Annotated in this window: 61 protein-coding genes and 1 riboswitch (2 of these 62 cut by a window edge); of the genes, 18 read left to right on the forward strand and 43 right to left on the reverse strand. The window is 42.0% G+C overall.

From position 1 onward, the window contains the following. From sufB to ACCB35_RS18475, 21 genes are all read right to left on the reverse strand, one after another. On the reverse strand, positions 1 to 592 hold the 5' portion of the coding sequence (gene sufB, locus ACCB35_RS18375; protein ID WP_044338167.1) for a Fe-S cluster assembly protein SufB. 806 nt of this gene lie to the left of the window's left edge; the window shows 592 of its 1,398 coding nt (coding positions 1-592); it begins with the start codon at positions 590 to 592; its stop codon lies off the left edge, out of view. Between the two features lie 39 nt (positions 593 to 631). After that, positions 632 to 1,072: a Fe-S cluster assembly sulfur transfer protein SufU gene (sufU, locus tag ACCB35_RS18380; RefSeq protein ID WP_044338168.1), complete on the reverse strand. Its 441-nt coding sequence runs from the start codon at positions 1,070 to 1,072 to the stop codon at positions 632 to 634. Beyond that, positions 1,062 to 2,291, reverse strand: coding sequence for a cysteine desulfurase (locus ACCB35_RS18385; protein ID WP_374054776.1), 1,230 nt, complete (start codon positions 2,289 to 2,291; stop codon positions 1,062 to 1,064). Before ACCB35_RS18385 ends, sufU begins: the two co-directional genes overlap by 11 nt. Then, a complete protein-coding gene (gene sufD / locus ACCB35_RS18390; protein ID WP_374054777.1) occupies positions 2,291 to 3,601 on the reverse strand; it encodes a Fe-S cluster assembly protein SufD in 1,311 nt (436 codons plus the stop codon). The genes ACCB35_RS18385 and sufD overlap by 1 nt, the downstream gene beginning before the upstream one ends. A gap of 17 nt (positions 3,602 to 3,618) precedes the next feature. Further along, positions 3,619 to 4,404, reverse strand: a complete 786-nt coding sequence (gene sufC, locus ACCB35_RS18395) for a Fe-S cluster assembly ATPase SufC (protein ID WP_044338171.1) — start codon at positions 4,402 to 4,404, stop codon at positions 3,619 to 3,621. A gap of 341 nt (positions 4,405 to 4,745) precedes the next feature. Beyond that, positions 4,746 to 4,904, reverse strand: a complete 159-nt coding sequence (locus ACCB35_RS18400; RefSeq protein WP_172655676.1) for a hypothetical protein — start codon at positions 4,902 to 4,904, stop codon at positions 4,746 to 4,748. Positions 4,905 to 5,613: 709 nt separating this feature from the next. Then, complete coding sequence (locus ACCB35_RS18405) at positions 5,614 to 5,979, reverse strand: carboxymuconolactone decarboxylase family protein (protein ID WP_044338172.1); 366 nt, start codon at positions 5,977 to 5,979, stop codon at positions 5,614 to 5,616. Positions 5,980 to 6,135: 156 nt separating this feature from the next. Beyond that, positions 6,136 to 6,963 (reverse strand): MetQ/NlpA family ABC transporter substrate-binding protein, encoded by an 828-nt coding sequence (locus ACCB35_RS18410; protein WP_374054778.1) that lies wholly within the window; start codon positions 6,961 to 6,963, stop codon positions 6,136 to 6,138. A 16-nt stretch (positions 6,964 to 6,979) separates the two neighbouring features. After that, entirely contained in the window at positions 6,980 to 7,648 is a 669-nt protein-coding gene (locus tag ACCB35_RS18415) for a methionine ABC transporter permease (RefSeq protein WP_374054779.1), read from the reverse strand. Beyond that, positions 7,645 to 8,667 (reverse strand): methionine ABC transporter ATP-binding protein, encoded by a 1,023-nt coding sequence (locus ACCB35_RS18420; protein WP_374054780.1) that lies wholly within the window; start codon positions 8,665 to 8,667, stop codon positions 7,645 to 7,647. The genes ACCB35_RS18415 and ACCB35_RS18420 overlap by 4 nt, the downstream gene beginning before the upstream one ends. 151 nt (positions 8,668 to 8,818) lie before the next feature. Beyond that, positions 8,819 to 8,925, reverse strand: a riboswitch (SAM riboswitch). Positions 8,926 to 9,036: 111 nt separating this feature from the next. Continuing rightward, positions 9,037 to 9,387, reverse strand: coding sequence for an SCP2 sterol-binding domain-containing protein (locus ACCB35_RS18425; protein WP_374054781.1), 351 nt, complete (start codon positions 9,385 to 9,387; stop codon positions 9,037 to 9,039). 250 nt (positions 9,388 to 9,637) lie between these two features. Then, on the reverse strand, positions 9,638 to 9,952 hold the full coding sequence (locus tag ACCB35_RS18430; RefSeq protein WP_374057071.1) for a thioredoxin family protein: 315 nt from the start codon (positions 9,950 to 9,952) through the stop codon (positions 9,638 to 9,640). Between the two features lie 5 nt (positions 9,953 to 9,957). Next, the gene (locus ACCB35_RS18435; RefSeq protein ID WP_374054782.1) at positions 9,958 to 10,317 is read right to left on the reverse strand and encodes a toprim domain-containing protein; all 360 of its coding nucleotides are present in this window, start codon (positions 10,315 to 10,317) and stop codon (positions 9,958 to 9,960) included. 185 nt (positions 10,318 to 10,502) lie between these two features. Continuing rightward, on the reverse strand, positions 10,503 to 10,739 hold the full coding sequence (locus ACCB35_RS18440) for a YusG family protein (RefSeq protein ID WP_044338177.1): 237 nt from the start codon (positions 10,737 to 10,739) through the stop codon (positions 10,503 to 10,505). 99 nt (positions 10,740 to 10,838) lie between these two features. Beyond that, positions 10,839 to 11,222: a glycine cleavage system protein GcvH gene (gene gcvH, locus ACCB35_RS18445; RefSeq protein ID WP_044338178.1), complete on the reverse strand. Its 384-nt coding sequence runs from the start codon at positions 11,220 to 11,222 to the stop codon at positions 10,839 to 10,841. Between the two features lie 127 nt (positions 11,223 to 11,349). Further along, positions 11,350 to 11,706 carry an arsenate reductase family protein gene (locus tag ACCB35_RS18450; protein WP_374057072.1) on the reverse strand — a complete coding sequence of 119 codons (357 nt, stop codon included), beginning with the start codon at positions 11,704 to 11,706 and terminating at the stop codon, positions 11,350 to 11,352. 117 nt (positions 11,707 to 11,823) lie between these two features. Beyond that, entirely contained in the window at positions 11,824 to 12,126 is a 303-nt protein-coding gene (locus tag ACCB35_RS18455; protein WP_044338179.1) for a helix-turn-helix transcriptional regulator, read from the reverse strand. 32 nt (positions 12,127 to 12,158) lie between these two features. Beyond that, positions 12,159 to 12,941, reverse strand: coding sequence for an SDR family NAD(P)-dependent oxidoreductase (locus ACCB35_RS18460; RefSeq protein WP_374054783.1), 783 nt, complete (start codon positions 12,939 to 12,941; stop codon positions 12,159 to 12,161). Between the two features lie 145 nt (positions 12,942 to 13,086). Beyond that, a complete protein-coding gene (locus tag ACCB35_RS18465; protein ID WP_044338181.1) occupies positions 13,087 to 14,871 on the reverse strand; it encodes an acyl-CoA dehydrogenase family protein in 1,785 nt (594 codons plus the stop codon). Between the two features lie 70 nt (positions 14,872 to 14,941). After that, a complete protein-coding gene (locus tag ACCB35_RS18470; protein ID WP_374054784.1) occupies positions 14,942 to 16,120 on the reverse strand; it encodes an acetyl-CoA C-acetyltransferase in 1,179 nt (392 codons plus the stop codon). Between the two features lie 37 nt (positions 16,121 to 16,157). Beyond that, positions 16,158 to 18,542 carry a 3-hydroxyacyl-CoA dehydrogenase NAD-binding domain-containing protein gene (locus ACCB35_RS18475; RefSeq protein WP_374054785.1) on the reverse strand — a complete coding sequence of 795 codons (2,385 nt, stop codon included), beginning with the start codon at positions 18,540 to 18,542 and terminating at the stop codon, positions 16,158 to 16,160. Between the two features lie 237 nt (positions 18,543 to 18,779). Here ACCB35_RS18475 and ACCB35_RS18480 point away from each other — a divergent pair, with 237 nt between their 5' ends. The 3 genes from ACCB35_RS18480 (at position 18,780) to ACCB35_RS18490 (ending at position 21,566) form a co-directional block, all read left to right on the forward strand. After that, the gene (locus ACCB35_RS18480; protein ID WP_374054786.1) at positions 18,780 to 20,381 is read left to right on the forward strand and encodes a bifunctional UDP-sugar hydrolase/5'-nucleotidase; all 1,602 of its coding nucleotides are present in this window, start codon (positions 18,780 to 18,782) and stop codon (positions 20,379 to 20,381) included. Between the two features lie 75 nt (positions 20,382 to 20,456). Then, complete coding sequence (locus ACCB35_RS18485; RefSeq protein WP_082051193.1) at positions 20,457 to 20,594, forward strand: YuzL family protein; 138 nt, start codon at positions 20,457 to 20,459, stop codon at positions 20,592 to 20,594. A gap of 345 nt (positions 20,595 to 20,939) precedes the next feature. Then, positions 20,940 to 21,566 (forward strand): YitT family protein, encoded by a 627-nt coding sequence (locus tag ACCB35_RS18490; RefSeq protein ID WP_374054787.1) that lies wholly within the window; start codon positions 20,940 to 20,942, stop codon positions 21,564 to 21,566. Positions 21,567 to 21,700: 134 nt separating this feature from the next. On the opposite strand, the gene ACCB35_RS18495 is transcribed toward ACCB35_RS18490, so the two are convergent. Both ACCB35_RS18495 and ACCB35_RS18500 read right to left on the reverse strand, forming a co-directional pair. Further along, complete coding sequence (locus ACCB35_RS18495) at positions 21,701 to 23,164, reverse strand: potassium/proton antiporter (protein WP_374054788.1); 1,464 nt, start codon at positions 23,162 to 23,164, stop codon at positions 21,701 to 21,703. A 206-nt stretch (positions 23,165 to 23,370) separates the two neighbouring features. Continuing rightward, complete coding sequence (locus ACCB35_RS18500) at positions 23,371 to 24,288, reverse strand: proline dehydrogenase family protein (protein WP_044338187.1); 918 nt, start codon at positions 24,286 to 24,288, stop codon at positions 23,371 to 23,373. Between the two features lie 315 nt (positions 24,289 to 24,603). On the opposite strand from ACCB35_RS18500, the gene ACCB35_RS18505 reads away from it, so the two are divergent. Continuing rightward, positions 24,604 to 24,861: a hypothetical protein gene (locus ACCB35_RS18505; RefSeq protein ID WP_044338188.1), complete on the forward strand. Its 258-nt coding sequence runs from the start codon at positions 24,604 to 24,606 to the stop codon at positions 24,859 to 24,861. 16 nt (positions 24,862 to 24,877) lie between these two features. Continuing rightward, a complete protein-coding gene (locus ACCB35_RS18510) occupies positions 24,878 to 25,225 on the forward strand; it encodes a spore coat protein (protein WP_374054789.1) in 348 nt (115 codons plus the stop codon). Positions 25,226 to 25,625: 400 nt separating this feature from the next. Here ACCB35_RS18510 and ACCB35_RS18515 read toward each other — a convergent pair whose 3' ends face one another. From ACCB35_RS18515 to ACCB35_RS18535, 5 genes are read right to left on the reverse strand one after another with little or no spacing between them, the layout of a single operon-like run. Next, complete coding sequence (locus ACCB35_RS18515) at positions 25,626 to 25,892, reverse strand: DUF2573 family protein (protein WP_374057073.1); 267 nt, start codon at positions 25,890 to 25,892, stop codon at positions 25,626 to 25,628. A gap of 25 nt (positions 25,893 to 25,917) precedes the next feature. Further along, on the reverse strand, positions 25,918 to 26,676 hold the full coding sequence (gene fhuF, locus ACCB35_RS18520) for a siderophore-iron reductase FhuF (RefSeq protein WP_374054790.1): 759 nt from the start codon (positions 26,674 to 26,676) through the stop codon (positions 25,918 to 25,920). Continuing rightward, on the reverse strand, positions 26,673 to 27,491 hold the full coding sequence (locus ACCB35_RS18525; protein WP_044338193.1) for an ABC transporter ATP-binding protein: 819 nt from the start codon (positions 27,489 to 27,491) through the stop codon (positions 26,673 to 26,675). The genes fhuF and ACCB35_RS18525 overlap by 4 nt, the downstream gene beginning before the upstream one ends. 15 nt (positions 27,492 to 27,506) lie before the next feature. After that, positions 27,507 to 28,562: a FecCD family ABC transporter permease gene (locus ACCB35_RS18530; RefSeq protein ID WP_374054791.1), complete on the reverse strand. Its 1,056-nt coding sequence runs from the start codon at positions 28,560 to 28,562 to the stop codon at positions 27,507 to 27,509. Between the two features lie 3 nt (positions 28,563 to 28,565). Beyond that, positions 28,566 to 29,552: a FecCD family ABC transporter permease gene (locus ACCB35_RS18535; protein ID WP_374054792.1), complete on the reverse strand. Its 987-nt coding sequence runs from the start codon at positions 29,550 to 29,552 to the stop codon at positions 28,566 to 28,568. 225 nt (positions 29,553 to 29,777) lie between these two features. On the opposite strand from ACCB35_RS18535, the gene ACCB35_RS18540 reads away from it, so the two are divergent. The 4 genes from ACCB35_RS18540 (at position 29,778) to ACCB35_RS18555 (ending at position 34,645) form a co-directional block, all read left to right on the forward strand. Beyond that, positions 29,778 to 30,740: an ABC transporter substrate-binding protein gene (locus tag ACCB35_RS18540; RefSeq protein ID WP_374054793.1), complete on the forward strand. Its 963-nt coding sequence runs from the start codon at positions 29,778 to 29,780 to the stop codon at positions 30,738 to 30,740. A 199-nt stretch (positions 30,741 to 30,939) separates the two neighbouring features. Next, entirely contained in the window at positions 30,940 to 32,445 is a 1,506-nt protein-coding gene (locus ACCB35_RS18545; RefSeq protein WP_374054794.1) for a spore germination protein, read from the forward strand. Between the two features lie 17 nt (positions 32,446 to 32,462). Next, positions 32,463 to 33,551 carry a GerAB/ArcD/ProY family transporter gene (locus ACCB35_RS18550; protein WP_374054795.1) on the forward strand — a complete coding sequence of 363 codons (1,089 nt, stop codon included), beginning with the start codon at positions 32,463 to 32,465 and terminating at the stop codon, positions 33,549 to 33,551. Beyond that, positions 33,548 to 34,645 (forward strand): Ger(x)C family spore germination protein, encoded by a 1,098-nt coding sequence (locus tag ACCB35_RS18555; protein ID WP_374054796.1) that lies wholly within the window; start codon positions 33,548 to 33,550, stop codon positions 34,643 to 34,645. The genes ACCB35_RS18550 and ACCB35_RS18555 overlap by 4 nt, the downstream gene beginning before the upstream one ends. Before the next feature lie 41 nt (positions 34,646 to 34,686). Here the strand turns inward: ACCB35_RS18555 and ACCB35_RS18560 are convergent, their stop codons facing one another. Continuing rightward, complete coding sequence (locus ACCB35_RS18560; RefSeq protein WP_374057074.1) at positions 34,687 to 35,727, reverse strand: oxidoreductase; 1,041 nt, start codon at positions 35,725 to 35,727, stop codon at positions 34,687 to 34,689. A 124-nt stretch (positions 35,728 to 35,851) separates the two neighbouring features. On the opposite strand from ACCB35_RS18560, the gene ACCB35_RS18565 reads away from it, so the two are divergent. Then, complete coding sequence (locus ACCB35_RS18565; protein WP_374054797.1) at positions 35,852 to 36,166, forward strand: thioredoxin family protein; 315 nt, start codon at positions 35,852 to 35,854, stop codon at positions 36,164 to 36,166. Positions 36,167 to 36,231: 65 nt separating this feature from the next. Here ACCB35_RS18565 and ACCB35_RS18570 read toward each other — a convergent pair whose 3' ends face one another. The 5 genes from ACCB35_RS18570 to ACCB35_RS18590 form a co-directional block, all read right to left on the reverse strand. Then, positions 36,232 to 37,656: an esterase/lipase family protein gene (locus tag ACCB35_RS18570; RefSeq protein ID WP_374054798.1), complete on the reverse strand. Its 1,425-nt coding sequence runs from the start codon at positions 37,654 to 37,656 to the stop codon at positions 36,232 to 36,234. 298 nt (positions 37,657 to 37,954) lie between these two features. Next, positions 37,955 to 39,136 (reverse strand): GTP-binding protein, encoded by a 1,182-nt coding sequence (locus ACCB35_RS18575; RefSeq protein WP_374054799.1) that lies wholly within the window; start codon positions 39,134 to 39,136, stop codon positions 37,955 to 37,957. A gap of 41 nt (positions 39,137 to 39,177) precedes the next feature. Further along, positions 39,178 to 40,335: a hypothetical protein gene (locus tag ACCB35_RS18580; protein WP_374054800.1), complete on the reverse strand. Its 1,158-nt coding sequence runs from the start codon at positions 40,333 to 40,335 to the stop codon at positions 39,178 to 39,180. A 96-nt stretch (positions 40,336 to 40,431) separates the two neighbouring features. Further along, positions 40,432 to 41,334 carry a TIGR03943 family protein gene (locus tag ACCB35_RS18585; protein ID WP_374054801.1) on the reverse strand — a complete coding sequence of 301 codons (903 nt, stop codon included), beginning with the start codon at positions 41,332 to 41,334 and terminating at the stop codon, positions 40,432 to 40,434. A 14-nt stretch (positions 41,335 to 41,348) separates the two neighbouring features. After that, complete coding sequence (locus tag ACCB35_RS18590) at positions 41,349 to 42,347, reverse strand: permease (protein WP_374054802.1); 999 nt, start codon at positions 42,345 to 42,347, stop codon at positions 41,349 to 41,351. A 189-nt stretch (positions 42,348 to 42,536) separates the two neighbouring features. Between ACCB35_RS18590 and ACCB35_RS18595 the strand changes: the two genes are divergently transcribed. Continuing rightward, positions 42,537 to 42,677 carry a hypothetical protein gene (locus tag ACCB35_RS18595; RefSeq protein WP_172655678.1) on the forward strand — a complete coding sequence of 47 codons (141 nt, stop codon included), beginning with the start codon at positions 42,537 to 42,539 and terminating at the stop codon, positions 42,675 to 42,677. Between the two features lie 69 nt (positions 42,678 to 42,746). Here the strand turns inward: ACCB35_RS18595 and ACCB35_RS18600 are convergent, their stop codons facing one another. After that, positions 42,747 to 42,902, reverse strand: coding sequence for a hypothetical protein (locus ACCB35_RS18600; protein ID WP_374054803.1), 156 nt, complete (start codon positions 42,900 to 42,902; stop codon positions 42,747 to 42,749). 114 nt (positions 42,903 to 43,016) lie between these two features. Here ACCB35_RS18600 and ACCB35_RS18605 point away from each other — a divergent pair, with 114 nt between their 5' ends. Then, a complete protein-coding gene (locus ACCB35_RS18605) occupies positions 43,017 to 43,196 on the forward strand; it encodes an H-type small acid-soluble spore protein (RefSeq protein WP_324745292.1) in 180 nt (59 codons plus the stop codon). A 70-nt stretch (positions 43,197 to 43,266) separates the two neighbouring features. Here ACCB35_RS18605 and ACCB35_RS18610 read toward each other — a convergent pair whose 3' ends face one another. The 5 genes from ACCB35_RS18610 to ACCB35_RS18630 all read right to left on the reverse strand — a co-directional run bounded on the left by ACCB35_RS18610 (position 43,267) and on the right by ACCB35_RS18630 (position 49,498). Then, positions 43,267 to 44,646: an alkaline phosphatase gene (locus ACCB35_RS18610; protein ID WP_374054804.1), complete on the reverse strand. Its 1,380-nt coding sequence runs from the start codon at positions 44,644 to 44,646 to the stop codon at positions 43,267 to 43,269. Between the two features lie 172 nt (positions 44,647 to 44,818). Then, positions 44,819 to 45,676, reverse strand: a complete 858-nt coding sequence (locus tag ACCB35_RS18615) for a dimethylarginine dimethylaminohydrolase family protein (protein ID WP_374054805.1) — start codon at positions 45,674 to 45,676, stop codon at positions 44,819 to 44,821. A gap of 188 nt (positions 45,677 to 45,864) precedes the next feature. Next, positions 45,865 to 46,149: a hypothetical protein gene (locus ACCB35_RS18620; protein ID WP_374054806.1), complete on the reverse strand. Its 285-nt coding sequence runs from the start codon at positions 46,147 to 46,149 to the stop codon at positions 45,865 to 45,867. 149 nt (positions 46,150 to 46,298) lie between these two features. Then, positions 46,299 to 47,879: a long-chain-fatty-acid--CoA ligase gene (locus tag ACCB35_RS18625; RefSeq protein ID WP_374054807.1), complete on the reverse strand. Its 1,581-nt coding sequence runs from the start codon at positions 47,877 to 47,879 to the stop codon at positions 46,299 to 46,301. Between the two features lie 167 nt (positions 47,880 to 48,046). Further along, complete coding sequence (locus tag ACCB35_RS18630) at positions 48,047 to 49,498, reverse strand: DEAD/DEAH box helicase (RefSeq protein WP_374054808.1); 1,452 nt, start codon at positions 49,496 to 49,498, stop codon at positions 48,047 to 48,049. Between the two features lie 90 nt (positions 49,499 to 49,588). Between ACCB35_RS18630 and ACCB35_RS18635 the strand changes: the two genes are divergently transcribed. Continuing rightward, positions 49,589 to 50,044, forward strand: a complete 456-nt coding sequence (locus tag ACCB35_RS18635; protein WP_044338207.1) for a hypothetical protein — start codon at positions 49,589 to 49,591, stop codon at positions 50,042 to 50,044. Between the two features lie 304 nt (positions 50,045 to 50,348). Here the strand turns inward: ACCB35_RS18635 and ACCB35_RS18640 are convergent, their stop codons facing one another. Together ACCB35_RS18640 and ACCB35_RS18645 are read right to left on the reverse strand one after the other, a co-directional pair. Further along, positions 50,349 to 51,512, reverse strand: a complete 1,164-nt coding sequence (locus ACCB35_RS18640) for an iron-containing alcohol dehydrogenase (protein WP_374054809.1) — start codon at positions 51,510 to 51,512, stop codon at positions 50,349 to 50,351. A 100-nt stretch (positions 51,513 to 51,612) separates the two neighbouring features. Next, positions 51,613 to 52,488 (reverse strand): LysR family transcriptional regulator, encoded by an 876-nt coding sequence (locus ACCB35_RS18645; RefSeq protein WP_374054810.1) that lies wholly within the window; start codon positions 52,486 to 52,488, stop codon positions 51,613 to 51,615. Positions 52,489 to 52,767: 279 nt separating this feature from the next. Here ACCB35_RS18645 and ACCB35_RS18650 point away from each other — a divergent pair, with 279 nt between their 5' ends. Next, positions 52,768 to 53,304 carry a flavodoxin family protein gene (locus ACCB35_RS18650; RefSeq protein ID WP_374054811.1) on the forward strand — a complete coding sequence of 179 codons (537 nt, stop codon included), beginning with the start codon at positions 52,768 to 52,770 and terminating at the stop codon, positions 53,302 to 53,304. A gap of 89 nt (positions 53,305 to 53,393) precedes the next feature. Next, the gene (locus ACCB35_RS18655) at positions 53,394 to 53,681 is read left to right on the forward strand and encodes a hypothetical protein (protein WP_374054812.1); all 288 of its coding nucleotides are present in this window, start codon (positions 53,394 to 53,396) and stop codon (positions 53,679 to 53,681) included. A 179-nt stretch (positions 53,682 to 53,860) separates the two neighbouring features. On the opposite strand, the gene ACCB35_RS18660 is transcribed toward ACCB35_RS18655, so the two are convergent. Beyond that, entirely contained in the window at positions 53,861 to 54,289 is a 429-nt protein-coding gene (locus ACCB35_RS18660; protein ID WP_374054813.1) for a MarR family winged helix-turn-helix transcriptional regulator, read from the reverse strand. 174 nt (positions 54,290 to 54,463) lie between these two features. Here ACCB35_RS18660 and ACCB35_RS18665 point away from each other — a divergent pair, with 174 nt between their 5' ends. From ACCB35_RS18665 to ACCB35_RS18675, 3 genes are all read left to right on the forward strand, one after another. Further along, positions 54,464 to 54,886, forward strand: a complete 423-nt coding sequence (locus ACCB35_RS18665; RefSeq protein ID WP_374054814.1) for an organic hydroperoxide resistance protein — start codon at positions 54,464 to 54,466, stop codon at positions 54,884 to 54,886. Positions 54,887 to 55,020: 134 nt separating this feature from the next. Next, positions 55,021 to 55,431 (forward strand): VOC family protein, encoded by a 411-nt coding sequence (locus ACCB35_RS18670; protein WP_044338215.1) that lies wholly within the window; start codon positions 55,021 to 55,023, stop codon positions 55,429 to 55,431. 269 nt (positions 55,432 to 55,700) lie between these two features. After that, positions 55,701 to 56,794, forward strand: the 5' portion of a protein-coding gene (locus ACCB35_RS18675) for an NAD(P)/FAD-dependent oxidoreductase (protein ID WP_374054815.1). 97 nt of this gene lie beyond the right edge of the window; 1,094 of the gene's 1,191 nt are visible here — the first part of the coding sequence; the start codon lies at positions 55,701 to 55,703; its stop codon lies off the right edge, out of view.

Consider the following 56,794-nt stretch of genomic DNA (forward strand, 5'->3'; position numbering starts at 1 on the left):
GTGGTGTATCCACCTTGATCCCTTTAGGAACATAGATGAAAGATCCACCGGACCATACCGCTGAGTTAAGGGCAGCGAACTTGTTATCCGTAGGAGGAATAACCTTCGCCCAGTGCTCGCGGAAAAGTTCTTCATTTTCTTTAAGAGCAGAATCTGTATCTTTGAATACGATGCCCATCTCTTCAAGGTCTTCTTGCATGTTGTGGTATACAACCTCTGACTCATACTGAGCAGAAACCCCTGCAAGATACTTTTGCTCAGCTTCAGGAATACCTAACTTATCAAACGTTTGCTTGATTTCTTCAGGTACTTCATCCCAGCTGCGCTCTGACTTTTCAGAAGGCTTCACATAGTAAGTGATCTCATCAAAGTTCAGTTCCTGCATGTCTCCGCCCCATTGAGGCATAGACATATTATAAAAATGCTCTAGTGACTTCAAACGGAAATCAAGCATCCATTGAGGTTCTTCTTTCATGCGGGAGATTTCTTCTACGATTTCGCGCGTCAAACCACGTTTCGAACGAAAAATCGAGACGTCTTTGTCGCTGAATCCATATTTATAATCCCCAATCTCAGGCGCTTTCTTAGCCATGTTGATTCCTCCATTCTTTGGTAGTGCCGAAGGAGAGCATCATTCCTGCTCTTCCTCTGACACTCCTTTTTCCATCGCTTTCCAAGCCAGTGTCGCACATTTGATACGGGCCGGGAATTTAGCGACTCCTTGTAATGCTTCAATATCTCCTAAATCCACATCGTCGTCATAATCATTGCCTTGCATCATATCAGAGAAGATTTTGGAAAGCTTCAATGCTTTCTCAATTTCTTTCCCTTTGACCGCCTGTGTCATCATGGACGCAGAAGCCATGGAGATCGAACAGCCTTCCCCGTCAAACTTTGCATCCTGAACGATACCGTCTTCCACCTTTAACGTCAGGTGAATGCGATCTCCACAAGTAGGGTTATTCATATCGATGGTAAAGCTTCCATCCTCTAGAGAACCTTTATTTCGTGGATTTTTATAATGATCCATGATGACTTGTCGATATAACTGATCTAAATTATTAAAAGACATCGCTGAAAAACTCCTTTGTCTTCAATAGGCCTGCAACAAGTTTATCAATATCTTCTTCTGTATTGTAAAGGTAGAAGCTGGCACGTGCTGTTGCGGATACGTTCAACCACTTCATCAGCGGCTGTGCACAGTGATGACCTGCGCGAACGGCAATCCCTTCAGCGTCAAGTACGGTTGCCACATCATGCGGATGGACATCATCTATGTTGAACGTTACAAGACCTGCACGCTTACCTGGATCTGTTGGGCCGTAGATTTTCATTCCTTCGACTTCATTCATTTTCTCCAATGCATAAGCGGCAAGCTTATGTTCATGCTCTTCAATGTTATGAAGCCCTACTTGCTCAAGGAAATCGATCGCAGCTCCAAGTCCGATGGCACCCGCAATGATCGGTGTGCCACCTTCAAATTTCCACGGGAGCTCTTTCCAAGTGGATTCCTGAAGTCCGACAAAGTCGATCATTTCTCCACCGAATTCCACCGGTTCCATTTTATTAAGGTGCTTTTTCTTACCATAAAGAACTCCGATCCCAGTGGGACCTACCATTTTATGGCCTGAAAAGGCAAAGAAATCACAGTCCAAATCTTGTACATCGATCTTCATATGTGGAGCGGCCTGCGCTCCGTCAACAACCATGACCGCACCATTTTCATGAGCGATCCCGGTGATTTCCTTGATTGGGTTCATCGTACCAAGTACGTTTGAAACCATCATGATCGAAACGATCTTCGTTTGAGGTGTAACAGTCTCTTTTACATCCTCGATCGCAATCGTCCCATCTTCTTGAAGAGGAACATATTTTAACGTCGCCCCGGTTTCTTTGGCTAACTGCTGCCAAGGAATGATATTACTGTGATGCTCCATGTGAGTGATCACAATTTCGTCTCCCTCGGTCAGGTTCGCACGCCCGTAGCTTGCTGCGACCGTATTGATTGCGGTTGTCGTTCCACGGGTGAAGATCACCTCTTGAGTAGAGGACGCGTTAATGAAATTGCGGACCTTTTCACGGGCACCTTCATATCCATCTGTCGCTCTCGTACCAAGAGTATGAACACCACGGTGAACATTTGAGTTATATCCGCGATAATAATCATTCATCGCTTCAATAACTGAAACAGGCTTTTGAGATGTTGCCGCACTGTCAAGATAAACCAGTGGATGTCCATTTACTTCCTGGTCGAGAATCGGAAATTGTTTACGAATCTCTTTTACATCCATTAGTTTACTTTCCTTTCGATAACCTCAACAAGTTGCTTCTTAACTCCTTCGATCGGTAATTGTTTCACCACTGGAGCCAAGAAACCATGAATAACCAGACGTTCCGCTTCATGCTGCGGAATACCACGGCTCATCAGGTAGTAAAGTTGCAATGGATCTACTCGCCCTACAGATGCAGCGTGTCCTGCCGTTACGTCATCTTCATCGATCAGAAGAATCGGGTTTGCATCCCCACGTGCTTTTTCGCTTAGCATTAACACGCGTGACTCCTGCTCTGCATTCGACTTGGATGCACCGTGTTCTATTTTACCGATTCCATTGAAGATGGAGGATGCTTCGTCCTTCATAACCCCATGCTTAAGGATGTATCCTTCAGAGTTTTTACCGAAGTGAACAACTTTTGTCGTAAAGTTTTGTTTCTGTTTTCCACGTCCGACGACAACCGTTTTTGTATCACCGTATGAGCCATCGCCCATTAGGTTTGTTACGTTTTCAGAAACGGTGTCTCCATCGTTCATCAATCCAAGGGCCCACTCGATGCGAGCATCTCTTTGTGCAACTCCACGACGGTTAACGTAAGTCGTTAATCCGCTTGCTAAATTATCCACTGCACCGTATGCCACTTTCGCATTATTGTTTGCCACAACTTCCGTTACGATGTTGTATACGCCATCTTCTACGTCTGTCGTAGAAATGTAGTTTTCAACATACGTGACAGAGCTATTATCTTCAGCGACAACCAATACGTGGTTAAACATCGCCACTTCAGCATTGTCATGGACGTATACAGCTTGGATCGGTTGGGTTAATTCTACGTTTTTCGGAATGTAAAGGAATGCCCCTCCATTCATTAACGCTGCATGCAGTGCTGTTAGCTTATGCTCATCCGTTTTCACACCTTCAGTCATGAAGTACTTTTGAACAAGATCACCATGATCCTTCACTGCTGTAAAAATATCCGTAAAAATAACACCGTTATCCTTTAATTCGTTCGAAAGAGAAAGAAAAGCAGGTGTATTATTACGTTGAATATATAGACTTTGGTCTGTGCTTTCCAAATCAACTAATGCTTTAACTTCATCCGGCAGCTCACTCAGTGATGAAAACGTATCACTTTCCACTGTATGCTTCTGGAATTGTGTGAAATTCCAGTTCGTGATTTTCGTTTTATCAGCAACTGGAAGGCTTAGATCCTTTACTTTATCAAAGGCATCTGTTCGAAGGGTTGTTAACCATTCCGGCTCTCCAAGTTGTTTTGAGTAGGAGCTGACATAGTCTTGATCTACTGGTAGTTTCGTTTCTACAGTCATTTTCATCCCCCTAACACTTACGCTTCTTGGCCAACAGTTTCGTCTTTGATTCCTAACTCTTCTTTAATCCAGTCATATCCTTCTGCTTCGAGGCGTTGTGCTAATTCCTCTCCGCCTGATTTCACAATGCGTCCTTGCATCATAACGTGGACATGATCAGGAGTGATGTAGTTAAGAAGACGCTGGTAGTGAGTGATGATCAAGCAACCGAAATCCTCACCGCGCATTTTATTGATTCCTTTTGATACAACTTTAAGGGCATCGATATCAAGACCAGAGTCAATCTCGTCAAGGATGGCGATCTTAGGTTGTAACATCATTAGTTGAAGGATTTCATTACGCTTCTTCTCTCCACCAGAAAATCCTTCGTTTAAGTAACGCTGTGCCATATCCGGATCCATTTCCAGGTATTCCATTTCCGAATCCATTTTGCGGATGAATTTCATAAGAGAAATTTCTTCGCCTTCTTCACGACGGCTATTGATCGCTGAACGTAAGAAGTCTGCATTCGTTACCCCGTTGATTTCACTTGGATACTGCATTGCAAGGAATAGACCTACGCGAGCGCGCTCATCCACTTCCATTTCAAGCACATCTTCACCGTCAAAGTGAATGCTTCCTTTTGTCACTTCATACTTTGGGTGACCCATGATAGCAGAAGATAAAGTAGATTTACCTGTACCATTTGGTCCCATTACTGCGTGGATTTCTCCACCTTTAATTTCAAGGTTAACCCCTTTCAGGATTTCCTTTCCTTCAATCTCAACATGAAGATCTTTAATTGTTAAAGTAGAACCTGCCATGTGTATTTACCTCCGTGACTTTATAATGAATTTAAGAATTAAATTCTTTAATCATTCTCAATTTATTCTCATTACAATCTTATAACAAATAAAAGCTATAATCAACTTTTTCAACTATACAGATAGTGTAAACTTGACAAGATAATCCTTTTCTATTGTTGGCTTAATATAAAAGAAAAATGTAGCATGCTTGTTCAATTTTCCGGATTGATCATATTGAGGAAATTTTGTTGTTATCTGATGATCTCGGAGAACATTCCGCTTCGTCCTTCACCTATGAGATGCATCGCAACAAAAAAACCAGTGTATCAATTTACACTGGTTTCCTTTTTTCTTCCTTATTATATATTAGCATGCACTCTTCTATCAAGTGCCGCAATCATTCTTCTGCTTTCCTTGTAGTCCTGCTCTCTTCTTTTCTCTACTTGCATTCTGACATCATGCTTTCGTTTGTACACCTCATAACCAATTCCATGGGCTCCATGCATTGCCTTTTCCATTTCACTTGTGTACGAGATACTCTCAAGAGAGTCGATAATGAATCATTCCTTTCAGGTTTTTAATTACTTTACAACTATACTACCCCCTCGTTCACAAGACAAAACCAGTATAGGGTCATTTTTTCTTAAATTCATCCTTTTCATCCTAACCTCAAGGGGTTACCTTTAAGTTTTCACAAAATTCCGCCATTATACTGCCAATTAATAGCTTTTTTAATATATATTCATTTTATTGAATAAGTATTTAAGGATTGGTGATGAATAACGAGCTTTCCACCCAAAAGCTCATTTCATAAACTTTATTCTATTTAACACTGAACGGACGGTAGCATAAAAACACAGACCGTTCCTTTTCGCTCCAGGCACTTTCTTTCCGCGGGGAGGAAGTCGAGCCTCCTCGGGCTTTGCCCTGCGGGGTCTCGACCTTTCCTCTATTTCCCGCAGGAGTAAAGTGCCTTCCGGTACAATCCACTCTGTGCTACTACTTTATGACTGCCTATTAGTGGTCAGGGAATCGCATTATGGTGAATGAAACTGCCTAGATACTTGAAAAAGTACGTGTCTGCAAGAGTGCGTTCCGTATAAGTTGAGCTTGCTTGCCAAACGCTTGCTGGAAGCGAGATCTTATGTAATTGAGTAAAAAGCATTGTTCGATCACTGATTCAATAAAAAAATCAAGGAGGATTTCTCCCCCTTGATCCTCACCCGCTTATTGCTTTAACTGATTTAAGTCCTGAATCGATTGCTGTACTAGTGTCACTGCCTGACTCATGACCGCTCCGCCTCCGAATGCGGCAGTTACTCCTATTGCTTCTAGGATTTCTTCTTCTGAACACCCTTGATCCAGGCATCCTTTCGTGTGGTAAATGATGCAATATTCATCTTGGGAGTAAAGGCTGATTCCTAACGCGATCAACTGCTTTTCTTTTTTAGAAAGAATCCCTTCTCTAAAGCAGTGCTCGGTGAACGTATTATACTGCTCGGCAAGCTCAGGCATTTTTTCAGTGAAGATTCCAAGTCCCATTTTATAATCATGAAGAGCAGCTTCTGTTGTATTTCTTGGTTCCATCTGCATTTCATTCAGCTCCATTTCTGAAATAGATTCATCGAAAATAGTATGAGCCATAATGGAAATGATTATGTTAAAAAAATACTGTTAGTACATATTCATAGAAGAAACCCGATTCTGATCAGCATCAAAAATCGGGTTCCTTATCTACGTTACATGAAATTATTCAGTCACCGGAACTACTGAACCGTCCCATTCCTCTTTAATAAAGTCTTGGATTTCCTTTGAACGAAGAGCTTCAACAAGCGCCTTTACTTCCTCTTTATTTTCGTCACCTTTATTCACAGCAATCACATTCACGTATGGAGAATTACTGTCTTCAATGGCAATCGAATCTTTCAATGGATTTAAACCGGCATCAATTGCATAGTTGGAGTTGATCAGAACGGCATCTCCCTCTTCATTTTCATACAATTGTGGAAGAAGAGCTGCTTCATATTCGTAATCGAATTTCAGTTTCTTTGGATTTTCTTTAATGTCTTCCAGCGTCGCTTTTGTCTTGTCTACTCCATCATTTAATGTAATTAGACCTTTTTCTTCTAATAACGTAAGGATACGTCCGTGGTCTGCTACGGAATTACTCATTAAGATCGTTGCACCTTCAGGCAGGTCTTCAAGGGATTTATACTTTTTAGAATAAACGCCAATCGGCTCAATGTGAATGCCACCAGCATTTTCGAAATCATATCCGTGTTCCGCTTTTTGAGATTCTAAGTAAGGTACGTGTTGGAAATAGTTTGCGTCAATATCTCCATTATCCAGATCTTTATTTGGCAGGATATAGTCCTGGTACGTTTCAATTTCTAAGTCGATACCTTTCTCCTCTAATAAAGGCTTCACTTGTTCAAGAATTTCAGCGTGAGGAATATTGGAAGCTCCAACTACTAATTCTTTCTCGTCGCTGCCTCCTCCTGATTCTGAATCACTTCCGCATGCTGCCAATCCAAAAATGCTTGTTGCTGCAATAACTCCTGCTACCCATTTTTTCATTTTTATTTCTCTCCTTTTATCGTTTATCCAATTTATTTGTAAAGAAATCACCTAATAGTTGAATCGCAAACACGATGAGTAAGATCATAATGGTTGCGGCGAGCGTCACGTCTTCCCTGCTTCGTTGAAAGCCATCTAAATAGGCAAGGTTTCCTAAACCACCTGCTCCGATGACCCCGGCCATTGCCGTATATCCAACGAGGGCAATCGCTGTTACTGTAATTCCTGAAATCAAAGCCGGCATGGATTCCGGGATCAGGACTTTCCAGATAATTGTACTCGTCTTTGCACCCATTGCTTTCGCTGCTTCGATGACGCCTTTGTTCACTTCTCTTAAAGCTATTTCTACCATGCGGGCGTAAAACGGAGCGGCTCCGATAATTAGTGCCGGAAGGGCTGCATTCGCTCCACGGATCGTATCCAATAAAAACTTGGTGAATGGAATTAATAATACAATCAAAATAATGAACGGAATCGATCTGAATACATTCACGACTGCACTTGTAATCGTGTATGTCAGTTTGTTATCCCATAGATTTTCCTTAGAGGTGAGGAAGAGCAAAATCCCGAGGATCATTCCGAGTACAAAGGTAATCACTACAGACATCCCGGTCATATACAGGGTTTCGAGGGTCGCTTCCCACATCTTCTCCCAATCTACATTTGGAAATAAATTTTCAATCATCCTCTTAACACCTCCACTTGAACCAGTTGCTTTTCTGCAAACGCTAAAGCATCTTTGATGATCCGTTCATCCCCATCAAGGTGAACAAATAACGTTCCATAGGCACCCTTTTGGGTTTGGGAGATTTGTCCTTGAAGGATGTTCACGTCTAAGTCAAACTTCCTTATCAGAGTGGTGATGAGGGGCTGCTCAGTTGATTCACCTACAAAAGTGAATTTCAACACTTTTCCATTCGGATATTGCGTCAATAGGTGATCAATGGTTTCACCCGTTTCTTTTGCTTGCGAAACTTCTTTCACGAAACGCTTTGTCACTTGCTCTTGTGGATTTCGGAACACTTCCAATACATCGCCGAGTTCCACGACCTTGCCCTGCTCCATGACTGCGACACGGTGGCAAATCTTCTGAATCACGTGCATTTCATGAGTGATCAGGACAATCGTCAGCCCTAAGCGTTTATTAATATCCACCAATAAATCAAGGATGGAATCGGTTGTTTGTGGATCTAAAGCGGAAGTAGCTTCATCACATAATAGGACATCGGGATTGTTAGCAAGGGATCTGGCAATCCCAACACGTTGTTTCTGTCCTCCGCTCAGTTGAGACGGGTAGGCATCTCCTCTGCCTTCCAACCCTACAAGCTTCAATAATTCATTGGATCTTTGAACTCTCTCTTTCTTTGATACTCCGGCAATTTCTAATGGGAACTGTATATTTTCTAATACTGTCCTGGACCAGAGGAGATTAAAGTGTTGAAAAATCATGCCTATTGACTGTCTTGCTTCCCGAAGCTTTTTACCCTTTACTTGGGAAACGATTTGACCATTCACGTCCACTATTCCTTCTGTGGGAACCTCGAGACCATTAAGCATGCGGATCAGCGTACTCTTACCTGCTCCACTATAGCCAATCACCCCAAAAATTTCTCCTCGGGCAATCTCGATATTGACGCCATCAACGGCTGAGATCGAACCCGATTTGGATTGATAGATTTTTTTTACATCTGAAATGGTAATCATGTTGTATTCCACCTTCTTTCGGAGTAAAACGACCTGTTTAATCAGGATTATTGGTGTACCTACCTGGCGTTTTCCGGTTACATTTTTTATTTCAATAAAAAATGCCTTTCCGCGATAAGCAGAAAGGCATAATCATATAGGACTATCCTTTCTCTCATCTGTCAAAGCCATTGCTTTGAGTGAATTGGCACCATTTCAATTTTCATTGACGGTTGCCGGGCTTCATAGGGCACGTCCCTCCACCTCTCTTAATAAGAGTAAAGTATCGATTATTAAATTTTTTAATAAGTTAAAGACTCTGAAAATTTGCTACAAGAGAGATTCTATCATCGGTGATCGAGTGTGTCAATTATTTTTTCTACTCATTCTTTAAACTTCAACCGGCTCTTTTCTCCTTGACCTCGTCAGCCAAAGAACAGACTCAACAAATAGAAGTGGGCGATACCCTCCTCTGATTTTAAGCTCTCCGGATTCAATCAGTTGAGACAACCGTTCCTCCCCTGTAAGTAGGGAAACCACTTTTCCCTCCATTCCTTCGATTACGAAATGAGCGTCTTCACTCAAATCATCTAATACAACGCACCCCTTGCTGGAAATAGAAATACCGTACAAATCTTTTCCACAATCAAAGTGAAGAACAAATGGGCTGTCTGGAAATAAGAGTCGTAAGTGATATCTTGAATGACACTGATCTACTAATTCCTCTAAATATATTCGCATGAATACCCTCCCAGTGAAACTTCTATATTATTACAATTCCACTTTTAGGTATTTATCCCTTTTATACTTTCTCGACATGTTTTGAACGTATCCATCTAATTTGTCGAACAGTAAGAATCTGGATGAATACTAGCCAAAAAATGATGCCATTCGCAACATTTCCCGAGAAATATGTCTTCGTTTGTAGAAAGAAAATCGTTTAGAAAATAGACATATAAAAAAGACCTTCTCCCAAAAGGTCTCTTATCCACTAACGATCAGTGATCTTGTTTAAGGTTTCATATAAAAATGGAACGGAATGAAAGGCATAGATCCTGTCCCTTTCGACCCCATCCTTAAATAAAAGTAAGCAGGGTACACTTTCGATGGATTGTCCTTCTGCGAATTGGGGCAAATAATTCAAGTTGGCCTTCACAAAATGAAAAGGTTGCGGAAGCTTTTCCACTACGTCAATCATTTTACTTGCAACCTGACAAGTACCACACATCGGGGTATACAGGTAAACGGCTTCAAACGTATTGTCTTCAATCAGATGGGTTAATGTTTCGGTATTACTTACCTCCATCAAAACTAGATCATCCTTTTTCCTAAATATTCTTTATGAACGTCTATATTGGCTCCAATCAGGACAGACGCCAAGTGATACTCCGGAGCTGCTGCCACTTCCTTGTACATGCGATCAATGTACAAATGTTCAGCTTCAGGGAACTCACGTTTAAATTGCTTTCGTAATTTTTCACCTGCATCATCAGCATCTACGAGGATATAGACATCCCTTTCCAATAATGCATCAATGAGTTCGTCCATTTTCGTAATGCTAATCGTCCCGTTTGTACAAATAATTTCAATCGGTTCTTTAATGATATGTTTCACTTTTCGTTTGTCTGTTGTCCCTTCGACAATGATTACTTTTTCGTCAAGTTCCATCATGATCATCACCTTATCTTTCAGAAATAAGATTACGATAGTATATTCAAATAACAAGAGATGATGTACACTTTCTACACTTTCTGCTTATATTTTCTCATGTTTATAAAAAAATGCGCAAGTGGTTTGCCTATCTGCTTATACAAATGGTGCCAGATCCATTATCGAATCTGGCACCATGAGCATCTCTAACACCAGCCACCTTCATCACAATCTGTGTATCTTGCTTGATCGCCTTCCGTGGAAGTGTAGCTTTGATAAATTTTATTTTCTTTTGCTTCAAAGTTTGGCTCCATGTTTAACCCATCAAGGGGTAAAGCCATTCTGCCGATTGGCTGATTATCTAAATATAGTTCTACTTCTCCATTTTTCAGTTTTCCTGTCACCCTGTTGGTTACATCTAATTTCTTAGGCTTGAGCACCATATATGTTCATCCTTTCTAATTGAAAAAACGTCTACTCATATGATGCCCAAAATATAAAACAAAACACCTTGAGAAGCCCTCAAGGTGTTTGGAAAGAAATTATCCTTCATTAATCATTTCATCGTATTGTTCAGCAGTCATAAGCTTGTCTACTTCTCCAGCGTCTGAAGGTTCAACGACGATCATCCATGCTTTTTCATAAGGTGATTCGTTCACGAACTCAGGGCTATCAGACAGCTCTTCATTCACTTCTACCACCTTACCTGATACTGGTGCATATAGCTCAGAAACGGTTTTAACCGATTCGACACTACCGAATGGCTCGTCCGCTTTGATTTCATCCCCAACCTCTGGTAACTCAACGAATACGATATCGCCAAGTTCAGATTGTGCAAATGATGTGATTCCTACGCGTACATTTTCCCCTTCAACTTTGACCCACTCATGTTCTTCAGAATAACGAAGTTCTTTCGGTGTACTCATTCTCTATCCCTCCAAATGCTAGTATACAACCTAATATTGACACACTTTTCATTAAAAAAGCAAGAAAACTAAGCGTGAATGATGAAACTTTTTCATTGTCCATGATCTGGTAATCCTAGACCTCTTTTTACTTCCAGGTTTCTTCAAAGGTTTCTTCCTTGAAACCAACTGTCACCTTGCTTCCATCCGTCGTAATCGGACGCTTGATCAGCATCCCGTCCGTGGAAAGGATTTCTAATAATTTCTCATCAGAAGCAGAGTTTACTTTATCTTTCAAGCCCATTTCCCGATATTTTTTCCCACTTGTGTTAAAAAACTTCTTTAGAGGTAATCCGCTCTTTTCGTAAAGACTTTTAAGCTCGTCTTTTGACGGCGGGTTTTCCACAATATGTATTTCATTAATAGCTAAATCTTGATCTTCCAGCCATTTCTTTGCTTTGCGGCAAGTACCACACTTTGGATAAGAATAAAAAGTCAACGACATCATTCCACTACCTTTCATAATGATCTGGATGAAGCTTGGCCCCATCCAGCATTCTGTATTGCACGAATCTATCTCTACATTCGACAATATTCAATATTATCCTTCTTTTGTGAAACATTACTCACATTGTTTTTCAACCGTCTCAACCAGTTCCTTCAGAAGGACGGTTGCATTATCCAATTCAAGGGAATAGAAGCGCTGTGTCCCCTTTTGCTCTAATGACACCAATTGCTGATCTCTCAAGATCTTTAAATGGTGAGAAACAGCAGGACGCGATAATGTTAGATTTTCAGTTATTTGATTGACCGTAAGAGGTTCTTGTTCGGCAAGAAGTAATATTATGTCCTGACGATAAGGATCACTCAGTGCTTGAAATAATGGAATGCAAGCACGAAATGTATCGATTGCTTTTTGACCCATAGTCTTCTCCCTTCAATCTCATTCACATTCAATTATACCCGTTCTTGTACTTTACGAACAATATTTGTGACCATTTTCCTCGGCATAAAGCGGATGGATTGAGTCAGCATTCTATTTTTGAAACCAGGGATGATTACGGTTTTGTTCTTTTCCATCATTTGCCTATACCCCTCATCCACCACTTCCTCCACACTCATTACCCCTGACTGAAACAGTTTTGAAGATTGAAGCTCAGCTGCATCGCTGAATCCCGTTTTGGTAGCACCGGGGCATAAAGCGGTCACTGTCACTCCGTGTGGTGCCCATTCATTCGCCAGGGCTTCTGAGAATGACAGCACATACGCTTTTGTTGCATAGTAAACGGCCATCAATGGGCCCGGCTGGAATGCTGCTGTTGATGCTACATTCAGGATTTTCCCGCTCTTTCTGCTCACCATTTCTTTTCCAATATACTTACTTAGCTCTGTAAGGGCAGTGATATTGACTTGAATCATATCCAGTTCCTTTGATAAGTCAGTCTGCTCAAATTCGCCAAACAACCCGAATCCTGCATTATTGATAAGGATATCAACATGGATTCCTTGTGTATTCACTTCCTTGTATAACGCTTCAGATGACCCTGGTTTGGAAAGGTCGGATGGGATGACGTATGATTTCACTCCGTATTTATTTTCAATTTCGTTTGATAGAGTACGAAGCTTCTCCTCACTTCTTGCGACGAGAATCACATCATGTCCTGAACCTGCAAATTTATGAGTAAAGTGCAAACCGATACCACTTGAAGCACCTGTAATTAGAACTGTTTTATTCATCAATGATTACCACCTTATCTTTAATGTTTAAACACTTAAACGTTTAAGTGTTTAAACATATAATAATTAATACAATTAGAAATGTCAAGTTACCAACAAAACAAAGGGACGGACCTCCATTCAGAGGTCCGTCCCTTAAACTACTCTATTACACTGTATATTTTTCTGCGTCGATCAGCTTTTCTGATGCCGCACGTTTGACTGCGATTACGTTGATCGGTGTGTGGCGGGTGAATTTACGAAGTGCTGACAACATCATGCGCAGAGTGTCGCCTGTTTCGGTTGCCACAAGCGTTTCTTTCGCATGCTGTTCGATTTCGTTGAATGCTTCTTGACAGAAGATTTGTGTGTAAAGAAGTTTTTGCTGAGCTTTCTCTACTCCACCTTTTTGGATCGCTTTTTCTGTTCTAAGGACAACGGATTCCATCGCGTATGCGTTCGAAACGATATCAGCAATGTTCACAAGGATTTCCTGTTCTTTTTCAAGAGCTTTACCGAATTTTTGAGCTGCTAAACCAGAAAGCATCAAGCCGATTTTCTTCGCATTTTTCACAAGATATTTTTCTTGGGCAAGTGGCTCATCCCCTACTTCTTCAGGCATAAGCATCATCAATTCCTCTTGAAGGGCCTGTGCTTTTTGAAGTAATGGAAGCTCACCTTTCATTGCTTTACGCAGGTAAGTGCCTGGAACCAGAAGGCGGTTGATTTCATTCGTACCTTCAAAAATACGGTTGATACGGGAGTCACGGTACATTCTCTCAATTTCGTATTCCTGCATGAAGCCGTATCCCCCGTGAAGTTGAACACCTTCATCGACTACATAATCCAGTACTTCTGTTGCGAAGAATTTATTCAGTGAACATTCAATCGCGTATTCTGCAATCGATTTTGCCACTTCTGTTCCGTTCTTCACTTCTTCATCCGTAAGCTTGCTCATGCGATCCTCGAACAATCCTACTGTACGATAAACGGAGCTCTCTGCTGCGTATAATTTAGCCGCCATTGTTGCCAGTTTTTCTTTTGTCAGATTGAAAGCGGAAATTGGTGTTTTGAATTGCTGGCGCTGGTTTGTATATTGTACCGTCACCTCTAATGCACGTTTACTTGCTCCAACGGCACCTACCCCTAATTTATAACGGCCGATGTTTAAGATATTGAAAGCAATGATATGGCCTTTCCCTGCATCACCAAGAAGGTTTTCTACTGGAATTTCAGCATCTTCCAAGATTAATGTACGGGTAGATGAGCTCTTGATACCCATTTTCTTCTCTTCAGGACCGGTTGAAACACCAGGGAAATCTTTTTCTACTATGAATGCTGAGAAATGCTCCCCATCGATTTTTGCGTACACAACAAACACATCAGCAAATGCAGAGTTTGTGATCCATTGTTTCTCACCATTTAAAATGTAGTGAGTACCTTCTGCATTCAATTTAGCTGTCGTTTTCGCACCAAGGGCATCTGACCCTGAACCCGGCTCCGTTAATGCGTAGGCTGCCAACTTCTCACCAGTTGCCAGTGGAGGAAGGTATTTTTGCTTTTGCTCTTCATTACCGAACAGCACGATTGGCAGTGAACCGATTCCAACGTGTGCACCGTGAGAGATGGAAAACCCACCTGCCCGGGACATTTTTTCAGCAATCAGTGCCGAGCTTACTTTATCCAAGCCCAATCCGCCGTACTCTTCAGGAACATCTGCACCCAGAAGGCCAAGATCCCCCGCTTCTTTTAACAGGCGAACGGAGTGGTCAAATTCATGGTTTTCCAAATTATCGATTACAGGTACCACTTCATTTAACACATAATCCTCAGTTGTTTTAGCAATCATTTTTTGTTCATCAGAATATTCTTCCGGTGTGAAAACTTGCTCACAGCTTACATCTTCAATTAAAAAACTTCCACCCTTGATCAGCTTTTCTGTTTGATTCGCCATTTCGAATCCCCCTAAAAATTATTATTTTGAAGGAGCAGGGGGCCTCGGCATTCGAGGTCCGTCCCTCCTATTAACCTATTAATTCAAAGACGCCGGCTGCGCCCATTCCGCCGCCGATGCACATGGTGACGATACCGAATTGCTGGTTTCTGCGCTTCATTTCGTGTACTAGGGAAAGGGTCAGCTTCGCACCTGTACATCCCAGTGGATGGCCTAGAGCGATTGCTCCACCGTTCACATTCACTTTTTCTTCGTCCAACCCCAGTTGACGAATGACTTGGATGGATTGAGAAGCGAATGCTTCATTCAGTTCAAATAGTCCGATATCTGAAAGCTCCAAACCTGCCATCTTCAATGCCCGTGGAATTGCCTCGACCGGGCCGATCCCCATGATTTCCGGCGGAACTCCCGCTACTGCGAAGCTTCTGAACTTCGCCATAGGCTGAAGACCCAGAGATCCAGCCTTCTCTCTATCCATCACCATGACCGCTGCCGCTCCGTCACTCGTTTGTGAGGAATTTCCTGCAGTTACAGAGCCCTTCACGTTGAAGGCAGGACGTAACTTAGCCAAAACTTCCGAGCTTGTTTCAGCGCGTACACCTTCATCTTTTGAAAATTGGAATGATTTCTCAACCAGTTTATTATCATTGCTTACTGAACGATGAAGCACATCAACCGGTACGATTTCATCGTCGAATTTCCCTTCAGATATCGCTTTTGCCGCTTTTTGGTGACTTCTTACCGCAAATGCATCCTGATCTTCACGGGATACACCGAACTTTCTTGCCACCTGCTCAGCTGTATGCCCCATACTCATATAGTATTGTGGCGCGTTTTCAGCTAATCTAGCATTCGGGCGTACAACGTGACCCATCATGGGTACGAGGCTCATGGATTCCGCTCCACCTGCAATCGCTGTATCAGAGTGACCCAGCATGATTTTTTCTGCAGCATAGGCTATGGACTGCAATCCGGATGAACAATAACGGTTGATCGTAATTGCCGGTACTGAATCAGGCAATCCCGCAAGTCCGCCTATATTTCGCGCCATATTTAACCCTTGCTCAGCTTCAGGCATCGCACATCCGATGATCAGGTCATCGATGTTGCCTTCATAATTTCCTGCACGCTTGAGGGTTTCCTTCACTACAAGTGCTCCGAGATCATCTGGTCGAACTTGAGCCAATGACCCTTTTCTTGATTTTCCGACTGGTGTTCTTGCACCAGCAACAATGACTGCTTCGCGCATGATATTCCCCCGCTTTCTAATATGGTATAAACGCTCATTAATTGCGTAATGGTTTTCCTTTTACAAGCATGTGCTGCATTCTTTGTTGTGATTTCGGCTGTGCAACAAGACTCAGGAATGCTTCTCTTTCTAGGTCCAACAGATATTGTTCATCTACTTCTGTGCCGTATGGTACTTTTCCGCCTGCGATCACGTAAGCAAGCTTTTTCGCGATCATCAGATCATGCTCTGAAATGAAGCCTGATTGGAGCATGGATTGAGCTCCAAGAAGAAGGGTTGCATATCCTGTTTCACCTACAACGGGTACCTTCTTACGGATCGGAGCTGAGTATCCACCTTCGTATAGGCTTAGTGCAGCCTGTTTTGCATCGTATAACAGATGATCACTATTTACACTGACTCCATCTGCTTTATTTAAAAAGTTATTGTCCCTTGCTTCATCACCGGATGTGGAAACCTTCGCCATTGCAATCGATTCGAATACTTTATTGGCTACTTTTTGAAGATCGAATTCCACTCCATTCGGAAGGTTCGCTAAGTGCTTCATATAAAGCTCTTTGTTCCCCCCTCCGCCCGGTATCAATCCGACTCCAACTTCCACTAATCCCATATACGTTTCCATGGACGCCTGGATATGAGCTGCTGGTAAGCAGACCTCGCTTCCTCCACCTAATGTCATACCGAATGGGGCAGCCACCACTGGCTTGGATGAATATTTGATCTTCATCATCGCCTGCTGGAAATGCCTGACGACCATATCGATCTCAAATATGTTGTCATCCTGTGCTTCCATTAGAATCATGGCAAGATTTGCACCTACACAGAAGTTCTTACCCTGGTTCCCGATGACGAGTCCTTTATAATTCTTCTCTACTTCATCAACGGCAAAATTAATCATTTGCGTAATATCCATACCAATGGCATTATTTGGAGAATGGAATTCAAGAAGCGCGATGCCATCACCAATATCAATTAAGCTTGCTCCGGAGTTCTTTTTGATCAGCTTCCCTGAATTCTTCAGTGCCTTTAAGTCGAGTGCCTTTGGATTCCGTTCAACAAGTTGGTAGTCACCATTGTGATAGAAGTAACGCTCACCATTTTCTTCTTTATAGAAAGTCGAATGACCTTCACTAAGCATGGTTTCCACCCACTCAGGGACGTTCATGCCTTCTTCCTTCATACGTGTTACAGACTTTTCAACGCCGATGGCATCCCATGTTTCAAATGGACCCATCTCCCATCCGAAGCCCCATTTCATTGCTTGGTCAATGCCTACGATATCATCGGCAATTTCGCCTAGGAGCTGGGCTGAATAGGTTAAGACGGGCGACACGATATTCCATAGAAGCGTGCCTGCCTGATCTTTCGCATATACGAGTGATTTCATTTTGTTTTTTAAGCCTTTTTCATTTTTGGCCATTTCAAGTGAAGCTGTTTTCAACTTCTGACGTGGCTGGTAATCCATCGTTTCAGGATTAAGCTCCAGGATCTCTTTCCCTTGCTTCAGAAAGAATCCCTGTCCGCTCTTGCTCCCCAGCCATCCATTTTCAAGCATTTTTTGCATGAAGGCCGGTACTTCAAACACCGTCCGCTCTTCACCATCTACTTGGTCATACACATTCTTCGCTACATGTGCGAAGGTATCGAGTCCAACCACATCAAGTGTACGGAAAGTGGCACTTTTCGGTCTTCCGATCGTTGGTCCCGTGATGGAATCAACTTCTCCCACAGAGTAGCCGCCTTTCAGCATTTCCTGAACCGTGATGAGCAATCCATACGTTCCGATACGATTTGCGATGAAGTTCGGTGTATCCTTCGCCATCACGACACCCTTACCGAGGACGTCTTCTCCAAATGTTTTCATGAAACTTACGACTTCGGGATCTGTCTTTTTCGTCGGGATCACTTCAAGAAGCTTTAAGTAGCGTGGTGGATTGAAGAAATGAGTACCTAAGAAATTCTTTTGGAAATCATCGCTTCGTCCTTCTGACATAGCCTCGATTGAAATCCCCGATGTATTTGAACTGATGATGCTTCCCGGTTTACGATAGCGTTCCACTTGTTCAAACACTTTCTTCTTGATATCTAAGTTCTCAACGACTACCTCAATGACCCAGTCACAATCCCCGATATTCTGAAGATCATCCTCGAAGTTGCCTGCTGTAATGAGTGAAGCATTTTGCTTTGATGTCAATGGCGCCGGTTTTTGCTTAAAGAGCTTTTTTAAAGCGTTTTCACTAAATTGATTACGAAATGCCTTGCTCTCTTCTGTCAGTCCCTTTGCTTTATGTTCGTCGGTTAATTCTCTTGGTACGATATCTAATAACATAGTCGGGATGCCGATATTTGCAAGATGAGCGGCAATTCCTGAACCCATGACTCCCGATCCTAACACTGCGGCTTTCTGAATTCTACGAACCAATGGTATTTCCCCCTTTTACTCACTTTGAATGAATACTCATTCATTTTTTTCTCAAAAAAAAGACTCGAATGAGTTCCTGTTACATCTAATATATCTGATTTCATGAAATATCGCAATATTTAAAAGACTAAAAATGATAAATTTTACAAAAATTTCGGCGTTTTTACTATGTCATGTTCTTCCAGAATAATGTAAACTTGTTAACACAATAATGTGTTTTTAAGTATGGAGGTTCAAATGAAAAACGATACAACATCTATCAAGATCCTTGAAACCAGTGATATCCATGGACATATATTCCCTTACTTATATGGAACCAAGGAGAATGCTGCCGTTGGTTTAGGTAAAATTGCCACCTATATTAAAGATGTACAAAAACAAGCCGGGAATGTGCTGGTCATTGATAATGGAGACCTCTATCAAGGCACTCCCCTTACTTATTACTATATGAAACAAGCTCGTCATTTGCCAAACCCTTTTATCTCAATTTTACATGAACTCAAATTTGATGCAATCGTGATTGGCAACCATGAATTCAATTATGGGATGGAACCTTTACGCAAAGCGCAACAAGATGCAGAGTTTCCTTTTTTATCCGCAAATATTCTTGATGAAAAAACGAAGAAACCTTACTTTGGTCTCCCATACTTCATCAAAGTACTACCTAACGGGGTAAAAGCAGCTGTGCTAGGCGTAACCACACATTATATCCCAAACTGGGAAAATCCCTCTCACATAGCAGGTTTGTCATTCGAAGATGCCTTAACCTCAACTCAGAATTGGGTTTCCCGCATTCAAGAAGCAGAAAAACCTGACGTGATGATTGTTTCGTATCATGGGGGTTTTGAAAAGGATATTCGAACGGGTTCACCGACTGAACGGCAAACTGGTGAAAACCAAGGTTATAAAATTTGTACAGAAGTAAAAGGGATCGATGTTCTCCTGACTGGTCATCAACACCGAAAGCTTGCAGGCACCATCAATGGGGTTTCAATCGTTCAGCCGGGAATGCATGGTGGGAGTATCGGACAAGTGACCATTGAGTTACAACGAAACAAGCAAGGATGGTCTGTATTAAACAAGGAGCCTCAAATCATTTCCATGGAGGGAATCGAGGCCGATGAAAATGTCCTTTCCTTAGCCCGGAATATTGAAAGCAAAACACAATCCTGGCTTGATCAACCGATTGGTAAGATTGAAGGGAATATGCTGATAGAAGATACATTCGAGGCTCGTATCAAGGAACATCCATTCATTGAGTTCATTCAGCGTGTCCAAATGGAGGCTGCTGGAGTTTCCATATCAGCAACCGCACTATTTAGTGAATCACAACGTGGGCTGCCTGATTTGGTCACAATGAGGGATATCGTGTCTAACTACATCTATCCAAATACCTTAATCGTTCTTGAATTGACAGGGAGAGACATCCATCTTGCCCTTGAGCGTTCGGCATCATATTTCGCTGTGAACCAAGTGGGATTGCTTAGTGTAAACGCGAATTTCACCACTCCTAAACCCCAGCATTATAATTATGATATGTGGGAAGGGATTGACTACGTGTTGAATATCAGCCATCCAATAGGAAAAAGGGTTACTTCCCTACTTTATAATGGGGAGCCCCTACAGGAAAATAAACATTACCAAGTCGTCATGAACAATTACCGGGCAGGTGGCGGCGGGGAATACACCATGTTCAAAAACAAACCGATGATCAAGGAAATCCAAATCGACATGACCGAGCTGATTGCTGATTACTTCCTCAAACATAAAACCATAAAAGCTGCCTGTAATCACAATTGGAAAGTTGTTGTCGATTATGAGGGACGGACCTCTGTTTAGGTCCGTCCCTTTTCTGCATGATGCTCATCATAATTTCTAGAAGATCCGGGAATCTTAGTAATGGAGGTGTTCGACATGGCTAAGCATAAGAAAAACCCTTCCAAGGCTGGAGTCAGTGCAGCAAGTGTGAAGGGGAACGCTGGTCCTACCGTTGATATGGACGGTGGAGGAAAAAGAAACAGTCAAAACAATCAATTTAAGAAGCAACCATAATATGTAATGAAGAAAGAGCGCCTGATTTTGTTGATCGGGTGCTTTTTGCTGTAGTGGAAATTGATTGGAATTATCGACCGTTGTTTCATTTTATCAATACCGTATTCAATATATCGACCGATCGACATATTTCGCTAACCACACACGCTAATAACCCTAACCTCCCCACCAATCTTTTCCCCACCCATACAAAAATTAACTTTGCCTTGTCCTCATTTATGCAGTAAACTAAGAATATAAATTCGAAGTTGTCAGACCTCCTACTTTATCATCACCATCCAAGGTAGCTCGTCTGTTTTTTAAAGTATAGTAATGAGAACGTTTACAGTAAAGGAGACTATGTGAATGAAGCGCAGACTTTTGTTTTTTACGATTGGACTTTTTATTTTGACGATGGGTGTCGCCCTGATAATTAAATCTGGTCTAGGTGCCTCTGCCTGGGATGCCCTGGCCGTTGGGGAATCCAATATGTTCGGGATAACGGTTGGTACCGCTGTTTTCATAAATGGGGTTGTGTTGATTGGTCTTAATGCTCTTATAATGAAGAAGAAGCCTGATGTACTGGCAGCGGGATCCATTCTTGTTATTGGTCTTTTGATTGATTTTTGGTTACTGGTTGTCTTTAATGATTACGCTCCTGAGATGCTGATGAATCAGGTGTTCACCCTTGCTTCAGGGATTTTGACGATGGGACTTGGGATTGCGATTTACTTACAGGCTAAATTCCCGGCAAGTCCCATGGATACACTGATGGTGGCCATCCATACACGTTTCGGGTTAAACCTTCGCAATTCCCGTATTATCAGTGAAGGGTTTGCTCTATCACTGGCTTTCCTGTTTAAAGGAGATATTGGAATCGGTACAATCATTGTAACGCTTCTATTAGGATTCGTGGTTCAATACAGCTTTCCGATTTTTGAACAGCTCTTCGAGAAAAAATCAGTGGGCAAAGCAGCCGTTTCTGCTGATTGATCCATAACAAAAAGCAATCTCCCATGAGGGAGATTGCTTTTTTATTTGGTGATATATTGTGTATCATCATGGCTGAGGTGGTTCATGGCAAGCTCCCGCATCTAAGGAAAGAACTGGTGGAATTGTTCCATAGTTTAAGTGGAGCTTAATCCACCTTTAGAATTCAGGAGCTCATTGATACGCTTTCTCTGACTCTTATTTGCAAGCACATAGAGTGTATCGTTTGCTTTGATGATCGTGTCTCCCATTGGTGTGATCAGTTCATTGTTTCTGATAACCGCAGAAATCAATGTCTTCTCAGGGAGATTGATGTCCTTAATCGCCTTGTTTGTAATATAGGCATCGTCGTTAATGAGAATTTCAAGCATTTCATTGTTTGTCTTTCCGATCGAAACGAGTTCTATGCTGTGAGCGATTGGCGGTTTTTCTTCTCCGGCCAGCTTCAGATAGTTGGCTAACGGTGAAATCGTCGTTCCTTGAATCAGGGCTGATAGTAGGACAACGAAAAACACGACGTTGAAGATGACTTCACTGTTTTCAATATTAGCCACCATCGGATACGTTGCCAATACGATTGGGACCGCGCCCTTCAAACCTGCCCACGAGATGAAAAATTTTTCTTTCATCGTGAAGTTCTTGGCAAGTGCAAGGCTTAAATAGACTCCAAGTGGCCTCGCTACAACAATCAATAGAATCGACAGCACAATCCCTTGCCATGCAATGCTCGGAAGATGCTGGGGGAAAACCAATAAACCCAGAAGGATGAACATGACGATTTGCATCATCCACGCAAACCCTTCATTAAAACGCACGATGGAATGACGATAGGTCAATTCCTGATTTCCGACTACGATTGCCATGATATAAACGGCCAATAGACCGCTCGCTTCCAATATGCTCGTAAAGGCGTACGTGAAGATAGCCAGCGAAATGGACAGAACCGGGTATAATCCGGATGAATCAAGGTTAATCCGGTTAATGATCCATACAGATGCCCATCCAAACGCCAGTCCAAGCACCAGCCCCATACCCATTTGCCAAAAAAAGCTTAAAATCAGGGTAGCAGGATTTAACCCTGGAAATTGGATCAATTGTAAAAAGGCTACCGTTAAAAAAATGGCCATCGGGTCGTTACTGCCTGATTCAGCTTCCAGTGTGGAAGAAATTTTCGGTTTGATGTTTTTGTTGCCTAAAACGGAGAAAACCGCTGCAGCGTCCGTTGAACCAACGATCGCCCCAAATAACATCCCTTCCAGCCAACTAACATCCAGAATGAATTTGGCAGCCACCCCAATCGATAGTGTGGTCACTATGACTCCAATGGTTGCGAGTGATAATGAAGGTTTATAGACACTTTTCACGTTGCTCCATTTTGTCTGAAGTCCACCTTCAAACAAAATGATAATCAAGGCAAGTGTTCCGATGAATTGTGTCATTGGAGCATTATCGAAGAAGAAATATGTATTTAAGACCATACCTACGATGATAAATAAAATGAGTGAGGGGACGCCTAATCTGGTGGAGAACTTGGCGGTTATGACACCGACTAAAAGCAAGAGGCCAAGCAGTAATGTCAAATTATCAATGGTGATTTCCATTATATCGCCTCTTATTCATGAAGATTATACTCTTTTATTATATTATATTGTGAATACTGTAACAATTAAAATGCCTCTTCTCTCTTCTATTCAGCAATAATATTCCCATCAGTCGTTTAGCAATACCTTTTCCTCTTATATTGGGATGCTTGCTCCTATAAACAAAAAAGACTCCGTGAATTTTCACAGAGTCTGATAAATCTCTTTTATTTCTTCATGACACCTTTTAGAACAAAGGCGACGTTGGCCGGTCTTTCAGCCAGTCTTCTCATGAAGTATCCATACCAGTCAGTACCGTACGGAACGTATACGCGCATTTTGTAGCCTTCTTTGACCAGTTCATGCTGGCGTTCCACACGGATACCAAAAAGCATTTGAAACTCGAATTGATCACGTGGGATATTATACTCTTCAACGAGTCTCTTCGTATATTCGATCATCTCATCATCGTGTGTGGCAATGGCTGTATAATTGCCGTTCAACAGATGAGTTTTAATAATTTTTTTGAAATTATCGTCTACATCCTTCTTTTCAGGAAACGCAACTTCAGGTGACTCTTTATAGGCCCCTTTTACTAGACGCAGATTGGGGGAATACGCATTCAGATCATCCATATCCTTTTCTGTTCTATATAAATAGGCTTGTATGACCGTGCCGATATTATCATACTCGGACTTTAACCGCTTGAAGATATCAATGGTCTTTCCACAGCGGGAATAGTCCTCCATATCAATGGTCACGAATACATTTTGTTTGGTTGCTTCATCAAGAATCAACCTCATATTCTTCATGACAACCTCTTCGGAAATATCCAGCCCCATTGATGTCATCTTTAGGGATAGTTGAGATTTCAGGTTTTCTCTCCCGATTGCACGAACAGCCTCTACACATTCAAGGGCCATTTCGTTTGCTTCTCGCTCATTGTCCACAAACTCTCCTAAATAGTCGATCGTTACAACAAGATTCTGACTATTCAGTTCACGAATGACCTCAACTGCCTGTAGAATCGAAGACCCTGCAACGAATCGGCTGGCTCCAAAACGCAGGCCATATTTCTTAGCGAGCTTCGTCATCGGTTTATTTTTTGAAAGGAATAAAAAGAAATTACGCATTGCTTGCTCCATGTTGCTTACCCCCTGAAAAAACATATATATCATACTATGAAAACGTTTTCTTCATTGCTAAAAAAGAAAAAGTTCATACCATTATATACTTAGCAATATTTTATCACCTTTTAAACGTTTTGAATATACTTTCAATACTTTCTTAGTAGAATATTATCGAAATTTGTAAATACGTGAATAATCATGCCGAGCATTAGGAAAAATAACCTTTGCCCTATGATTATAAAACTTTCTTAAGGGGTCGTATACAGGGTAATATTACCTATCGACCATACAAAGAAAGGAAATTAAAGGAATGAAAAGGAGGAAAAGAATATGCAACAACAACCTCAACAAGGAAGTCAGCCACAAGCCTATACAGAACCACCACAAATGCTTACAACGAAGGACTCTTTATATTTAAATGACATGCTTGCATGGAATCTTAATGCCATGAAGAAGTGCCATTTTGCAGCAGCTCACTGTCAGGATACTGAGATTAAAGCTGAGCTGGATAAGTGCGGGCAGATGCATCAGCGTCACTATCAACAACTATTGGCACATTTAAATACGACTAACCAAAACATGATGTAGAAAGGAGTACGATTACATGAATCAACAAAATCAACAAAAAATCCAAAATCCACAGACTCAAGTACCGGCTACACCACAGATGAATGATCGTGACTTCATCACTGATGTCCTGTCTCAGGAGAAATACATGACTGCTTCTTACTGTACAGCACTGAACGAAGCGAGTCATCAAGCGCTATATCAAGACCTGCTCACCATCTTTAATGAAACACAAAATGCTCAACGCGAGCTATACAATGAAATGTTCCGTAAAGGCTGGTACAAGCTTGAGGCTGCCGACAGCCAAAAGATTCAACAATCCTATCAGCAGCACCAGCAGTATTCTTCTCAATTTCCTTATGGATATGGCGGTCAGGTTCAATAATTGGTGGCAGACTCGGGTCTGCCTCTTTTTATTGGGAAGTGCATGAGGGGTGAGGCGCTGGTATGGCTGCGAGTTTGTGGCTCTCGGGATAAGATGGGGCATTTTTGCCGAATTGAAAATAAAAGTTGGGATTTGAAAATAAAATCGGAAATTTGAAAGTCGATAATAAATGGTGCTAATTTGTAAATAAAATTTGAAAGTCGATAATAAATGGTGCTAAGTCGATAATAAATAGGCCGAAGTCGATAATATAATCCTAAAATCGATAATAAATAGGCCGAAGTCGATAATATATCCCATAAACCCGGTTAAAATCTCTCTCTGCCTCCCCACTCCAGATAAAATCCAATAAAAAAAGCACCCTCTCAATCAAAAAAGGGCACTTTTTACATTAAATTGCTTACTCTTCATTCTTTTTCCCATTCATTTCCGCGCGATGAGCTTCATTCATCTCTTTGATCTCTCCAACGATCCGTTTCATCTCATCTTTTCCCTCAGGATATAAAGAATTCCAATGTTTCACGAGAGCAGGCATGTTTTTCGCGATGAATGAATAAAGAGCATAGCGGCTGACCATTTCTTTTTTTTCCGAATCGGTCTCACCTACTAATAGCTCAGTGTACTTTTCTATCAATGCATCAAATTGTTCCGGAAAGTCTTTCATTATCTTAAACCTCCTTGTGAATATTGAGCTATGTCCTTTTCACTCGACAGGTTTGCGGACATGTTTTACAACGATACTGCTCCCCGTTTTCCAATCTATAGGAAAAGCAGCATGTTTTACGAACACGGACCTTTTCCGTTACACCTTCTACATTTACTTTACCGCTATAGTAACGGGCCAGTGGATTTCTGTGATAACGACCGAACCATTGGCTGTTTTCGTCCAAAAGCAAATGATGGAATTGTTCATCCCTCTGCTTTTTCATTCCTTCACTTAAAAGGAAGTCATCATTCTCGTATATCCAGAAAACATATACAGCGATGTTTTCCCACAATATAAGATTAGATAGCTTCGTCGTTTTCTTTAATGACTGAATCACTTTATCAAGATGCCCCTGAAATATTGACCGGATAAACTTCACTTTTTCCTCATGTGAAGTAAATTCAGTAACGGATGCGTCTTTTATATAAAACTGGGGCATCCATAAACCATTCTTGTCTCCATCTAAAAGAATAAGGTTTTCCGGTTTAAGGTTTAATTTCTTATTCCAATATGTCATCGCCATCAATCCCATAGCCGCTATGAAGGCATAGCGTTTCATGAATAGGGAAGCCGCTACTTTAAGATCATCCGTTCCAATTGATGCAACCCGGTCAGTAAGGTAAGACTTCATCCCTTGCTCATCTAAAAATGAGCTTGCTTCTTCCCCTTTAAAAGCAGGTGACCACTCCTTATGAAAACGGTATTTCTCAAGGGTCGCCCACTGTTCTTGGGTTAGGGCATTCATCCCGTCTCACCCACGGCATTCAGAATGCAACGGCCTTTACCGAATGGGATGCATAGCGGGGTTCCGAACAAAGGATCTCGGGATACCTGACAATCCATATCAAACACATTCTTCACAAGCTCACAGCTAATCACATCTTCAGGCTTCCCTTGGGCATAAATTTGCTTATCGCGGATGGCGACAATATTATGGGCATAGCGACAGGCCAAATTAAGATCGTGCAGGACCATGACGATGGTTCGCTGCTCTTTCTCGTTGAGTTCGAATAATAAATCAAGGATTTCAATCTGATGGGTCATATCGAGATAGGTAGTCGGTTCATCCAACAGAATGATGTCTGTGTCTTGAGCTAATGTCAACGCAATCCAGGCACGCTGTCTCTGTCCCCCTGAAAGTTCATCCACTTTCCGGTGCTGAAGCTCTTCCATCTTCGTTGCCTTCAATGCATCCTGGACGATTTCTTCATCCTTATGGGACCATTGCTTGAGCCAGGTTTGGTGAGGGTAACGACCTTGCTTTACCAGCTGCAGGACGGTCAATCCCTCAGGAGCGGTTGGCGATTGAGGAAGAATGGCCATTTTTCGAGCGACTTCTTTCGTTGATAAACGAGAGATTGCTTCCCCATCTAACAGAACCGATCCTTGTTTCGGCTTAAGCAATCTGGCAATGGAACGAAGAAGAGTGGATTTACCGCAGCCATTTCCGCCGATAAAGACCGAAATCTCTCCTTTTGGAATGTCAATATTCAGTTCATCAATAATCGTTCGTTCCCCGTAAGATAGAGTTAAATCCTTCGTTTGTAAAATGTCACTCATGTATGGCCAACTCCTTTAAGAATTTCTTGTTTTAAATAATAGATAGATAAAATAAGGTGCTCCGATCGCTGCTGTAAATACTCCCGCAGGAACTTCCAAGGGCAGAAATAATGTTCGGCCGATCAAATCTGCCACCATCACGAGAATACCACCGATAAAGGCAGCAGTCGGAAGTAACGCACCGAATGATGATCCAACCATCCTTCTTGCCATATGGGGAGCCATCAAGCCTACAAAGCCTATTCCCCCTGCAAAGGCAACGGCTCCACCAACTAAAGCCGTAGACATCAATAGAAGCAAAAAGCGTTGTCGCTGAACGTTCCCTCCAACACTTGTAGCGATTTCTTCCCCAAGTTCCTGGATATTTAATTGACGGGTAATAAAGAAGCTTAACAGAATAAAGACCAAGCTCCACGGAAGCAGGATCCATACGTCCTGCCAATCAGATCCGTTGACGGTACCTGTAATCCAAATGTTTGCCTGACTAGCTCTATAAATAGGGCCAAGGATCATAAGCAATGTAGTCAATGCTTGTGTCAGAGCTGAAATCCCGATTCCGATCAATACGAGCCTGACAGGGGATACACCTTTTCTCCAAGCCAAAAAATAGACTAAAAAGGCAATGACTGCTGCCCCTATAAATGCAGCAACAGGAAGCCACTTAATGCTGACCATCAATGTATTATCATCGTTGCTGAAAACGGTCAGAAAAGCGACGACAGCTGCTCCTGCCCCTCCGGTTATCCCGATAATGTCGGGAGATGCCAAAGGGTTTCGGATCATCCCCTGTAAAATCCCCCCTGCCACGGCCAATGCCATCCCGGCCAGCAGGGCAATGATGATTCTTGGAAGTCGAAAAGAAGTAACAACAAGCTGTTCTAAACTTGTTCCGCCTCCAAAGAAGACGCTTACGACCTTCCAGGGTGCTATTTTCAAGTCGCCTATTCCTGTACTCATAATAAGGACCAGTAAAGTGATGACACCTAATATCATAATTTTTTTCATCGCTGATAAATCAACAAGCATAGAAACCCGGTCCTCGAGCCAACGTTTTCCTATAAATCTATTCATCGGTTAAAACCCCTTCCTTGCAACGTACACGAAGAACGGTGCACCAATAATGGCTGTCATAACACCAACCGGCACCTCCTGGGGCATGATGATGTAACGGGCTCCAATATCAGCAGCCAATAGTAAAATCGCTCCTAGTAATCCCGAGTAAGGAATCAACCAGCGATGATCTACACCAATGATTTTTCTGGCAAGATGGGGGATGACAATTCCGATAAAGCCTATCGGACCGGCAACGGCTACGGAGCCTCCAGCTAACAGTACGACAATAAGTAATGCGATAAATTTAATCAAGGTTGTTTTAAGCCCCAACCCTTTGGCAACATCTTCTCCCATGGCAAGTATATTCATTTTACCTGCCAACATGAGTGCAAGGACCCAGCCTGCCACGATATAAGGAAATACTCCGGATAAAATGTCGAGGCTCCTCCCTTGAACAGATCCTGCAAGCCAGAACAAAACCTGCTCCAATGCTGCTTCATTCAATACAAGCAAACCCTGTGTAAACGAAGAGAACATTGCCGTTATGGCAGCCCCTGCTAACGTCAGCTTCATGGGGGTCAAGCCGTTATTCCCGACTGAGCTGATGACGTACACACCGACAGCGGCTAAACCAGCTCCTAAAAACGCCAGCCACGTAAAGGATTGAAGATTGGTTACACCAAATAACGTAACCGCCACTACCACCATAAAGGCACCGCCCGCATTGATCCCAAAGATACCCGGGGAAGCCAATGGATTTTTTGTTAAAGTTTGCATAAGAACTCCTGCAATGGCGAGGGAGGCCCCCACCGTCGCAGCGATAAGTGCCCGTGGTAAGCGTATGGTCTGAAGCACGATATGTTCAGTTGATCCATCAGGGTTGGTAAACGCTTCAAGAGCTATTCTCCACGACGTATCCGTGTATCCGTAAACAATGCTGATTCCTATACACACTATGAGAAAAAGAATGGTTCCTATAAACAGAAGAAATTGCTTTTGAATTTTCATTATGTGCTAACCTCTCTATCCCTTATTGAAATTAATAAGGAAAGGAAAATCTAATTTCACGTTCTTTTCTTTCACTACTATTTTAAAGAAGAATGAAACAACCGTCAATGACTTTGAAAATCATTATCATTTAGATGTTGACAATGAAAACCTTCTCAACTAATATAAAAGATGTAAATGATAATCATTATCAATATCAAAATATTTTCAGGAGGAATTATACATATGAAGTTAAGAAATTTAGTATCTTTATTGCTTATCGCTTCTCTTCTATTTTTAGCTGCTTGCGGTAATAAAGAAGAAAAAGAAGGTTCTACAGGGAACGATGATAAAAAAGAAGAAACCTATACAGTGGAACACGCAATGGGTACCACTGAAATCGAAGGAACACCTAAGAAGGTTGTGATCCTTACGAATGAAGGAACAGAGGCTCTTCTTTCTTTAGGCGTGACACCGGTTGGTGCCGTACAATCCTGGACAGGTGATCCTTGGTACGATCATATTGCAAAAGACATGAAAGATGTTGAAGTAGTCGGAACTGAAAGCGAATTAAACATGGAGGCTATTGCAAAACTTCAACCGGACCTGATTATCGGGAACAAAATGCGTCAAGAAGAACAATACAATCAGCTGAAAGACATCGCTCCAACTGTAATGGCGGAAACACTTCGCGGTAACTGGAAAGAGAACTTTGAATTATACTCCAAAGCAGTAAACAAAGAAGAAAAAGGTCAAGAAGTATTGGCCGAGTATGACCAGCGAATCGAAGATCTTAAAGGTAAGCTTGGGGATAAACTAAACCAGAAAGTTTCTATGGTCCGCTTTTTAGCAGGTGACGTACGTATCTACCATAAAGATTCATTCTCAGGTGTAATCCTCGATCAATTAGGGTTTGCCCGTCCTGAGGGGCAGGATGTAGACGACTTTGCTGAAAAAGGTGTGACGAAAGAGCGCATCCCGGCGATGGATGGAGATGTGTTATTCTACTTCACATATGAAACGGGTGATGGAGAAGCGAACAAGCTTGCTGAAGAGTGGCTGAACGATCCCCTATTCCAAAACCTTGAAGTAGCAAAGCAAGATAAAGTGTATGAAGTAAGCGATGCTATTTGGAACACTGCAGGTGGCGTTATGGCAGCAAATGCGATGCTTGATGATATCGAAAAGTTTTTCCTGGAAGAGGAATAACCATATGAGACTGGAAAAGGAATGTTCCTTTTCCAGTCTTTTTTATTTCATGCCCGCCTGGATCGATTCACCACGAACTCATCCCCCTTTTCATTCAGCACATCTTGACGTTTTTTCCCACATTCCCCATCCTTTTTCATAATTCTCCTATTTTCGGAAACACTACGGATAGACCATACATCGAACATGAGGGATTAGTATGTTTCCATTCTTTAAGAACAAGAAAAACACCGATAAGACGAAGAAAAAACAAACCTATGAAAACTTTAAGCAGGAAGCTGAGAAATCGGCTGACTATAAACAAGCCTTTTACCAAAACCCTCATACAGGGGTCAAATTCAGTTTGCACTTCATCACTACACTCATCGATGGGAAGATTCTGCAGGAGGACGTTCTCCCCTCTTTGCTTTCAAAAGATTTTCACTCCTTTGATGATCTAAAAACGCTAGTTCCAGTATTGGATATTCAAATCTCAAAAGATGAAGCGGATATTGAACAAAAGCTTTTTAACGGATATACCCTGTTAACGATGGATGCCAACAACCGGAAATTTGCCTTCATCGCTACAAAAAATGAAATGGGTAGAAAGGTTTCCCAACCAGAAGTGGAATTCAGTGTGGTGGGACCGAAAGAGGCCTTTGTGGAATCCCTCAGTGACAATCTTAATCTGCTTCGGAAACGTCTTCCGATTAAAGAGCTGATAGTCGAAGAATTCAATCTTGGAAAATTGACTCACACGAGAGTCGCTATAGTCTATCTTGATGGATTAGTAGATGAGGCCAATGTGAATACGATGCGCCAACGTTTACGGGCTGTGGATTTCGATCAAATCATGGATAGTTCATTCATTGAACAGCTCATTGCCGATAATAGCAATTCCCCTTTCCCTCAACTATTGGATTCAGAACGCCCTGATCGTGTCGCTTCTGTATTGGTAGAAGGAAAGGTGGGGGTGATGGTCGATGGGTCGCCCCACGCATTGATTGGACCCACGACTCTTGTTGAGTTCTTTAATGCCTATGAAGATTACTTCTTGAATTACTCGATTGCATCATTCTTCAGACTGGTGCGTGTTTTTGCAGTAGGGTTTTCGATTTTGATTACACCGATTTATGTCGCTGCCCTGACGTATCATTATGAACTCATCCCGAAGGATCTTATGGCCACTCTTGTGACATCCAGGCAAGAAATTCCTTTACCCCCAATATTAGAGGCTTTATTCCTTGAATTGACGATTGAATTATTGCGTGAGGCGGGAGCACGCCTGCCGACCAAGGTTGGTCAAACGATCGGTATCGTTGGGGGGATCGTAATCGGGACGGCATCTGTTGAGGCAGGTATTACAAGTAATGTATTGCTCATTTTAGTTGCCCTTGCTGCACTGGCTTCCTTTACGACTCCCGTGTACCGCATGGGTAACACGATTCGTTTACTCCGATTCCCCTTCTTGTTGTTCGCACAACTTTGGGGGTTATTGGGAATTGTTTTCTGCTTTTGCTTACTGATGGGACATCTCTTACAATTAACCTCCCTGGGCAGACCTTTTCTAGAGCCGCTCTTCCCGCCGAGGATGAAGGATCTGAAAGATGCTTTGATCCGGTTCCCTTTTAATAAACAAGCAGGGCGCCCCGAATATTTAAGAACAAAGAAACCATTCAGGTTCCGCCCATCTGAAGGAAAGAAAAAGCTGGATATCGACGAATAAAGGCCGGAGGTGATCAGATGCAGACCATTCCAGATAGAAGAAAAATATCCCCTTTCCTTGTTTTCTTTCTCATACATTCCATTCAAGTCGGGGCAGGGGTTCTTGGGTTCCAACGAGTCATTTCAAAGAATGCCGGGTACGATGGGTGGATCTCTGTCATCCTGGCAGGTATTTTCACTCACATTCTCATGTTCATTATGTACCTTATTTTAGAAAAATCCGGAGGGGACCTTGTATCTGCTCATACCTTAGTTTTCGGAAAATGGATCGGGAATATATTCAATTTGTTGTTCACCTTTTATTTTAGTCTGCTGGTGATCACGATTATGAGGACGTATATCGAAGTATTGCAAGTGTGGATGTATCCCCGCCTAAGTACGTTTATGTTTGCATTGTTCTTCTTGATCCTTGTTTACTATATTGTGAATGGAGGAGTCCGTACCATTGCAGGTACAGCTTTTTTCGGGACTGTACTGCCCAGTTATCTGATTTTAACTTTTGCCTTTACATTTAAATACGCTGATTTCCGAAACATATTGCCGGTATTTGATCACACCATCAAAGATATCTTGATCTCTACCAAAAATATGTCGCTTACTTATTTGGGATACGAAGCCATATTGATGCTCTATCCTTATATAAAAGACGCGAAAAAATCTCAAAAATATGCTCACTGGGGGTTAATTACTACAACCATCATATACACCTTGATTGCTATCATCTCTTTTGCCTTTTTCAGTCAAAAGCAATTAGAAAAGACCGTTTGGGCCACCCTTTCCATGTGGAAAATCGTTGAGATGCCCTTTGTTGAACGTTTTGAATATATCGGGATCGCTAATTGGTGCCTGGTGATCCTCCCCAACGTGTGCATCTCTCTATGGTGTGCCAGCAGGACGATCAAGCGTATGACTCCTTTAAGACATCGTCATGCGCTGGTCATCATATGCATTCTCTGTTTATGCACCTTGACTTTTATCACCGACCGGGAACAGGTGAATTTCCTGAATACGATTTCTGGCCAAATCGGTTTTTATTTTAACTTTATTTACATACCTGCCCTCTTAGTACTCGTGACTATCATGAAGAAGGTGAGACAAAAACAATGAAACAACTTTCCTTGATCATTATACTCATTTGTTCTCAGTTCCTATCGGGATGTGTAGAAAAGGAAATTCTTGACGATTTATATGTTGAAACCGGTAAAGCCTATGATTATGTAGGAGAGAATAAAATAAGGGGGACAGCTCTGTTCCCCATTTATTTATCCGATAAATCCATCCAAAACGGAACGCTGTCCGCAGAAGCATCATCCACCCGGGAAGTGTTGGAGAAATTAGAAAGAAGAGCGCAACAGCCCCTTGTAAGAGGAAGCTTGGATGTCGTGTTGATAGGAGAAGAGCTGGCGAAGAAAGGAATCATTGATATTGGAGACTCCCTGCAAAGAGACGCCAGTGTTGGTGCAAGGGTATATATAACGATAACAGAAGGCGAAGCCGGTGAACTCATTAAAGGGAACTATGGTTTAAGAGGAAATGGGACATACCTTTCTAACTTAATCACTCACAACATCACCCGAAGAGAATTGCCAGAAACGAATCTACATTTATTTCTATTCGACTATTTTCAGGAAGGACAGTCAGCATATCTCCCCATATTAAAGAAGCTTACGAATGAAAGTGTAGCGATTACAGGTGTTGCCCTCTTCGATAAAGATAAAATGATCAAAAAGATTCCTGCTGATGATATGTTCTTCTTTAAATTATTAGTGGATAAGCTTGCTGAAGGAAGCCATGTCATCAAAATGGGTAAAAAGCCCGGTGCTGCAGAAAAAATCGTTGAGGCTTCTGTAACGAGTCTGATTTCAAAGCACAAAATTATCATCAAACATAAAGCTGACCCTGTTGAAGTGACAATGAGAATTAAGGTTAGGGGGATTGTCAGAGAGTATACCGGAAAGAAATTGACACCTGATAAAGTCGGAGAAGTCGAGAAAAAAATGGAAAAGGATATTGAAGATAAATGCTTGACCATGCTGAAGGAATTTCAGGAATTAGGCATCGATCCTGTCGGTATCGGTCAAAACCAGAAGCACGGGATACGTGGATTTGATATTAAGGAATGGAAAGAAAGTATCTATCCCCGTGTGAAATTCAATGTGGACGCAAATGTAATGATATTAGAGGCCGGTACTGTGGAATAATAGTAAAAGAAAGGCTCCCGAGGTCGGGAGCCTTTCCCCCTTTAATTCAAACGGATAACACGTTTACTTTCCGCGCTCTCTTTACATGCTTCAATCAATTTGATCACGTGAAGAGCATCTTCAGGTTTTACTGGAAGAGGTTCGTTTTCTCTTAATGCCAAATAAATCCCTTTATAGTATTGTGTGTAATCTCCTTTTTCAGAAGGAATCACTTCCGAGGTCACTTCCTCCCCGGATAGGGTTGTCAGAGTCCCCCAGTTTTCTTCATCTTCCATTCCCCACTCTTCATCAAGTGGATTTCCGCCTGCTTTTAAGTCATCCTCCTGACGATCCATGCCGTGCTTCACATAGCTGCCCTGTAATCCATGAATCTGATAACGAGGTCCTGGATCCAGGACGATCGAACGTGAATACAATTGCACTCTCAATACGTCATATCCGAGCGTAATATGGAAGTAGTCTTCAGCTTTCTCCGGGTTCCTTTGCGGGAACACATCTGCCTGCACCCATTGTGGTGCTCCAAATAGAGTAAGTGCTTGATCAAGGAGGTGTGATCCCAAATCATATAACACACCGGCTCCCTCGATTTTATTTTCTTTCCAACGGTCTTTAATGGTCGGGCGGAAACGGTCGAAGTGGGCTTCATATGTATATACTTGTCCTAAAGCTTTTTCTTCAAGTAATTTTTGAATGGTTAAAAAGTCGGCATCCCAACGGCGGTTATGGAAGACAGAAAGATGCAAATCTCTCTCTTTCGCTAAAGCGAGCAGCTCTTCCCCTTCTTCACTATTCGTCACAAATGGCTTCTCTACCACTACATGTTTATCCGCAAGTAAAGCCTGCTTAATCATGGAATAGTGAAGATGATTTGGGGTTGTAATCACGACTAATTCAATGTCTTGTCGAAGTAAATCGTCAAGGGATGAAACCACAGTCGCACCCTGAATATCCTTCACCACTTTCTCCTCATCCGATGAAAGCACCGCTTCAATATGAAATTCCTCCAAATGTGAGAGGAACGGGCGATGAAAACTTTGTCCTGAAAAACCGTATCCTACTAATCCAACTTTGATCGGTTGCATAATGTCACCTTTTTCTTTCAAAATGTATTCCCATATTATCATGTACAAGTTCAGACGAAAAATGATTCGTTTTACAATTGATTGTTTGTTTGTATAAAATAATGTAGAAAGGGAGGTTAACAACATGCAATCAATTAAAAACAAAGAAACCTTTGAAGATTTAATCACTTCGGCAGAGCCGGTGATCGTTAAATTCCATGCAGACTGGTGTCCTGACTGCCGTCGTATGGATATGTTCATAGATGAGATCATGGAAGAGTTCGGTCAATATAAATGGTACGACATCAATAAAGACGAATTTCCTGAAATCGCCGAAAAATATGACGTCATGGGCATCCCGAGCCTGCTTGTCTACAAAAACGGCGAAAAAATCGCTCACCTGCACAGCGCCAACGCCAAAACACCAGAACAGGTAACAGAATTCCTGAGTGCACTATAACCTAGAGGTCCGTCGAGGGACGGACCTTGTTTTTAACCCCTTCAGATGAATATCCCCTCAAATAATTAATAGATGTTCCCGTTTCCATCTACATAAACCGTTTGAATGATCGTTCTCTGAAATTGGTTCCCCACCTGGGTTTCCCCTTCTATATCGATGGTGATGTTATGGACTCCTTCTTCAAATTCAGCAAGGGGCAGAGAAGATAGATTTTCCGTTGTAATGAGGGTGGTTGTTTTTTTGTTTCCGCTCTTCGTTGGAATATGTTGAATGGTATAGGTTTTCTTCACAGGTTTGTCGTGTATAATCCATGAACCCATTAAAGGTTCTCCATCACTCGCGAACTGATCCCCTTTCTTACTAACTCCTTTCTGAAACAGAATGGTCAGCATGTATTTTTCGCTATGACTATTATGCGCCCTCATTTCCCACCGTCCCAAAAGCGGCTTTGAAATGATGATGGAATGATGATAAGCGCCAGGGAAAAAACCAGTCGCATCTTCAGTAATCATGAACTGTTTATACACTTGCCCGTTTGGACTAATGAGCTCATAGCTCGAACCCTGTTGATCGCTGATCCAGTCCACAGAGATTTTCTCTACCTCTTCCTCCACTGAAAACTTCTCCACTCCAACACCCATAAACACCCCGCCTCTATGGAGGACCGATGTTTCTTCATCCTTTGCAAGCTCGCTCACAGCAGCATAGGATATCTCTTGCAGATTTTCAGTCAACAGATCCTTCAAATAAGGGAAAATCTCCCCGCCTTCTTTTATTGTTGTATGGGACCAGTCTTGGACCCGCACCTCTTTCCCATAAGGAAGGCGTGAACTTGTTACAAGCACCGCTCCATCACTTTGCCCATATCGGCTTAAGTATAACCCGCCCCAAAACAGTTCAGAATTCACCCCTCCCCATCCTGTACCACCGAACGTATAGAATGGGATGGCTTTTGCAAGTTCAAGTTCATCCGTCTCTGAACGGAAAGATTTCATATATCCCGTTTGCAAGGAAAACACGGCATTATTTTTACTTTTTAAAGCATCGGTCAACCAGCCGGCCCATTTACTGTAGGCAAGGTCTGCAAGTTCTGATCCATGATGAGGGGATGAAAGAGTGATGACCCTCTCCACATATGGTCCTGCACCATAATGAACCAATGCGGTTTGAACATCGATCCCTCCTTTACTATGCCCTACAACCACTACCTTCCTCTTAAAATAGCCGTAAATCTCACGAAGCTTTTCTCCTAAAAGCTGCCCATTCTTCCACATGTCTTCGTCTGGATACAAATCAATGAAAGCTGCTTGATGCCCATATTTCCGTGTGAATTCCTGTAGATCATTTTCTCGTATCCACGTGTCTGATGAGGCATGAATTCCATGAATAAATAAAATCGGATAGCCCTCCGACCCTTCTGCCATTTCATCCACAAACCACCTGCCCGGTATTCCCGACGAATTCTTCATCCCATCCATTTTCTCATGCAATGTCTTTACCTCCCTTTTGTTATCCTATCTATCTTCATTATCGTTTAGAAGAATCAAAATATCAGTAGTAATGTTAAATATAGGAATAAAGTTACACATCATCGCAAAGGTCGTTCAGAACGAAATCAAGGCAGAACCTCTTAAGGTTCATAACCTTTCTGTATAAACCGGTGAGGACATCAACCCCCAAAAAAGAATATGTATCTTTGATGAAAGAAAACATTCAAACAATCAGGGAAGCACTAGAACACAAATGATAAAAGCCAGGCGCATTTAAGCGCCTGGCTTTTTCCATCTATCAAACTTCCACCGTAAAAGCAGGAATCGGGTCTTTAAATTCAGTCCAATCCTCTGTCATTTCTTTTTCTGTTAACAAGCAGCTATCCAATGACTGCTCGATTTCTTCCCTGTTCATCCCAAGGCCGATAAATACAATTTCGTTCATTCGATCCCCATGAACAGGATCCCATTTCTCTGCTAATTCCACTTCTTCAGCAAGGATTTCCATTCTTTCATTCTCAGGATAAGAAGCTACCCATTCCCCTGCTCCCTGGATGATGATCGATGGACCTGCCTGGGATAATAAGCCCGTCATGTCGTTACGGGTCGGCAGCCAAAAGAAGCCCTTTGCCCTAACGATATCAACCGGCCATTCCTCCATCCAAGCCATGAAACGTTCTGGGTGAAATGGCTTGTTACGACGGTAGACAAAAGAAGAAATTCCATATTCCTCAGTTTCTGGTGTGTGTTCTTCTTGTAGCTCTTTAATCCACCCGGCTGCCTGGCTAGCTTTTTCAAAATCGAATAGTCGGGTGTTCAGGACTTGATCTAAAGAAATGTTAGAATGTGAAGTTACGATGATTCTCGCTTCCGGGTTCAACTTATGAAGAACCGCTTTTAATTCAACCACGTCCACTTTCTCCACTAAGTCTATTTTATTTAACACAATCACATTCGCAAACTCGATTTGATCAATCAGCAAATCCACTACTTCCCTTGTATCTTCTTCGCCTGTTGCCTCAGCGCGGTCCAGCAGAGTTTCACCACTTGCAAAATCGTGCCAGAATCGGTTGGCGTCTACAACCGTCACCATCGTATCCAGTCTCGTTTTACTCGTCAGATCAATGTCCATCTCTTCATCCAGATAAGTGAATGTTTGAGCTACAGGAATAGGTTCCGAGATCCCGGTAGACTCGATCACAATATAATCAATATTCCCCTGATCGACCAATCGCTGGACTTCAATCATTAAATCTTCCCTCAAGGTGCAGCAAATACAACCATTTTGAAGCTCCACCAATTTTTCTTCTGTTCTGGCGAATCCCCCACTCTTAACGAGGGACGCGTCGATATTCACTTCACTCATATCATTCACAATAACCGCTATTCGCTTATCTTCCCGATTATGTAAGATATGATTTAATAATGTCGTCTTGCCTGATCCTAAATAACCGCTTAATACTGTTACTGGTACTTTCATGATAAACATTCATCTCCTTTTAAATTCGAAATCATTACGATTTAAACTGTATGTTTCACTATTCTTTCTGCTGCTTTCCTTGCACCTGAAATATTACGCGAGGACGGCCCGATTTCTAACTCAGCCAGTGGTCCTGTAACAAATAAATGATTACACCATGACAAGTCCTCTTTCACTACCGGAAAACCACATTTCGCACACGCTAACTTTTCTTCTTGAATGAGTTTTTGCAGCCAGTCCACTTTCATGACCTCTCTTGAAAATCCAGTGGCAAATAGTATCGTCTTTGCTTTTACATTCGACTTTGCCTTCGTTAAATGCAGTATAATCTCATCATCTGATACATCCCATGATTGGATTTCATCTTGGATAAAGGTGAACGTGTTGCTTCGTTTCAAATGTCTCAACTTATTAGCTAATTCACTTGGCATAGACCCTTTATGACGGGCATGATCAATGACCGCTCTTCTGTCTTCATACCGTGAAATCTTTTCAAAGCCCCTCATATACTTAGGACCAAGCCAGCCGGGATCACTATCAAAGTCGTGAACCCTATAAGGGTGCCTGGCAATTTGATATACCTGTCCGGTGAATTGCCTGCTTAGCTTAACCACCAGGTGGGCAGCGGAGATCCCTCCTCCTATCACGGCGATTGGAGGTTCTACTCTCGGAAGGGAGTCAGCAAATAAATGTCCAACTTGTTGTGGGCGTGCCGCAACAAGATCACTTCCCCAAGAGGGATAAGTCAATTTATTATTCATTCCCGTTGCAATCACAATGTTATTCCCATAAAAATGGTCCAAACTACTTGTTCTCACTATCCAACCGTTATCTCCTTTCTCAACGTGTTCCACCTTTCCCTGAAACCATGCTTTAGAGATTTCAATTTCATCTAATACTGTGGAACTGTGTTGATTAAATAGAGAAAGAGCCGGCCTCTTATATGGTCCGTAGAAATCTTCTCCTTCATCCTTCTTAAAGGATAGCAGGCTAAAGGGATGTGTATCCAAATGGTGGACAAAAGGTGAACGCAAATACGGCATGTCAATTAAACCGGTCAGCCTTTTCCATTTGAATATTGGCTCTGGGTAAGGATCGATTACACATATCTTATGAATTGGCACCTCTTTCTTTTTCACAAGATACGTAGCCACTGTGCATCCATGGATACCTCCACCGATTATGATCCATTCATACATATTCTCACCACCTGATTATGTTTAATAAAACGAAATAATTACGATTTATTCATAATGAGAGAATCCTTACTTACATATAAGTAAGGATTCTTTCGTTTATTCAATTTTAATAAAAAATTCTTCTACATAAGGATTAGCAGGCGGGTCGATTATTTCAAACACAGGATTCTTTATTACAGGCATTTCCTGACCATTGAAATCCACCTTATCAATCACGCCACTCACGTTAATCCATGTATCTGGTTCCAGTTTACTCAGTTCTGAATCACGTGCCAATAAACCATAAACAGAGGCATCGGCTACACAGCATGTAACGGTGAAACGGGAAATGACCAATTCTTCCTCTGCAAATCCTTCATCTTTATAAACAAAACCTGTAAGCTGAATTTCTTTACCGACGAAGTTGTCAAGATTTTCATCCACAATACTTAATGTTTGAATATATTGTTCATCTCTTACGAATATTTTTTCTTTTTTATTTACTATCTCCTTCAACTTGTCGAAATCCTTTTCCACAGGAAATTCGTCATACGGGTCGAGGGTGGGATCGGTTACAGCCGAACTTTTTTCAGCATTCTCATCTTGATTCACCCCTTTTTGTTCACTGGATGGCGGTGTTGAAAATAGACTATTCCCTACTTTCACCCCTCTTTTAGCCGCAACGGAACTATCTAGTAAGTTATCCGGCATGAGGAACCCAACAACAATTGGAAATATAAAAAGAGCATATACCATGCTGGACTTGAAGAATCCTTTTGGCAGTTCATGTCCTTCACAACCACAATGATGTTCTTTAACAGAAGCTGAAGATGTCCCCCGAATGATTTGAATCGCACCAAGAAGAATAAAAACACCCAGAGCAAAATACATGTATCCATGCATTTTTGGTGCGACAAAGTTTTGCAAATTAAACGTTAAAAATAGTTTCAATACCAAGAGAGCATATCCGATTAAGATGATCCCTCTGATGAATGTATGGAATTGAATGGATTGTTTCACTCCTCTTGCCCCCTTTACACAAATACTTGGAATACAAGCGTGCAAATATATACTACGATTGTCACGATTCCAATAAAGATCAACACGAATTTTTTATTAAAGTAAGCAAGCATCAATAATGTATTCTTGAAATCAATCATCGGCCCATACACTAAAAATGCCAAAAGGGACGAAGCAGAAAAGATACTGCCGAAAGACGAAGCCACGAATGCATCTGCCTCTGAACATAAAGAAATAATATACGCAAACCCCATCATAACCGCCGGTGCCAGAACCTCATTCGTCCCAATCCCCACTAACAGTTCTCTATCAAGATATGTCTGAAATCCTGCTGCAACAAATGCTCCGATGATAAGAAATTTACCCATGTCAAAAAATTCATCACTGGCATGTACAATCGTCTGCATTAGTTTATTGGGAGAGTGATCGTGATGATGCTCGTGATCATGCTCTTTCTGTATTAGCGGGTTTCTCTTTCCATAAAACCTGTACAATAGTGCCCCAATGATTAAGGCAGCTATTAGAGCAATACCCATCCTTCCCCAGACAACCGTCATATTATTCTGGAACGCATAATAAGTAGATGCGAAGACTATCGGGTTTAATATAGGCGCCGTTACCATCACGACAATCGCAAGATGAGCAGGCATCCCTTTTTTAATCAGTCTCCTGGCCACCGGTACAATGGCACATTCACATACCGGAAGCAATGCCCCTACTACAGCTGCAGGAAACAAAGCCAGGTAAGGGAATCTCTTGGGAATGATTTTTTGTAATAACCTCTCAGACACAAATACTTGAATAAGTGCTGATGCGAAGACACCGATTAAGATAAAAGGTATCGCTTCTAATAGGATACTTAAAAATATAGTAATGACATTCGCCATCGAAGAAGTAAGAAACTCGTCCGGGACATACACTTTCACCCAATCTCCTGCTAAAAAAAGAACAATGAATAACAAAAATAATAATATCCCTGTCATTTCTTGACTGAAGCTTCTCAAAGAATTCATTCATTTACGTTTCCTTTCTTTAGTTTACATCTTTTAATCGTAATCATTTCGCTTTACATTATACCTTATTCTTGTCCCAAAAAACTATGCTAAATTATTTTTAATCTTTCTTTAACATTTCAATTCTGCATAACCTAAAGTTATTCTTCAAAAACTACAAATGAATTGAATAGATTGGAGGGGATTCAAATGACGAAAAAGTACAACAAAGGCAGTGAAAATCAAAATTCACCCAAGCGCGGCACCACGGAATTTGCTAACGAAATCACGAGTGGAGACAACAGTAAGGGTAATAAGCACAATAAAGACCAACGTAATAAAACGAAATAAAAAGAACCTGCCTGATGAATCATCAGGCAGGTTTTAATTAGTTATAAGTAATTGTCTCAACTGGTTCTCTTACTCATCATCACCAGTAATCCTCACCGCGGCAGTACCATTTTGAAGATAAGTGGGCGGTGCCGGATCAACTTCTTTATCATTACTTCCATAAAATCTTTCATTCAATTCCATATTTGCTTCTGTAGTCGATGTTCTTTCATCCTGTTTCTTCATATCATCACCCTTTCGCTATTAGCGTATCGGATTCCAAATGAAATATACGCTCATTTTTCTCTAAAAAAAGGACAAACTAACCAATGAAAATAGACTACAAGGAGGAAATGAAGAATGGATTATAATCGTGTAAAACAGATATTATCTTCTTCAGCTGATATTGAAGTAAAATATAAAGATGCATCTGTCTGGATCGACTCTGTTAATGAAGATGGAAAAACAGCCGTTGTTCATCTTCGCGGACCATTAGAAGAACGTTCTGAAGTAAGTGTCTCAGATTTAGAAGAAGCATAATCGTAGAAAAGACCATGCAGTCCCCCCCCCCCCGAAAGGAAGGAGAAGCATGGTCTCATCTATCTTAAACTTATTTATTGTCTTTGATTTTCCCTTTGTTTTTAAGAAGTTCAAAGATCATTTTTGCTTGATCTGTGTTATCGATCATGCCGGAGAATTTCTCTTTTTGTGGACCAAATGCATACACAGGAACGTCATCTCCTGTATGTCCATCCGTTGTCCAGCCCGTGCCTGAACGCTTGTCGAAGATTTTCTCGATTGCATTATCGATTTCGGTTTGATCGCCTTTTTCTGCTGCTTCTTTCACAGAAGCGATTTCCTCTTCCGTCAGCTCAAGGTCGATATTTTCAGCTAATGTTTCTTCCACTGAAGCACCATTTACAATTTGTTCTGCCATGAAATCAGGAGTGCGTTTTGCAGCTTGAATCGGTGCCGGATCCCAATTGTATTCACCGTCTGCACCAATCGAGATTCCTCCTGTAGAATGGTCGGCTGTAACGACTACCAATGTTTCACCATTTTCTTTCGCAAAATCCCTAACTTCTTCAAGAGCCATCTCAAAGTCTCTCATTTCACTCATAGCCCCGACAACATCATTATCGTGACCAGCCCAGTCGATTTGACTGCCTTCCACCATCAGGAAGAATCCGTCCTTGTCACCTTTTAAACGGTCTAGTGCAGATGTCGTCATATCCGCTAAGCTTGGCTGTTCTTCATTACGGTCGATCATCTTGTCCATCCCGACTTCAGAGAAAAGACCAAGAATTTGCTTGTTGTCGTCATTTTTAAGTTCCTCAGCTGATTTCACATAGCTGTAGCCATCCTTTTGGAACTCCTCAGCAAGGTTACGGTCATCACGTTCGAAGAAGTCCGTCCCCCCACCTAACATGACGTCTATCTTATGCTCTCCATTAATCATTTCATCATAATAGTCATCCGCAATCGCATTTTCGCTTTTACGCTGCTCTTCATGCGCTCCATAGGATGCTGGAGTGGCATGGGTGATTTCTGATGTTGCCACGATTCCTGTAGACATGCCGTTTTCTTTCGCCTGCTCTAATACCGTTTTAACATCAGTCTTATCATTATCTACTGCGATTGCATTATTATATGTTTTGACCCCACCGCTCATCGCCGTAGCAGCAGCGGCTGAGTCTGTTACGTTTTCTTTCTCATCCTCTGGATAAGTGGATTGTAATCCGACAAGGTAAGGATCGAATGCCGTTTTTTCCATTTCAACTGTTTCTGGATTGTCATTCATATAACGAAGAGCCGTTGTGTAAGGAACACCCATTCCATCACCAATCATAAAGATGACGTTTTTTGCTTTGCCATTCTTGGATTCCTTCGCTTGGGCTTCTGTGTTGTCCTGATTCATTCCTATTACACTTCCAAGAGCTAATGTTGACACAACCGCTAATGGAAGAATCTTCTTCATTGAGTTCTTCATTTACCCTACCTCCTATAATTTCGAATACATATGTAGAATAAAGGGGAAATATGAAGAACCATTTGCAAATGGACTACAGGAGTGTAAAGGTTATGTAAATGAAGAAAAACAGGTATAAAGTCACCTGTTTTTCATTAGTAAAACGATCCCGTTCATAGTCTTTACGAGCTCATTACTCTCTGATCAGAGGAAGCGTACAGCAGCGGAATGAGCCGCCTGACTTGATGATTTCGGATAAATCCAGTTCAATCACGTCAAAACCCTTCGATCTGATTCGTTCATTCATGTCTTGATTTTGAGTGAGACTGATTATTTTCCCGTCACCGATCGCTAATACATTGGGACCCATTTGAAATTGTTCGTCGTCAGACACAGTAATGATATTATAATGTTCCTTGATTGACTCAAGATCCTCTTTAGAAAAGGCAGGTGGATACACAAGGGCCCATTCCTCTGAAATGATCGTAAATACACAATCCAAATGAAGAATCCCTTCTTTTAAAGGTAACTCATGAACGGTATATTGGGGGAGCTGATTTCGTAACGATTGGATGGCCAATTGGTTCGTCCGTCCACTCACTCCGATCCAAATATTCTGCTCATCAACGAGCACATCCCCTCCTTCAATGGAATGGAGAAGTTCATGATAAGGCACGTCATTCGTTTCCAGCCAATTCTTGAGCGTTTTCACTTCGCCCCGCCTGACATCGGTATTCATCGATGCAACGAAGAACTGATCATGAATCGAGAAACCGATGTCCCTCGTGAAGACTTGTTCATTAAACTCCGGTGATGGTTGAAGGTGAATGACTTCTGAACCATTTTTCTCTAATGTATCAACAAAGTGTTTATGTTGCTGTACCGCTTTATCTATATTGATATTTTCCTTTAGGAAATGCTTTTGAGTCTCATTTATGATTTCATTTATTTGCATATTTTCAGGTGAAACAACGACCACTTTCTTTAACTTTCCATACTCATTGGAACAATGGGTTTTAGATTTTGGAACCAACGGGGAATTTAAACTCATCTTTTCGCCCTCCATTTATATACTCTTAAAAACTGCTTTTCCCTGTTATTATGCTGATAAAACTTCCTTTTTATAATTTATGCTGAAGAAGCCTAAACAGGGACGACGGGTATAGTTAATGGGTGTTATATGGGCTACTGTGCACTCAATTAAAAAAGGACTCAGCTAAGCCCTTTTTAGAATGCCTTCTATTGTTCTTCTGAGGCTTTATCGTCCTTATCCACCTCATCGTCATTCAATGTTTCACCGGAAGGATCTTCATTAAGCGTACCCTCATTATCTTCTTCATCCGCTTTGTCTTCATTCATGGAATCTTCGTTATTCGACTCTTCATTCATAGTGCTTTCATCTTGAGAAGTATCCTGCTGTTCCACGTTATTACCTTCATCTTCGGCACCTTCATCATTTCCACAACCAGCTAAAACCAAGCCTGCACTCAGCGGTAAAGTTAGTAATAAATTTCTTATTTTCATTAACAATCTCTCCTTTGAAGTGTGTCTGTAAGTGCTTAGTTCTTGTTTACCACGAATAGATTATGATAAACAAATGAGTGAGATTTTGGAAATGAGCCCTTTGTTATCCAGTGAAAAAAGCGTGCTGTCGCACGCCAAAATAATACTTCCTAATGAACCATCCGGTCATGATCCTTCCAGTATTCTTTTCGAAGCACAACCTTTTGGATTTTTCCTGAAGCGGTCTTTGGTAACTCCTTTGCAAAGGTAATACTCTTCGGTGCTTTGAAGTGGGCAAGCTTTTCTCTGCTGAATTCGATAAGATCCTTTTCCGTTAAGCTGTGACCCTCCCTGATAACAACGACTGCATGGGGCACTTCTCCCCAACGCTCATGGGGGATGGCTACGACCGCTGCTTCGAGGACACTGTCATGTTCATAGAGAGCCCCCTCTACTTCAATGGAAGAGATGTTTTCTCCTCCGCTGATGATGACGTCTTTCATTCGGTCGACAATTTCAATGAAGCCATTCTCGTCGACCGTCGCCATATCACCTGTATGCAGCCATCCATCTCGAATGGCTTGATTGGTTGCTTCGGGGTTTTTAAAATATCCTTCCATCACGGTATTCGTTCTTGTCACGATTTCTCCAATCGCTTTTCCGTTACGGGGCACTTCATTACCGAGCTCATCCACTACTATTACCTTGCTGCCAATCATACTGTAGCCGGCTTTCGCCTTTAACCGGTATTTTTCTTCCTTTGGTCGGTCCTGTTCGGAAGATCTCAGGATGGATGTAGTGATAAGTGGTGATATTTCAGTCATTCCGTACACCTGGATAAACTCCCACTTTAGATCCTCTTCTACCTTTCGGACAAATGCTGGTGGAGGAGCCGAACCCGCAATGACAACCCTTACATCTTGTCCGATAGTCCGCTCCCTGTTCGGATAGTTCTCCAGAAGCATATTCAGAACAGTCGGCGCCATATGCATAACCGTTACGCCGTGCTTCTCGACTTTATCTAAAATCATCTCAGGGTCTACTTTTCTGAGCATCACCTGGGTCGCACCGTTGGCAGTATAATAGAAAGGTGAACCCCAGCCATTCACATGAAACATGGGCAGGACATGGAGTAACGTGTCGCGATCCGAAACCCGTAAATGATGCATGGATGATAGAGCATGCAAATAATTGGACCTGTGGGTGAGGAGCACTCCCTTCGGATCTCCTGTCGTCCCACTCGTATATAATAAAGAAGCGATGTCGGTTTCTTCCAGGTCTACGCGATCGAAAGATTCGTCGCTGAATGAACCGCGCCACTCGTCATAGCCGGGGTGTCCATCTATTGACTCACCATGGATCACAATATGCTTTACATTCGGCACCCTTGACAAAATCGGCTGAACCAGTGGATACAGTTCCTCATCCACAAATAATACTTTGCTCTCGCTATGAGTCAGAATAAATTGATAATCCGCAGGTTTTAAGCGCGTATTAAGCGGTGTCATAATCCCTCCGACACCATAGACACCATAGAATCCCTCCAGCATCTCAGTGGTATTGGGGGCCAGGTACGCAACCTTGTCCCCTTTTTCAACCCCGAATTCCTTTAGTCCTCTAGACAATTGATTCACTCGGGCATTCAGCTGCTTATACGTCAAACGCTTTACATCATCAATGATTGCCACCTTTTCCCCATATTGTTCGACTGCCCGATCCAGAAAATCCGTTAACACTAATGGTACATGCATATGTACAACCCATCCCCTCTGTTAGTAAATGACTATTTATATTCATTATTTTAGCAGATTCGGAATATTTATTGGGAATATTCTGAAATTTATTGTCTTGAAGGATAGTCCTCCACTCCTTTCAACAAAAAAAGCATGATGACACATTGGTCACCATGCTTTTAAAGTCAGCGGCCTCTTCTATTTGAAGATGCTCTTCCTTGGCTGTTTCTTTTACCGCTGGAGTCGTTTCTTCTAGGTTTGCCAGAATCACTTGACCTTGATGGTCTGCCTTTTGAAGGGGCGGCTGAGTCACGGCCGCGCCGGGATGATGATTCTTCCCTTTTGGTCCGACGACTGTTTGACGAGTCACCACCGTCACTGTTACGGGACCTGCCTCCACGTGGAGACCTTGCTTTTCTCTCTTTATTCGCCTGGATATTCTTTTCACGTCTATCCTTCGCACTTTCATTTGATCCCTTATGGACATTGGCGGGTTCCTTAGAAGGTGCGACCTCCACGATACGACGAGGCAATGAACGGCCAATGCCTTTTTCAATCATTTCCAAGTCCTGCTTATCCTTTAATGCAACAAACGTGATGGCCAGCCCATCTTTACCGGCACGTCCCGTACGTCCGATTCTGTGAATGTAGCTTTCCACATCTTGAGGGATATCATAATTGAATACATGAGTTACGCCTTCAACATCAAGACCACGAGCTGCCACATCCGTTGCGATAAGAAGTTGAAGCTTCGCATCCCGGAACTTCTTCATCACGTTTTCCCTTTTCGCCTGGGATAAATCGCCGTGGAGCTCATCGACTAGAAACCCTCTCGCTTTAAGGTCTCCAAGCAGCTTGCTGACCCTTCTTTTCGTGCGGCAGAAAATGATGCCTAAAAACGGCTGAACATCATCGATCGTTTGACTGAGGGCTTCTAATTTCTGACGATCCGTCGTTTCCACGATTTCCTGCTGGATTTCCTGTACGATTTTTTCTTTTTCACGGATCTGTACATTATGCGGGTTGTTCATATAGCGCTTGCCGATCTTTCGGATATCCTTTGACATCGTCGCAGAGAATAGCGCGGTTTGACGGGTGAACGGCGTCTCGCGAATGATCGACTCCACTTCATCAAAAAATCCGATATGAAGCATTTGATCTGCTTCATCCAGTACTAAGAACGATACGTTTGAAAAGTCCACGGTCTCCCGACGAACGTGATCAAGTAAACGACCCGGTGTTCCAATCACGATATGAATCGCTTTATTCTTCAGTCGCTTGATCTGCTTCTCAACATCCTGGCCGCCATACACAGCCAACACATGTATGTCATCTTCCGTAGAAGAAAGAATCTGATTTAATTCAGCCGTTACCTGAATCGCGAGCTCCCTTGTCGGAGTCACAATAAGAGATTGGATCTCATCTCTCGCTGGATCAATTTTAGCAAGCATAGGCAGAAGAAAAGCCATCGTTTTTCCCGTTCCTGTCTGTGCCTGACCGATCACATCTTCTCCATTCAATAACACAGGGATGGTTTCGCTCTGGATCGGTGTTGGTTCTGTTATCGATTGTTCTTTTAACGCATTGACGTACTTAGGTTGAATTCCTAAGGAAGTAAAATCATTCAATGGGGTCACCTCTTTGTACCCATTATACCTTTAACTCTCTTTAGAAAATAGGGCACTATGTTATAATGGGAAAATCGTAAAATGAAATGAGGAATAATCATGCTGGCATTTGAAGATAAATTAACCATAATCGAAGAGTTTCCTGAGCTTACACGGAAGGATGTATCATTGAACCGGGTGAATTTCCACTTTGAAGACAGTCTCTATGATAAAACGACCGTGGTGTACCACCTGCACCCGAACGGAAACGGTTTTGTTTATACGGGCAGCCTTCCCGGTTATGAAGCGAATCAAAAAGGACTCGTCAATATCCGTGATTTTTCGGCGGATGAACTGCGCGTAATCATCCGGGCTTCCATTGATCACTTGGCAACGGAAGAAGAAATCGTGCCTCCGGTCGAACAGTTGTGGAAAGATGCGGATGGGCACTCCCTCACACTGCTGGAAGAAGATGACCGCTGGAATATATATGCCGGTGACAATTTGGAGGACAGCTTTGGCGGATATGATGAAGCTGCGTTGTATTTGCGTGAGGAAGGGTTTCGGAGACGTTGATAAGAAGTTAAAAGGACGAATTCTTTATCGATTCGTCCTTTTTTAATGGAATCTGGCGCTGCATCTGTCATGGGGCAGGGGTCCCCTTGTAAGAACCAAGTGAAATGGTGACGAATTCGGACGGTTTTTGGGAAAATCCAGGCGAAACTTGATGAATCCAGCCGGTTTATCTAAAAATCCAGCCGAAACTGTAATGAATCCGGCCGATCTCTGTGAAAATCCAGCCGATATTGCCGAGAATCCGGCCGATTCCGGGAAAAATCCGGCCGAATTACTTTTATTCCCAAATCAAAACCCAATTTGTTTATAGAGACCTTTTCAAAATATCCCTCACAGCGTCATAATCCATCTCCTTATAGGTTCCTACACCGGGCTTGATGAACGTCTTCTCCACAATGGCATCAAACTCGCTATCATCTATATCATAATCCCTAAGCGTACTTGGAGCGCCTAGCGAGTTCCAGAAGTCACGAAGAGCTTTAGCACCTTCTCTTGCCACTGTGATATCGTCCTTACCTTCAGGGGAGATACCGAAAACATTGACCGCTAGACTTTTCACTCGGGAGGGATCTTCTTCTGCGACATGCTCCAACCAGTTTGGGAAAAGAATCGCAAGGCCGCCGCCGTGTGGAATATCGTAAACTGCGGAGATGGCATGCTCGATTCTGTGCGTTGCCCAATCTCCCCCATCTGTTCCATTCGAAAGGGTTCCATTAAATGCTGTTGTACTGACATACATCATCGTTTCTCTATGCTTAAAGGATTGTAAGTCTTCCAGTAATTGAGGGCCGGTTGCGATTGCCGTTCTCAACAGGGACTCAATGAATCCATCAATCATCGGTGTGTTTTCTGTCCGATGGAAATAGTGTTCAAGGGCATGGGACATACTGTCGACGATTCCATAGATTGTTTGATCCCGTGGCACAGAAAATGTATAGGCAGGATCAAGGATTGAAAACACAGGGAATACAATGGGAGAACCCCATCCTAATTTATCCTTCGTTTCCCAGTTGGTGATCACCGAAACAGAGTTCATTTCAGAACCTGTTGCCGCCAGGGTCAGAACCGTTCCAAACGGTAGAGCTTCTTTAATAGGAGCTTTTCCCGTAATCAAATCCCAAGCATCACCCTCGTATTTTGCCCCGACAGAGATGGCTTTTGTGCAATCGATCACACTTCCCCCACCAACTGCCAATATGAAATCAATCCCTTCAGTTTTACAAATTTCGACTCCTTTACGTACCGTTGTCAAACGGGGATTTGGTTCAACTCCACTTAGTTCGTATACAGACGCATCGACTTTCTCCAACTCAGCCAGTACATGATCGTAAACGCCATTTCGCTTGACGCTACCTCCCCCATAGACCAGCAGGATGTTTTTTCCTCTATCTAAAATAGTAGATAATTGCTTTACTTCATCTTTTCCAAAGTACAGCTTCGTAGGATTGTATTGCAAGAATGTATTCATGTTTCGCACCTCATCTTAAAGTTTGTGTACTCATAGTAACACTGAGTTCTTTCATATAGATATTGATACTTTTCCATATGACTCATCAAAAATATTGATATTAATGAGTTATTGATGAAATCAATTGCGTTAATGGCGGAGTTAGCCACTTCTTTCTTTGGTACACAACTTGCGTATAGACCTTTATTTTTTCATGATGAAACGGAAGTTGGATCACCTTACCGTTGTCAATTTCTTTCCTTACCGAGATTTCAGGTAAGATGGCAAGTCCTAAATCGTCCGCTACACATTGTTTAATCGCCTCTAGACTGCTAAAGGAAATAACGGATTTAGCCTGAACATTTTCTTCTTTCAGCAACTGTTCCAGCAAGACTCTGTAAGAGCAGCCTTCCTCCGTTAAAATCAAGGTTTCTGATTCAAGTTCCCGCAGGTCCATCACATGATATGAACCCAGTCGATGACCAGGAGGTGCAATCATGACAAGCTTTTCCTGACGAATCGGAATGGTCGTGAGTTCAGGGTGCTCCACATAACGGTCCATTAAAATCGAAACATCGAATTTCCCTTCAAGCGTCCCTTCCTTTAAATTCGGACAAAGTCCGGATTCCAATAGAATCTTTAATTCGGGATGCTTTTCTTTTAATTGTTTAATATAGGGCGTTATGAAATAGGCAGCCAATGATTCTACCGTCCCTACACGCAGCGTTCCCCTGAGATTACTTTCCTTCGAGATTCTTTCCTCTGCTTCATCTAAAAGGGATAGGATCTTCTCCACATAGTAATAGAGTTCTTCCCCAGATTGTGTAAGGCGCATCTTTCGGCCGACCCGCTCAAATAACTTAATGCGATAATGCTCTTCTAGCTTCTTGATTTGGGTGGTCACACTCGATTGAGCATAGCCCAGTTCTTCCCCGGTCTTTGTATAACTTCCCCATTTGGCGACTTCTTTAAAAGTATAAAAGTAATTCAGATCCATGCTCTTCCTCCATCATTATTTACGATAATTAGTATCAATAATTATAGATAACTCCAATACTTTAATCAATGATATACTCCAATCCAACACCTTTCCCCAACAAAAGGTGGCGTCCAATCCGTATGATACTGTACACTTTAACTATTACTTTGGCTGACTAATAGATAGGAAGGATTTTCTTTCCTATTCCGCTTATGGGTCGCTCTTCATCAAATCCCGCCATATAATTTAAGCAAATATAAACTGTAAACCAAAATTCATTTGGAGGAGTGTTAATTAATGAAAGTATTAGCGCTTTTAGGGAGCACACGAAAAAACGGTAATTCTGAATACCTTGCCAAAAAGATCGTTGAAGGAACCTATCATACCATCGTGTCGCTTGCCGATCTGCATATTAAACCGATCGAAGACTTAAGACACTCAGAAGGTGGATTCTCGCCTGTCGATGATGACTACGAACAGCTCGTCCATTTAATGGAAGAGCATGACGTATTACTGTTTGCTACACCCCTTTATTGGTACGGAATGAGTGGTCCCATGAAAAACTTCTTCGACCGCTGGAGCCAGTACCTGCGCGATGAGCGCTTTACCTTAAAAGAAGAGCTAGCGAAGAAAAAAGCGTTTGTAGTGATTACCGGTGGAAGCTCTGCAAAGATCAAAGGCCTTCCCCTGGTACAGCAGTTCAATTACATTTTTGAATTCGTCAATATGGAATTTGCGGATTATATGATCGGTGCCGGAGTGAAGCCCGGAGAAATCGCAAATGACGTAGCAGCCCTTGAAAAAGCTGAGCGTTGGAATGCACAATTCAAATAATGGATGATCCCTCTATGGGGGTCATTTTTTTGTTGATTTTTCCTTGATAAGGAAACAGTATAAGCACAACTCTTTATGGGAGGCTCACTATGGATTTTCCAACGATACACACAAACGTCTGGGACGCCGTCATCGCGATTCCTGTCATTATCATCCTCACCCAACTCATTAAAGTTCTCTTTAAACCTCATGGCTTTTTAGTGCCTAATATTGCCGTCATTCTTGGCTTGCTTATTTCCATTTTCATCAGTCATAAAGGGCACCTTGCTACGGGGATTTTCATGGGTTTCTTTTATGGATACGCTGCGATTGGGAATTATGCTTCTTTGAAGACTTCCGTATTGGCTTTTCGGGGGGAGAAGGAGGATGTTCGATGAGGGGTGTTAAGTCGTATCTTTTATCTTTGGTTGACCCAGTGGTTGAAAGGTTCACTGAAGAAAATCCGGCCGAAAAGTGGAGTAATCCGGCCGAAATCACGAAAAATCCAGCCACTTACCAAATTATAACAAACGCCTCACCATGACTCTACAATTTACACAAAAAAAGATGACCAAAGTCATCCTTGAAGTCTTCCCAATATCGTCTTCAATGTCTGATCCAAACTCTCCAACTCTTCCCCATCCATCTCTAATCGCTCGAGCAACCGGGTCGGAACACAAGCAGCTTTTTCTTTAAGGGCTTCTCCTTTCTGTGTAAGAGAAATTTCGACGCTCCGCTCATCCTTAACAGATCGATGACGCTCAACGAGTCCGTTTGCTTCCATTCTTTTCAGCATCGGAGTTAACGTTCCCGAGTCTAAGAACAATTTTCGTCCCAATTCTTTTACAGATACCGTTCCATCTTCCCAAAGCACTAACAATGCCAGGTATTGCGGATACGTCACACCGATTTCTTCAAGCAGCCCGCGATATAACTTTGTTATTTCCCGCTCAGCTGTATAGATCTTAAAGCATATTTGATTCTCTAATAATAATGGATTTTTCATACATGCATATTCCTTTCTTGAACAAACTAACCTAAGATCATCATACAAATAAAGATATCAATTATCAAATTTAATTTTACAAAAATCAATTGTTGACAATTAAAATAAAAGTTGTTAATATAAGTTTTGTAATATTAAATTGTACACAATCAAAACGAATGAGGAGTGAAAGAAATGGAAGCATTATACACAGCAAAAGCAACAGCAACAGGTGGACGCGCCGGAAAAGTAACCAGCAGTGACGGAGTATTGGATGTCGGTTTGGCAATGCCTAAATCACTTGGTGGATCCGGGGCAGAAGGAGCAACGAATCCAGAGCAACTGTTCGCAGCTGGATATGCGGCTTGTTTCGATAGCGCTCTTAACTTGGTGGCCCGTCAAGAAAAGAAAAAGATTGAATCGAAAGTTACGGCTGAAGTCTCTATTGGTAAAGATACAGACGGAGGTTTTAAACTTGGCGTTGTTCTTTCAGTGGCCGTCAATGGTGTTGAACTGGATGAAGCGAAGCAATTGGTTGAAAAGGCACATGGAGTTTGCCCATACTCTAAAGCAACGAGTGGCAATATTAATGTTGAACTAAACACTGAATTATACTAAATAATCGTGGATAGGCAATTAAATGCCTATCCCCTTTTTTTATACTGTAACGAACGTTTGTTCTAGTTTCATTCCAATAGATTGGACTATAATAAGAGGGTATTAAAATTCATGCGTACTGGAGTGGAGAAGTGATGAAGCATCAGGCTACACCTTATTTTAGTTTTAGTGGCGAAGCAAAAGAAGCACTAAACTTTTACAAAGAAGTGTTTGAAGGAGAAGTATTAACAGTTCAGACTTTTGGCGAAGCTGATTACCCAAGTCCACCGGAAATTGCTGATCAAATCATGCATGCTCACTTTAAAAAAGGAGATTTTTCCTTCATGATGTCAGATAGCTTTCCTGGTCATCAGCCAACGGCAGGAAACAATATATCCCTTGTCCTTGAGCTGGAAAGTGAAGAGGAAATCAATAGATACTATAGTCGTTTAACTGAAAAAGGAACAGTAGTTATGGAGCTTCAAGACACGTTCTGGGGTGCTATGTATGCAAAGGTGAAAGATCCTTATGGCATCAATTGGGACTTGAATTACACGAAAAAATAAACCAGTGGCTGCTGCAAACCTGCAAATGCAGTAGCCGTTTTTCCACGTTTACACTGATACATTTCGATCGAATTCCTTTCAGACTGGAACATCCTCTTTAGAATAAATCCTACCTAACTTAATAATTTTACTCATTTAATGCTGATGGAACCCACTAAAAAGCTGAAGTATATAACGGTAACGAGTAATTATGTTTTATTCAATACTGTTAAAGGGAATGGAATATGAACATAATTTAAATGACGATATTTCTTATTGGGGGAACCAACATGGATCTACATAATGGCCGCTTATTTTGGCCAACTACATTAAAAGATAAAAAGAGAAGCTTCGATACACATTATGATGTTGCCATCATAGGGGGAGGGATGTCCGGGGCATTATGTGCCTACTCACTTACCGAAGCGGGGTTGCGCGTTGCAATCATCGAGAAGCGAAGAATGGCTTCAGGGAGCTCAGCTGCTAATACTGGTTTATTGCAGTTTTCCAACGATATCATGCTCCATGATCTGATTGAGCAAATTGGAGAAGAGAAAGCTGTCCGTTTTTATAAACTGTGTCTTGAAGCGATTGAAAGCCTTGAACAGATAGCAATGAAGTTACCAGTCTCTCCCGAATTCATACGGAGGAAGAGCATATACTATGCGAGTACTACCCGGCATGTATCAAAGCTGAAGAAAGAATACAAAGTATTGAAGGAAAATGGCTTTCCAGTAGAATATTGGTCCAAGAAAGAAATCAAGCAGCGATTGCCTTTTTCAAAGCCTGGTGCATTGATTACCGATGGAGATGCCGAAGTAAATCCATACCGATTTGTGAACGGCATCATTGACTATTTAAAAGTGGGCCAGAAGACCACAATCTTTGAAAACCTTGAAGCCGAGTTGACAAAAGAGGATTCCACCGGGGTCAGCATTCATACTTCTGAAGGCATTATCCATGCATCTCACTTGGTTCATGCAACCGGATATGAAACCCCTCCTATCGATAAGAAAATTGGCACTGATATCAATCGTTCTTATGCCATTGCAACAGAACCCATTGAAGATTTATCCCAATGGCATGAACGGGCTCTCATCTGGGAGACCAAACGCCCTTACTTATATATGCGCACCACAGTTGATAACCGGATCATCGCAGGAGGATTGGATGAAGATCCCCCTGAGGCACCTCAAAGTGAAAAGAAAATAGAAAAACGCGGAAAACAAATTGAAAAAGAAATTCAAAAACTATTCCCTGACCTTCATATCAAAATGGACTATGCGTGGGGAGCAAGCTTCGGAGAGTCATTGGACAACCTCCCTTATATCGGTAGGCATCCTGAAAAAGAACGCACATATTACTTATTGGGCTACGGTGGGAA

It is taken from the genome of Rossellomorea sp. FM04394 (assembly GCF_041889765.1).
Classification (GTDB): Bacteria; Bacillota; Bacilli; order Bacillales; family Bacillaceae_B; genus Rossellomorea; species Rossellomorea aquimaris_B.

Excerpts from the sequence above, each read along its gene's own strand:
- ACCB35_RS18540 (WP_374054793.1), top strand. The coding sequence starts at position 29,778 with ATGAAGTTAAGAAATTTAGTATCTTTATTGCTTATCGCTTCTCTTCTA.
- ACCB35_RS18510 (WP_374054789.1), top strand. The coding sequence starts at position 24,878 with ATGAATCAACAAAATCAACAAAAAATCCAAAATCCACAGACTCAAGTA.
- ACCB35_RS18490 (WP_374054787.1), top strand. The coding sequence starts at position 20,940 with ATGAAGCGCAGACTTTTGTTTTTTACGATTGGACTTTTTATTTTGACG.
- ACCB35_RS18455 (WP_044338179.1), bottom strand. The coding sequence starts at position 12,126 with ATGGGTCAAAAAGCAATCGATACATTTCGTGCTTGCATTCCATTATTT.
- ACCB35_RS18555 (WP_374054796.1), top strand. The coding sequence starts at position 33,548 with ATGAAACAACTTTCCTTGATCATTATACTCATTTGTTCTCAGTTCCTA.
- ACCB35_RS18575 (WP_374054799.1), bottom strand. The coding sequence starts at position 39,136 with ATGAAAGTACCAGTAACAGTATTAAGCGGTTATTTAGGATCAGGCAAG.
- ACCB35_RS18435 (WP_374054782.1), bottom strand. The coding sequence starts at position 10,317 with ATGATGGAACTTGACGAAAAAGTAATCATTGTCGAAGGGACAACAGAC.
- ACCB35_RS18525 (WP_044338193.1), bottom strand. The coding sequence starts at position 27,491 with ATGAGTGACATTTTACAAACGAAGGATTTAACTCTATCTTACGGGGAA.
- ACCB35_RS18550 (WP_374054795.1), top strand. The coding sequence starts at position 32,463 with ATGCAGACCATTCCAGATAGAAGAAAAATATCCCCTTTCCTTGTTTTC.
- sufC (WP_044338171.1), bottom strand. The coding sequence starts at position 4,404 with ATGGCAGGTTCTACTTTAACAATTAAAGATCTTCATGTTGAGATTGAA.
- ACCB35_RS18425 (WP_374054781.1), bottom strand. The coding sequence starts at position 9,387 with ATGCGAATATATTTAGAGGAATTAGTAGATCAGTGTCATTCAAGATAT.
- ACCB35_RS18565 (WP_374054797.1), top strand. The coding sequence starts at position 35,852 with ATGCAATCAATTAAAAACAAAGAAACCTTTGAAGATTTAATCACTTCG.
- ACCB35_RS18400 (WP_172655676.1), bottom strand. The coding sequence starts at position 4,904 with ATGGAAAAGGCAATGCATGGAGCCCATGGAATTGGTTATGAGGTGTAC.
- ACCB35_RS18665 (WP_374054814.1), top strand. The coding sequence starts at position 54,464 with ATGGAAGCATTATACACAGCAAAAGCAACAGCAACAGGTGGACGCGCC.
- ACCB35_RS18645 (WP_374054810.1), bottom strand. The coding sequence starts at position 52,488 with ATGGATCTGAATTACTTTTATACTTTTAAAGAAGTCGCCAAATGGGGA.
- ACCB35_RS18590 (WP_374054802.1), bottom strand. The coding sequence starts at position 42,347 with ATGAATTCTTTGAGAAGCTTCAGTCAAGAAATGACAGGGATATTATTA.
- ACCB35_RS18470 (WP_374054784.1), bottom strand. The coding sequence starts at position 16,120 with ATGCGCGAAGCAGTCATTGTTGCTGGTGCAAGAACACCAGTCGGAAAA.
- ACCB35_RS18535 (WP_374054792.1), bottom strand. The coding sequence starts at position 29,552 with ATGAAAATTCAAAAGCAATTTCTTCTGTTTATAGGAACCATTCTTTTT.
- ACCB35_RS18615 (WP_374054805.1), bottom strand. The coding sequence starts at position 45,676 with ATGAGTTTAAATTCCCCGTTGGTTCCAAAATCTAAAACCCATTGTTCC.
- gcvH (WP_044338178.1), bottom strand. The coding sequence starts at position 11,222 with ATGAGTACACCGAAAGAACTTCGTTATTCTGAAGAACATGAGTGGGTC.
- ACCB35_RS18560 (WP_374057074.1), bottom strand. The coding sequence starts at position 35,727 with ATGCAACCGATCAAAGTTGGATTAGTAGGATACGGTTTTTCAGGACAA.
- ACCB35_RS18655 (WP_374054812.1), top strand. The coding sequence starts at position 53,394 with ATGGATTTTCCAACGATACACACAAACGTCTGGGACGCCGTCATCGCG.
- ACCB35_RS18545 (WP_374054794.1), top strand. The coding sequence starts at position 30,940 with ATGTTTCCATTCTTTAAGAACAAGAAAAACACCGATAAGACGAAGAAA.
- ACCB35_RS18385 (WP_374054776.1), bottom strand. The coding sequence starts at position 2,291 with ATGGATGTAAAAGAGATTCGTAAACAATTTCCGATTCTCGACCAGGAA.
- ACCB35_RS18620 (WP_374054806.1), bottom strand. The coding sequence starts at position 46,149 with ATGAAAATAAGAAATTTATTACTAACTTTACCGCTGAGTGCAGGCTTG.
- ACCB35_RS18440 (WP_044338177.1), bottom strand. The coding sequence starts at position 10,739 with ATGGTGCTCAAGCCTAAGAAATTAGATGTAACCAACAGGGTGACAGGA.
- ACCB35_RS18595 (WP_172655678.1), top strand. The coding sequence starts at position 42,537 with ATGACGAAAAAGTACAACAAAGGCAGTGAAAATCAAAATTCACCCAAG.
- ACCB35_RS18410 (WP_374054778.1), bottom strand. The coding sequence starts at position 6,963 with ATGAAAAAATGGGTAGCAGGAGTTATTGCAGCAACAAGCATTTTTGGA.
- ACCB35_RS18625 (WP_374054807.1), bottom strand. The coding sequence starts at position 47,879 with ATGCATGTACCATTAGTGTTAACGGATTTTCTGGATCGGGCAGTCGAA.
- ACCB35_RS18485 (WP_082051193.1), top strand. The coding sequence starts at position 20,457 with ATGGCTAAGCATAAGAAAAACCCTTCCAAGGCTGGAGTCAGTGCAGCA.
- ACCB35_RS18610 (WP_374054804.1), bottom strand. The coding sequence starts at position 44,646 with ATGAAGAACTCAATGAAGAAGATTCTTCCATTAGCGGTTGTGTCAACA.
- fhuF (WP_374054790.1), bottom strand. The coding sequence starts at position 26,676 with ATGAATGCCCTAACCCAAGAACAGTGGGCGACCCTTGAGAAATACCGT.
- ACCB35_RS18495 (WP_374054788.1), bottom strand. The coding sequence starts at position 23,164 with ATGGAAATCACCATTGATAATTTGACATTACTGCTTGGCCTCTTGCTT.
- ACCB35_RS18465 (WP_044338181.1), bottom strand. The coding sequence starts at position 14,871 with ATGGCGAATCAAACAGAAAAGCTGATCAAGGGTGGAAGTTTTTTAATT.
- ACCB35_RS18505 (WP_044338188.1), top strand. The coding sequence starts at position 24,604 with ATGCAACAACAACCTCAACAAGGAAGTCAGCCACAAGCCTATACAGAA.
- ACCB35_RS18660 (WP_374054813.1), bottom strand. The coding sequence starts at position 54,289 with ATGAAAAATCCATTATTATTAGAGAATCAAATATGCTTTAAGATCTAT.
- sufD (WP_374054777.1), bottom strand. The coding sequence starts at position 3,601 with ATGACTGTAGAAACGAAACTACCAGTAGATCAAGACTATGTCAGCTCC.
- ACCB35_RS18420 (WP_374054780.1), bottom strand. The coding sequence starts at position 8,667 with ATGATTACCATTTCAGATGTAAAAAAAATCTATCAATCCAAATCGGGT.
- ACCB35_RS18530 (WP_374054791.1), bottom strand. The coding sequence starts at position 28,562 with ATGAATAGATTTATAGGAAAACGTTGGCTCGAGGACCGGGTTTCTATG.
- sufU (WP_044338168.1), bottom strand. The coding sequence starts at position 1,072 with ATGTCTTTTAATAATTTAGATCAGTTATATCGACAAGTCATCATGGAT.
- ACCB35_RS18600 (WP_374054803.1), bottom strand. The coding sequence starts at position 42,902 with ATGAAGAAACAGGATGAAAGAACATCGACTACAGAAGCAAATATGGAA.
- ACCB35_RS18450 (WP_374057072.1), bottom strand. The coding sequence starts at position 11,706 with ATGTCGTTGACTTTTTATTCTTATCCAAAGTGTGGTACTTGCCGCAAA.
- ACCB35_RS18640 (WP_374054809.1), bottom strand. The coding sequence starts at position 51,512 with ATGAATACATTCTTGCAATACAATCCTACGAAGCTGTACTTTGGAAAA.
- ACCB35_RS18580 (WP_374054800.1), bottom strand. The coding sequence starts at position 40,335 with ATGTATGAATGGATCATAATCGGTGGAGGTATCCATGGATGCACAGTG.
- ACCB35_RS18415 (WP_374054779.1), bottom strand. The coding sequence starts at position 7,648 with ATGATTGAAAATTTATTTCCAAATGTAGATTGGGAGAAGATGTGGGAA.
- ACCB35_RS18430 (WP_374057071.1), bottom strand. The coding sequence starts at position 9,952 with ATGGAGGTAAGTAATACCGAAACATTAACCCATCTGATTGAAGACAAT.
- ACCB35_RS18635 (WP_044338207.1), top strand. The coding sequence starts at position 49,589 with ATGCTGGCATTTGAAGATAAATTAACCATAATCGAAGAGTTTCCTGAG.
- ACCB35_RS18670 (WP_044338215.1), top strand. The coding sequence starts at position 55,021 with ATGAAGCATCAGGCTACACCTTATTTTAGTTTTAGTGGCGAAGCAAAA.
- ACCB35_RS18605 (WP_324745292.1), top strand. The coding sequence starts at position 43,017 with ATGGATTATAATCGTGTAAAACAGATATTATCTTCTTCAGCTGATATT.
- ACCB35_RS18650 (WP_374054811.1), top strand. The coding sequence starts at position 52,768 with ATGAAAGTATTAGCGCTTTTAGGGAGCACACGAAAAAACGGTAATTCT.
- ACCB35_RS18480 (WP_374054786.1), top strand. The coding sequence starts at position 18,780 with ATGAAAAACGATACAACATCTATCAAGATCCTTGAAACCAGTGATATC.
- ACCB35_RS18405 (WP_044338172.1), bottom strand. The coding sequence starts at position 5,979 with ATGCAGATGGAACCAAGAAATACAACAGAAGCTGCTCTTCATGATTAT.
- ACCB35_RS18500 (WP_044338187.1), bottom strand. The coding sequence starts at position 24,288 with ATGGAGCAAGCAATGCGTAATTTCTTTTTATTCCTTTCAAAAAATAAA.